Annotated in this window: 57 protein-coding genes and 1 other annotated feature (2 of these 58 cut by a window edge); of the genes, 46 read left to right on the top strand and 11 right to left on the bottom strand. The window is 44.9% G+C overall.

What is annotated here, in order from left to right; translation table 11 throughout:
- The 11 genes from QFZ80_RS25580 to QFZ80_RS25530 form a co-directional block, all read left to right on the top strand.
- Positions 1-341 carry the 3' end of an FtsW/RodA/SpoVE family cell cycle protein gene (locus tag QFZ80_RS25580; protein WP_307553235.1) on the top strand. 808 nt of this gene lie to the left of the window's left edge, so the window shows 341 of its 1149 coding nt (coding positions 809-1149); its start codon lies off the left edge, out of view; it ends in the stop codon at positions 339-341.
- A gap of 111 nt (positions 342-452) precedes the next feature.
- Entirely contained in the window at positions 453-1346 is an 894-nt protein-coding gene (locus QFZ80_RS25575; protein ID WP_307553236.1) for a M23 family metallopeptidase, read from the top strand.
- Positions 1339-2214: a M50 family metallopeptidase gene (locus tag QFZ80_RS25570; protein ID WP_307561756.1), complete on the top strand. Its 876-nt coding sequence runs from the start codon at positions 1339-1341 to the stop codon at positions 2212-2214. Before QFZ80_RS25575 ends, QFZ80_RS25570 begins: the two co-directional genes overlap by 8 nt.
- 23 nt (positions 2215-2237) lie before the next feature.
- Entirely contained in the window at positions 2238-3401 is a 1164-nt protein-coding gene (locus QFZ80_RS25565; protein WP_307561754.1) for an Rne/Rng family ribonuclease, read from the top strand.
- Positions 3402-3453: 52 nt separating this feature from the next.
- Positions 3454-3542 (top strand) — a sequence feature (ribosomal protein L21 leader region).
- A gap of 12 nt (positions 3543-3554) precedes the next feature.
- Positions 3555-3866 carry a 50S ribosomal protein L21 gene (gene rplU, locus QFZ80_RS25560; protein ID WP_029194673.1) on the top strand — a complete coding sequence of 104 codons (312 nt, stop codon included), beginning with the start codon at positions 3555-3557 and terminating at the stop codon, positions 3864-3866.
- A gap of 11 nt (positions 3867-3877) precedes the next feature.
- Positions 3878-4231 (top strand): ribosomal-processing cysteine protease Prp, encoded by a 354-nt coding sequence (locus QFZ80_RS25555; protein ID WP_307553239.1) that lies wholly within the window; start codon positions 3878-3880, stop codon positions 4229-4231.
- Positions 4232-4235: 4 nt separating this feature from the next.
- Positions 4236-4547 (top strand): 50S ribosomal protein L27, encoded by a 312-nt coding sequence (rpmA, locus tag QFZ80_RS25550; protein WP_307553240.1) that lies wholly within the window; start codon positions 4236-4238, stop codon positions 4545-4547.
- A gap of 223 nt (positions 4548-4770) precedes the next feature.
- Positions 4771-5526, top strand: a complete 756-nt coding sequence (locus tag QFZ80_RS25545; protein WP_307561752.1) for a Spo0B domain-containing protein — start codon at positions 4771-4773, stop codon at positions 5524-5526.
- Positions 5527-5578: 52 nt separating this feature from the next.
- On the top strand, positions 5579-6880 hold the full coding sequence (gene obgE, locus QFZ80_RS25540) for a GTPase ObgE (protein ID WP_307553242.1): 1302 nt from the start codon (positions 5579-5581) through the stop codon (positions 6878-6880).
- A 555-nt stretch (positions 6881-7435) separates the two neighbouring features.
- Positions 7436-8509, top strand: a complete 1074-nt coding sequence (locus tag QFZ80_RS25535) for an anthranilate phosphoribosyltransferase (RefSeq protein ID WP_307553243.1) — start codon at positions 7436-7438, stop codon at positions 8507-8509.
- 247 nt (positions 8510-8756) lie between these two features.
- Positions 8757-9533, top strand: coding sequence for a C40 family peptidase (locus QFZ80_RS25530; protein WP_307555963.1), 777 nt, complete (start codon positions 8757-8759; stop codon positions 9531-9533).
- 61 nt (positions 9534-9594) lie between these two features.
- Here QFZ80_RS25530 and QFZ80_RS25525 read toward each other — a convergent pair whose 3' ends face one another.
- On the bottom strand, positions 9595-10104 hold the full coding sequence (locus QFZ80_RS25525) for an NUDIX domain-containing protein (RefSeq protein WP_307561750.1): 510 nt from the start codon (positions 10102-10104) through the stop codon (positions 9595-9597).
- A 167-nt stretch (positions 10105-10271) separates the two neighbouring features.
- Here QFZ80_RS25525 and QFZ80_RS25520 point away from each other — a divergent pair, with 167 nt between their 5' ends.
- The 5 genes from QFZ80_RS25520 to QFZ80_RS25500 all read left to right on the top strand — a co-directional run bounded on the left by QFZ80_RS25520 (position 10272) and on the right by QFZ80_RS25500 (position 15498).
- Positions 10272-10754, top strand: a complete 483-nt coding sequence (locus QFZ80_RS25520) for an ACT domain-containing protein (RefSeq protein WP_307446599.1) — start codon at positions 10272-10274, stop codon at positions 10752-10754.
- A gap of 30 nt (positions 10755-10784) precedes the next feature.
- Positions 10785-12071: a homoserine dehydrogenase gene (locus QFZ80_RS25515; RefSeq protein ID WP_307561748.1), complete on the top strand. Its 1287-nt coding sequence runs from the start codon at positions 10785-10787 to the stop codon at positions 12069-12071.
- A gap of 27 nt (positions 12072-12098) precedes the next feature.
- Complete coding sequence (gene thrB / locus QFZ80_RS25510) at positions 12099-13076, top strand: homoserine kinase (protein ID WP_307561745.1); 978 nt, start codon at positions 12099-12101, stop codon at positions 13074-13076.
- Positions 13073-13936 carry a prephenate dehydratase gene (gene pheA / locus QFZ80_RS25505; RefSeq protein ID WP_307553247.1) on the top strand — a complete coding sequence of 288 codons (864 nt, stop codon included), beginning with the start codon at positions 13073-13075 and terminating at the stop codon, positions 13934-13936. Before thrB ends, pheA begins: the two co-directional genes overlap by 4 nt.
- Before the next feature lie 230 nt (positions 13937-14166).
- Complete coding sequence (locus QFZ80_RS25500; RefSeq protein WP_307561744.1) at positions 14167-15498, top strand: LysM peptidoglycan-binding domain-containing protein; 1332 nt, start codon at positions 14167-14169, stop codon at positions 15496-15498.
- 72 nt (positions 15499-15570) lie between these two features.
- Here QFZ80_RS25500 and sigW read toward each other — a convergent pair whose 3' ends face one another.
- Positions 15571-16182 (bottom strand): RNA polymerase sigma factor SigW, encoded by a 612-nt coding sequence (gene sigW, locus QFZ80_RS25495; RefSeq protein ID WP_060648579.1) that lies wholly within the window; start codon positions 16180-16182, stop codon positions 15571-15573.
- Between the two features lie 700 nt (positions 16183-16882).
- Here sigW and QFZ80_RS25490 point away from each other — a divergent pair.
- The 8 genes from QFZ80_RS25490 to yajC all read left to right on the top strand — a co-directional run bounded on the left by QFZ80_RS25490 (position 16883) and on the right by yajC (position 25255).
- On the top strand, positions 16883-17563 hold the full coding sequence (locus QFZ80_RS25490) for a BofC C-terminal domain-containing protein (RefSeq protein ID WP_307553249.1): 681 nt from the start codon (positions 16883-16885) through the stop codon (positions 17561-17563).
- 124 nt (positions 17564-17687) lie between these two features.
- A complete protein-coding gene (ruvC, locus tag QFZ80_RS25485; RefSeq protein ID WP_057306137.1) occupies positions 17688-18191 on the top strand; it encodes a crossover junction endodeoxyribonuclease RuvC in 504 nt (167 codons plus the stop codon).
- Positions 18188-18817 (top strand): Holliday junction branch migration protein RuvA, encoded by a 630-nt coding sequence (ruvA, locus tag QFZ80_RS25480; protein WP_307561742.1) that lies wholly within the window; start codon positions 18188-18190, stop codon positions 18815-18817. Before ruvC ends, ruvA begins: the two co-directional genes overlap by 4 nt.
- A 117-nt stretch (positions 18818-18934) precedes the next feature.
- The gene (ruvB, locus tag QFZ80_RS25475; protein WP_307553251.1) at positions 18935-19942 is read left to right on the top strand and encodes a Holliday junction branch migration DNA helicase RuvB; all 1008 of its coding nucleotides are present in this window, start codon (positions 18935-18937) and stop codon (positions 19940-19942) included.
- A gap of 510 nt (positions 19943-20452) precedes the next feature.
- Positions 20453-22651, top strand: coding sequence for a SpoIID/LytB domain-containing protein (locus QFZ80_RS25470; protein WP_307553252.1), 2199 nt, complete (start codon positions 20453-20455; stop codon positions 22649-22651).
- Between the two features lie 9 nt (positions 22652-22660).
- Positions 22661-23746 (top strand): tRNA preQ1(34) S-adenosylmethionine ribosyltransferase-isomerase QueA, encoded by a 1086-nt coding sequence (queA, locus tag QFZ80_RS25465; RefSeq protein WP_307561740.1) that lies wholly within the window; start codon positions 22661-22663, stop codon positions 23744-23746.
- A 42-nt stretch (positions 23747-23788) separates the two neighbouring features.
- Entirely contained in the window at positions 23789-24928 is a 1140-nt protein-coding gene (tgt, locus tag QFZ80_RS25460) for a tRNA guanosine(34) transglycosylase Tgt (protein ID WP_307553254.1), read from the top strand.
- A 15-nt stretch (positions 24929-24943) separates the two neighbouring features.
- Positions 24944-25255, top strand: coding sequence for a preprotein translocase subunit YajC (yajC, locus tag QFZ80_RS25455; protein ID WP_307553255.1), 312 nt, complete (start codon positions 24944-24946; stop codon positions 25253-25255).
- Positions 25256-25326: 71 nt separating this feature from the next.
- On the opposite strand, the gene QFZ80_RS25450 is transcribed toward yajC, so the two are convergent.
- Complete coding sequence (locus QFZ80_RS25450) at positions 25327-26163, bottom strand: phosphatase PAP2 family protein (protein ID WP_307553256.1); 837 nt, start codon at positions 26161-26163, stop codon at positions 25327-25329.
- 95 nt (positions 26164-26258) lie between these two features.
- The gene (locus QFZ80_RS25445; RefSeq protein WP_307555965.1) at positions 26259-26639 is read right to left on the bottom strand and encodes a TIGR04086 family membrane protein; all 381 of its coding nucleotides are present in this window, start codon (positions 26637-26639) and stop codon (positions 26259-26261) included.
- 108 nt (positions 26640-26747) lie between these two features.
- On the opposite strand from QFZ80_RS25445, the gene QFZ80_RS25440 reads away from it, so the two are divergent.
- Both QFZ80_RS25440 and QFZ80_RS25435 read left to right on the top strand, forming a co-directional pair.
- Positions 26748-28088, top strand: coding sequence for an ArsB/NhaD family transporter (locus QFZ80_RS25440; protein ID WP_307561738.1), 1341 nt, complete (start codon positions 26748-26750; stop codon positions 28086-28088).
- A 109-nt stretch (positions 28089-28197) separates the two neighbouring features.
- Positions 28198-28878: a DUF421 domain-containing protein gene (locus tag QFZ80_RS25435; RefSeq protein WP_307553259.1), complete on the top strand. Its 681-nt coding sequence runs from the start codon at positions 28198-28200 to the stop codon at positions 28876-28878.
- Positions 28879-28886: 8 nt separating this feature from the next.
- On the opposite strand, the gene spoVB is transcribed toward QFZ80_RS25435, so the two are convergent.
- A complete protein-coding gene (spoVB, locus tag QFZ80_RS25430) occupies positions 28887-30452 on the bottom strand; it encodes a stage V sporulation protein B (protein WP_307553260.1) in 1566 nt (521 codons plus the stop codon).
- 165 nt (positions 30453-30617) lie between these two features.
- Between spoVB and QFZ80_RS25425 the strand changes: the two genes are divergently transcribed.
- From QFZ80_RS25425 to QFZ80_RS25380, 10 genes are all read left to right on the top strand, one after another.
- Positions 30618-30968: a post-transcriptional regulator gene (locus QFZ80_RS25425; protein WP_307561736.1), complete on the top strand. Its 351-nt coding sequence runs from the start codon at positions 30618-30620 to the stop codon at positions 30966-30968.
- A 100-nt stretch (positions 30969-31068) separates the two neighbouring features.
- Positions 31069-32301: a protein translocase subunit SecD gene (gene secD, locus QFZ80_RS25420; RefSeq protein ID WP_307555967.1), complete on the top strand. Its 1233-nt coding sequence runs from the start codon at positions 31069-31071 to the stop codon at positions 32299-32301.
- Complete coding sequence (secF, locus tag QFZ80_RS25415; RefSeq protein WP_307553262.1) at positions 32291-33217, top strand: protein translocase subunit SecF; 927 nt, start codon at positions 32291-32293, stop codon at positions 33215-33217. Before secD ends, secF begins: the two co-directional genes overlap by 11 nt.
- Positions 33218-33282: 65 nt before the next feature.
- Positions 33283-34236 carry a cation diffusion facilitator family transporter gene (locus QFZ80_RS25410; RefSeq protein WP_307561734.1) on the top strand — a complete coding sequence of 318 codons (954 nt, stop codon included), beginning with the start codon at positions 33283-33285 and terminating at the stop codon, positions 34234-34236.
- A 66-nt stretch (positions 34237-34302) separates the two neighbouring features.
- Positions 34303-36750 carry a single-stranded-DNA-specific exonuclease RecJ gene (gene recJ, locus QFZ80_RS25405; protein WP_307561732.1) on the top strand — a complete coding sequence of 816 codons (2448 nt, stop codon included), beginning with the start codon at positions 34303-34305 and terminating at the stop codon, positions 36748-36750.
- Positions 36747-37259 (top strand): adenine phosphoribosyltransferase, encoded by a 513-nt coding sequence (locus QFZ80_RS25400; protein WP_307553265.1) that lies wholly within the window; start codon positions 36747-36749, stop codon positions 37257-37259. The genes recJ and QFZ80_RS25400 overlap by 4 nt, the downstream gene beginning before the upstream one ends.
- A 188-nt stretch (positions 37260-37447) precedes the next feature.
- Positions 37448-39634: a RelA/SpoT family protein gene (locus tag QFZ80_RS25395; protein WP_307561729.1), complete on the top strand. Its 2187-nt coding sequence runs from the start codon at positions 37448-37450 to the stop codon at positions 39632-39634.
- Between the two features lie 34 nt (positions 39635-39668).
- Complete coding sequence (gene dtd / locus QFZ80_RS25390) at positions 39669-40109, top strand: D-aminoacyl-tRNA deacylase (protein ID WP_307553266.1); 441 nt, start codon at positions 39669-39671, stop codon at positions 40107-40109.
- A gap of 74 nt (positions 40110-40183) precedes the next feature.
- Positions 40184-40357 carry a hypothetical protein gene (locus QFZ80_RS25385; protein ID WP_154669611.1) on the top strand — a complete coding sequence of 58 codons (174 nt, stop codon included), beginning with the start codon at positions 40184-40186 and terminating at the stop codon, positions 40355-40357.
- A gap of 205 nt (positions 40358-40562) precedes the next feature.
- The gene (locus QFZ80_RS25380; protein ID WP_307561727.1) at positions 40563-42518 is read left to right on the top strand and encodes an FAD-dependent oxidoreductase; all 1956 of its coding nucleotides are present in this window, start codon (positions 40563-40565) and stop codon (positions 42516-42518) included.
- Positions 42519-42623: 105 nt separating this feature from the next.
- On the opposite strand, the gene QFZ80_RS25375 is transcribed toward QFZ80_RS25380, so the two are convergent.
- Positions 42624-42917: a hypothetical protein gene (locus tag QFZ80_RS25375; RefSeq protein ID WP_307553268.1), complete on the bottom strand. Its 294-nt coding sequence runs from the start codon at positions 42915-42917 to the stop codon at positions 42624-42626.
- A 290-nt stretch (positions 42918-43207) separates the two neighbouring features.
- The gene (locus QFZ80_RS25370; RefSeq protein WP_307553269.1) at positions 43208-43600 is read right to left on the bottom strand and encodes a DoxX family protein; all 393 of its coding nucleotides are present in this window, start codon (positions 43598-43600) and stop codon (positions 43208-43210) included.
- A 122-nt stretch (positions 43601-43722) separates the two neighbouring features.
- Between QFZ80_RS25370 and QFZ80_RS25365 the strand changes: the two genes are divergently transcribed.
- From QFZ80_RS25365 to QFZ80_RS25350, 4 genes are all read left to right on the top strand, one after another.
- The gene (locus QFZ80_RS25365; RefSeq protein ID WP_056836252.1) at positions 43723-44028 is read left to right on the top strand and encodes a winged helix-turn-helix transcriptional regulator; all 306 of its coding nucleotides are present in this window, start codon (positions 43723-43725) and stop codon (positions 44026-44028) included.
- A 446-nt stretch (positions 44029-44474) separates the two neighbouring features.
- Positions 44475-45740 (top strand): histidine--tRNA ligase, encoded by a 1266-nt coding sequence (gene hisS / locus QFZ80_RS25360; protein WP_307553270.1) that lies wholly within the window; start codon positions 44475-44477, stop codon positions 45738-45740.
- 152 nt (positions 45741-45892) lie between these two features.
- A complete protein-coding gene (aspS, locus tag QFZ80_RS25355) occupies positions 45893-47674 on the top strand; it encodes an aspartate--tRNA ligase (RefSeq protein WP_307553271.1) in 1782 nt (593 codons plus the stop codon).
- Between the two features lie 25 nt (positions 47675-47699).
- Complete coding sequence (locus tag QFZ80_RS25350) at positions 47700-48455, top strand: tRNA threonylcarbamoyladenosine dehydratase (protein WP_307553272.1); 756 nt, start codon at positions 47700-47702, stop codon at positions 48453-48455.
- A 66-nt stretch (positions 48456-48521) separates the two neighbouring features.
- Here QFZ80_RS25350 and QFZ80_RS25345 read toward each other — a convergent pair whose 3' ends face one another.
- Positions 48522-48794 (bottom strand): hypothetical protein, encoded by a 273-nt coding sequence (locus tag QFZ80_RS25345; RefSeq protein WP_307561725.1) that lies wholly within the window; start codon positions 48792-48794, stop codon positions 48522-48524.
- Between the two features lie 256 nt (positions 48795-49050).
- Here QFZ80_RS25345 and ltrA point away from each other — a divergent pair, with 256 nt between their 5' ends.
- From ltrA to QFZ80_RS25325, 4 genes are all read left to right on the top strand, one after another.
- Complete coding sequence (gene ltrA / locus QFZ80_RS25340) at positions 49051-50313, top strand: group II intron reverse transcriptase/maturase (protein ID WP_307561723.1); 1263 nt, start codon at positions 49051-49053, stop codon at positions 50311-50313.
- A 437-nt stretch (positions 50314-50750) separates the two neighbouring features.
- Positions 50751-51290, top strand: a complete 540-nt coding sequence (locus QFZ80_RS25335; RefSeq protein WP_307553273.1) for a PadR family transcriptional regulator — start codon at positions 50751-50753, stop codon at positions 51288-51290.
- 7 nt (positions 51291-51297) lie between these two features.
- Complete coding sequence (locus QFZ80_RS25330; protein ID WP_307561721.1) at positions 51298-52833, top strand: MFS transporter; 1536 nt, start codon at positions 51298-51300, stop codon at positions 52831-52833.
- A 184-nt stretch (positions 52834-53017) separates the two neighbouring features.
- Positions 53018-54337 (top strand): replication-associated recombination protein A, encoded by a 1320-nt coding sequence (locus QFZ80_RS25325; RefSeq protein WP_171693780.1) that lies wholly within the window; start codon positions 53018-53020, stop codon positions 54335-54337.
- Here QFZ80_RS25325 and QFZ80_RS25320 read toward each other — a convergent pair.
- From QFZ80_RS25320 to mnmA, 3 genes are all read right to left on the bottom strand, one after another.
- Positions 54332-54745 carry a DUF3889 domain-containing protein gene (locus QFZ80_RS25320; protein WP_307553275.1) on the bottom strand — a complete coding sequence of 138 codons (414 nt, stop codon included), beginning with the start codon at positions 54743-54745 and terminating at the stop codon, positions 54332-54334. The genes QFZ80_RS25325 and QFZ80_RS25320 overlap by 6 nt on opposite strands.
- A gap of 156 nt (positions 54746-54901) precedes the next feature.
- Positions 54902-55603, bottom strand: coding sequence for an AlkZ-related protein (locus QFZ80_RS25315; RefSeq protein ID WP_307561719.1), 702 nt, complete (start codon positions 55601-55603; stop codon positions 54902-54904).
- A gap of 30 nt (positions 55604-55633) precedes the next feature.
- Positions 55634-56722, bottom strand: coding sequence for a tRNA 2-thiouridine(34) synthase MnmA (gene mnmA / locus QFZ80_RS25310; RefSeq protein ID WP_307561717.1), 1089 nt, complete (start codon positions 56720-56722; stop codon positions 55634-55636).
- Positions 56723-57032: 310 nt separating this feature from the next.
- Here mnmA and cymR point away from each other — a divergent pair, with 310 nt between their 5' ends.
- Both cymR and QFZ80_RS25300 read left to right on the top strand, forming a co-directional pair.
- A complete protein-coding gene (cymR, locus tag QFZ80_RS25305) occupies positions 57033-57452 on the top strand; it encodes a cysteine metabolism transcriptional regulator CymR (RefSeq protein ID WP_029196904.1) in 420 nt (139 codons plus the stop codon).
- Between the two features lie 9 nt (positions 57453-57461).
- Positions 57462-57671, top strand: the 5' end (the start) of a protein-coding gene (locus QFZ80_RS25300) for a cysteine desulfurase family protein (RefSeq protein ID WP_307553278.1). 939 nt of this gene lie beyond the right edge of the window; only the first 210 of its 1149 coding nucleotides appear in the window; its start codon is at positions 57462-57464; its stop codon lies beyond the right edge, outside the window.

The following is a 57671-nucleotide window of genomic DNA, read 5'->3' as shown; positions in this document are numbered from 1 at the left end:
TCGCGTATTCCGATTCGATTTTCGTCGTTGTTGGTGAGGAATTCGGTTTCCGCGGGTCAGCGGTTCTATTGTTGATCTATTTTTTACTCATTTACCGCATGATCCTCATCTCGATCCAGAGTACTCAGCTTAGTGGAGCTTATATTGTGGTAGGTGTGGTTTCTATGTTCGTCTTTCAAATTTTTGAAAATGTCGGGATGATGATTGGTATCATGCCGTTAACGGGAATCACTCTCCCATTCGTCAGTTATGGGGGAACTTCTCTACTGATTAACATGCTTTCATTAGGCCTCGTGATGAGCGTAAAGCTGCATCAGGAACGTGAACCTGAATTTTTCTAAACATATATAAATTACAGTGCCCCTGACCTTGGTCAGGGGCTTTTTTTGTCCACATAATCTTGTCCCTCTTCTCATAGGCTGTACAAAGGTAAACGATAGGGAGGGGCTTCCATGGAAGTCAAAGATAAAGTGAAACAGCGTAGGATAGAACGACTTCGCAATTTGCGCGAAACGTCTGATCTTTCTAACGGGAGTGGAAGTCCGGTGAGACCCTCTCGATTTAGGGAGAATTCGTTGCCCATACATCATCATTCCGAAGTACCTCTCTATGTGGATTCTGAATGGAAACGAAGAATGGAGGATCCAGAGTACGCATGGCGGCAAAAATTATTAAATGACACAGCATTAGTGGGGCGAGATTATCTGAGGGATGGTGAAAGAGGGTTGTTAGCACCGCCTTCTCCTAGTAAGATTGCGGTCAAGCTGTTCATCAGCTGTGTTTTGTTTGCAGCGCTGTACGGGATGTTCCAGCTTAATCAGCCCTGGGCAAATCAAGGGAAGCAAATCGTGACCTCTTCGCTTACACAGTCGTACGATTTCTCGTCACTGTCAGCTTGGTATAGCGATAAGTTTGGTGGGTCACCTTCGTTCATTCCCAGTTTCAACCGAGAAGGAACTGAGGCCATAAGAGTGAATGCCTCCAAGCGCACCTTTTTTTCTCCTGCAAAGGGAAGTATTCTTACGCGATATGATGGAACTTCCCACTTGGGAGTTCATTTGAATACCATTGAATTTGCACCGGTTTATGCATTGGATACAGGTCAGGTCATTTTCTCCGGTGTAGCTGCAGAAACGGGCCTAACGATTGTGATACGCCATCCAGGAGGTCTTCAATCTTTGTACGGCGGATTGAGCGAGGCCAATGTCGAGGTAGGAGACTGGATGAAAGTTGGTGAACCCATCGGTAAGGCTTCCAAGAAGGATCCTGCGAAGGGAACGCTGTACTTTGCCGTTACGAAGGATGGGCATCCCGTTAATCCATCGGATGTGATCAGCTTTGATTAAATGGGCCGGAACTACGTATCGATTCCACCCCTTATTTACACTCATTATGATTGGCTCTGCCATTACAGGCTACTTTCTGGAGGCTGTTACGTTATTTGGCATCGTACTGGTTCACGAGATGGGTCATTTGGCTGCTGCTAACGGCTTTGGGTGGAGGGTGCGGGAAGTACAGCTTCTGCCTTTTGGAGGCGTCTTGGTCGTTGATGAGCTTGGAACGGCTCCGACACGTGAAGAGTTGATTGTGTCTCTAGCTGGGCCGCTTCAGCACGTATGGATGATTCTCGTTGCACTTTTAATGAAATGGGTGGATGTGGGCGCAAGCAGTTGGTGGGATTACTTCATCGAAGCTAATTTGATGATTGGCTTATTTAATCTCATTCCCGTCATGCCGCTCGATGGTGGCAAAGTGATGCAGTCATTGTTAGGGTATTTATTGTCCTACCATAATACGATTTTATATACAGCATGGATCAGTATGATCTTAAGTCTGGCTATTATAGTCATAGCCATTATCCAACTGATCAGCGGACACCTCCCGCTCAATATATTAGTCATCGGTATTTTCTTGCTTGTATCCAACTGGTATGCTTATCGGCAGCTTCCCTACCACTTTTTTCGCTTTCTTATTGGACGCGGGAACCGTATGAGTCAACTATTGAGCCGTGGGACATTAGCACAGCCGATTGTCATTACGAGACATCGCACTATGGCGGAAACACTGAAGCTTTTTATGCGGGAAAAATATCATTTAATCTATATCGTAGGAGAAACGGGGCGCATACAAGCCGTATTGCCGGAACAGCAATTAGTGAGCGGTTATTTGGATGGAAAAAAACCGGGGAGTGCAGTTTCCGATCTTTTCATGTAAAATAACTGTTGAGGTGAACGTGTATGAAGCAACTTATAATTCACTGCGCACCTGATCTTACACAAGCGGCATTGCTTGAAGAAAGTCGTCTTGTTGAGTATGATACGCAGTATCCGCTTGATTCTCAAAGAGCAGGCAGCATCTACATGGGTCGCATCGTCAACGTCCTTACCGGCATGCAGGCGGCATTCGTCGATATCGGTCTTGCGAAGAATGCCTTTCTATATATAGACGACCTCCTACCCGTCCACTTGGACAAGCAGCCTAAGATTAAACCCTCAATAACGGAGCTCGCCGAAGTCGGTCAGACGCTGATGGTGCAGGTGACGAAGGATCCGCAGGGAACCAAAGGTGCAAGAGTAACAACACATATTTCTATTCCTGGCCGCTGGATTGTTTATATGCCAGACGCCGATTATATTGCTATATCCCGTAAAATTGATTTGGACGCAGAACGGCAGCGCCTCAAACAGCTTGCCGAGGGCAGCTTGCTTCCTGGTGAAGGTGTTATTATACGAACGGGTGCTATTGGTCAAAGCGAAGAAGCTATTCGTGATGATTTGCAAAATTTACGAGAATTATGGTATGCCATCGTGTCCAAAATGGAAGAGGCACATGCGCCAGCACAGCTATATCAGGATCTTGATCTCCTTCCTAGATTAGCCCGAGATGTCATAACGGATGACGTTCAAGAAGTTTGGCTAAATGACGTTAAAGTGTACGAAGAGATGAAACAGTTACTGCGTAAACAGCAGCCAAGTTGGCGGGGACGCGTAGCTTATTATGACCGCAAGATACCGTTGTTTGATCAGTTTGGTGTTACGGAAGAGCTGAATCAGAGCTTTAGGCGTAAAATTTGGCTGCCTAGCGGCGGATATTTAATATTTGATCAAACCGAAGCACTTACCGTGATTGATGTGAATACAGGAAGGTATACCGGCTCCATTGATTTAGAACAGACTGTCACCGATATTAATCGAGAAGCGGCCAGTGAAATTCCAAGGCTTCTGCGTCTTCGTAATATAAGAGGCATTATTATTGTTGATTTTATAGACATGAGTTCGGAAGTGAATCGAGCAGCCGTGATGGAGAACATCACACAAGCCGTGCGTAAGGATCGCTCCAAAACGATTATTGTCGGTTGGACCAAGCTAGGCCTGCTTGAGATGACGCGAAAGCGGAAATAATAATTGCATTACAAAATGTTTCTGTGATATAATACTCGGAGTGTGTTGTTTAGGCATGCTGTAACCGCACGAATCGGGTCTAAGCACGGATTTGGATGTGATCCTAACCGTCACCTGGACAAGGCGAGTCTGAGACATGAGGAGGTAATGAAAATGTACGCAATTATTGAAACAGGTGGTAAACAGTACAAAGTTCAAGAGGGCGATGTTCTTTACATCGAAAAATTGAACGCAGCTGAAGGTGAAGTTGTTTCTTTTGATCGTGTGTTCTTGGTTTCCAAAGAGAGTGGCTTAGTAGTAGGTGCTCCGTTGGTTGCTGGTGCTTCAGTTTCCGCGAAAGTGGAAAAACACGGCAAAGGCGCTAAAGTCATCGTTTATAAGTACAAGCCGAAAAAGAACTATCACAAAAAGCAAGGTCATCGTCAACCGTACACAAGAGTAGTAGTTGAGAAAATTCAAGCGTAAGAGGCAGCCTTATGATCTATGTGACCATAGAGCGTCTTGCACCGGATTCACCTCAGATCTCATCTTTTGTAGTGGAAGGCCATGCTGAATATGACGTACCTGGCAAAGACTTAGTCTGCGCTGCAGTATCGGCGGTAACGTTCGGTACTTATAATTCGATTGAATCACTAACGGGCGTGATTCCCATTCACGAGATAGAACGAGGCTTGATGGATGTTACAATACCAGAAAGTACACGATCTGTTCCGGAGACATGGAATAAGGTCCAATTGATTCTAGAATCGATGGTCGTCATGCTACAAACCATTGCAGACAATTACGGTGACTATATAACGATTGAAACAATCTATCACAAAGGAGGATAACACCATGTTGAAATTGGATCTCCAGTTTTTCGCTTCCAAAAAAGGGGTGGGTTCCACAAAGAACGGACGTGACTCACACGCTAAGCGCCTTGGCGCTAAACGTGCTGACGGTCAAACCGTTACTGCGGGAAGCATTCTCTACCGCCAACGCGGCACGAAAATTCACCCAGGAACGAACGTAGGCATCGGTTCGGATGATACACTTTTCGCTTTGGTACAAGGCGTAGTGAAATTCGAGCGTTTGGGCCGCGATCGCAAAAAAGTGAGCGTATACCCAGTTGATGTAGCTCCTGTGGCTGCAGCTTTAGAAGCGTAATATGAATCCCTGGCGAGCGATAAGCCCGCCCAGGGATTTTTTTCTAATTCGAAACAAACCTAATATAGGGATCTTTGGTCGGAGACCAAAGTCTCTCATCTAAATAAACGCGGTCACGCATCTCGAAGGGCAGAGGTTTTCTCATTTGTTTGGTGAAGTTTGCTAGTACATCATGATATACTGGATGAACGGTTACAAAGCAGGAGAACGGAGCGAACGGGAAATGAAGCGAGCGGGCAGTACGCAAGTTTATTTATTAGCACTTGTGCTCATAGGACTGACGGGGATGATGTTTGTGGAACCCTGGATTGTCAGGGGCGCTTTACTACTGATCATAGTCTTTTGCGGTTATACCGCCTTCAAGTTGGAAGCGAGTAGATTGGAAGAGAAATGGAGCCAAGAGCTCCGTCAACAGGAACAACAGGCTCAACAGAGGTTAATTCAGGTCATAAATCGCTTACGTCACGATTGGATGAACGATACCCAAATTTTGTTTGGTTATATTCAGTTAAAGAAGTTTGATAATTTACAGCCTTATATGGAAAAAATAAAAATGACTATGCAGCAGGAAAGTAATCTCTCCAAGTTAGGTGTTCCATCGTTAATTGCTTTCTTGCTACTCTTTCGCGTCCAGTCGAAATCATTGGAGCTGGAAGTTGAATTAGATCAAGAAATCAATCTTGGACAACTTCCTCTGCATGACGGCCTCATCGAAAGATTGGTACGCCAAACCGTGGAATGCGTTCAAGAGCATGCTGCGGCAAGTGACGGTGAAAGTGGTACACTCAGCTTGGAATTTGATGTTCAAGAAGATGGCTTACTGCTTGATTTTGTATATCAAGGCCCCTATAACCGGGAGCAACTTGAAAAAGCCGTGAAGGAAACCTTACTATCGAAAGTAAATTCTTATTCACTGGTGCATAATGATTGGCAAGAGGAAGAAGCGGTCATCACATTGCGGTTACCGTTTCGTACATAATAAAGGGATCTTTGGTCCAAGACCAAAGTCTCTCCTTAGTTGAGGTGTAGAAATGTTTGTTGATAAAGCGAAGATATTTGTTAAAGGTGGCGACGGTGGCGATGGTTTAGTTGCTTTCCGCCGTGAGAAATATGTACCAGAGGGCGGACCAGCAGGTGGCGACGGGGGAAATGGCGGCGATGTTGTTTTCCGTGTAGACGAGGGTCTACGAACACTGATGGATTTCCGCTATCAGAAGCACTTTAAAGCAGAGCGCGGCGAAAAGGGCCGTAACAAGTCGATGCATGGCGCTAATGCAGAGGATATGGTTGTTCGCATCCCGCCGGGCACAACCATCATCGATGATGATACTGGGGAGGTTATCGCCGACTTGACGCGTCATGGTCAAGAGGTTGTTGTGGCCAAGGGCGGTCGCGGCGGCCGGGGCAACACACGCTTCGCAACAGCACGCGTAACAGCGCCAGAAATTGCTGAGAACGGCGAGGAAGGCGTGGAGCGTTGGGTCGTACTTGAGATGAAGGTCATGGCCGACGTCGGCTTAGTAGGCTTCCCAAGCGTTGGAAAATCCACGCTATTGTCGGTTGTCTCTGCCGCAAAACCGAAAATTGCGGCGTATCACTTTACAACCCTTACCCCGAACCTCGGGGTTGTGGATGTTGGTGATGGACGCAGCTTCGTCATGGCGGACCTTCCTGGTCTTATTGAAGGGGCCCACGAGGGCGTGGGACTCGGTCATGAGTTCTTGCGTCACGTGGAACGGACGCGAGTGATTGTGCATGTCGTGGACATGTCTGCAGCAGACGGCCGCGATCCTTACGAAGATTTCCTCAAGATTAATGAGGAAATTAAGCTATATAATGCCAAGCTGGAGCAGCGTCCGCAAATTGTTGTTGCCAACAAGATGGATATGCCGGAATCAGAGGACAATCTGGCCTTATTCAAGGAGCAGATGGCGGCAGATGGCAAAGAGTTTGAGGTTTATCCGATCTCTGCTTTGACACGAGGCGGTGTACAGGAGCTTCTCTACAAGATCTCAGACATTGTAGAAAGTATCCCGAATGCTCCTGAAGTAGAGGGTGTAGCTGATAAAGAAGAGCGTAAAGTGTATCGCTTCGAGAAACGCGAGGAGAATGATTACACGATTCGTCGAGAAAACGATGTATTCATTGTTGAAAGTCCTTCAATTGAGAAGTTGATTAAACGAACGAACTTCAGCACACAGGACGGCATCGCTCGCTTTGCTCGTATTTTGCGTAATATTGGGATTGATGATGAATTGCGTAAACGTGGAGCTGTCCATGGGCAGACGATCCAAATTGGTGATTTTGACTTCGAATTTGATGAGAAGCACTAGAACAAGGGAAACACTTATCCTAAGGATGAGTGTTTTTTTTGCGTTAAGAAGTTGAAATTGTGGGGCAAGTCAGGGCTTACTCCTTATTTAGCATGGTAAGCTATGGATTTTGCTGAGCTGAGTGAGATTGGTGGATACATGCTTAATGAGTCGGTAAAATAATGATTCGGTAATATGACTATGTTTTTCTGTGCAGTTTTTCTGTGTTTTGATTTCTTTGTTTTGACTTCAGTTTTCCGGTTCTTGGAAGAAATGGGGATTTAGATACGCAAGTTGTACAGTGTACAACAATTTCATTGATTTCTTTCTTGAAAAGCTCAGGATGTTGTATGTTGTACAACAATTTAGCCCTTTTCCATGCCGTAGAGCTGTTTTTGGCTGGAATTGTTGTATTTTTTATGGCCTTAGCCTTCCTTTTTACGTTAGAATGCGAATTAATGTCATAAAACTTGACACATAAAAAGAAAAGGATTACGATTTTACTAATAAACACAATAATATGTCAGTAAATATAACACTCATTGAAGTGCAACTACATGAGGAAGGAGGAATTTGATGAAAAGATGGATTCAAGCGATAGGAACAGGTATGCAAGGATCACGTGATTTATCTTATGAGGAAGCTGTAGAAGCCGCACATGAGATGGCTAGAGGAGATTCCACAGACGCTCAATGCGCAGCTTTCTTAATGGCCCTATGTATGAAAGGGGAAGCTGACGAAGAGTTGATGGCATTCATTGATGTTTTTCGCAGCTACTCATTGAATTACCATACTTTTGCGGATTCACTCAATTGTGCGGGACCAACGGAAGGCCGGCAATATTTTCCCGTCACGCTGCCAGTTAGCCTCTTGCTTGCTTCTGTGGGTTTCTCCCAGGTACTGCATGGAAGTGATTCACTTCCGCCGAGACAGGGGACCGCTATGAAAGAACTATTAGAAAGCTTTGGCGTCGCGATAGATGTGTCAGTGAAAGCATGGGAAACGATGTTATTTCACCTGCATATTGGGTTTCTTCATACAGATCAGCTTTGTCCGCCGCTTGGGAAACTGAAACAGGTTCGCGAGCAGTTAGGATTGCGAACAGTGATGAATACCGTTGAGAAAGTCATAAATCCCGTACGTTCAATGAATATGATTATAGGCGTCAATCAGCGAAAAGCGATGGAATCTCTGATTCCCATATCGATCCGATCTGGCTTTCAAAATGTGTATATTGTCAATGGAATTGAAGGATCCGAGGATTTGCCAATCTACCAGAACAGTACAATAAGGATCGTAACCCCTTGGGGAGATGAATCGCGCTTGGTTGAACCGCAGAAATTTGGTTTTCTGAGTGAGCCCCTGCTGCCTTTAAGTAAAGATGATCAGGTTGCCATGGTGCGGCGCATTATTGCTGGAGAAGATTCAGAGGAATTGAAGCGTGAACGTGATCATGTCATTTTTAATACAGGACTTCGATTGACTTGGTTTGATAAAGTAGGCAGTTATGAAGAAGGCTTTCAACTAGCAGATTCGCTGCTGCAAAGAAAAGAAGCCCAAAAAGTCATGCAGCGATGGGTGGATCAGAGTCACCACTTTACGCTTCAGGATCATCCGAAAATACGTGACTCCTCCGCCAAAATTGGATAAAGGTCTTTCCTGTGTGCTGTATTTAATTCAGCTAAGGGGAGGCTTTTTTTGTTTCCATCTACTAGTGAATTAGAGGTATATTGCCAACTAATTTGTGCTCCTACCCACTAAAAGAAAGCCTGTATTACGAACACGTATGAAGGATAACAGCTTTCGGAGCTAGGTAGTCTGGCTTAACGGAAGAAGATGCTAGTTATTCATGCTAATGATTCTCGTTATGCAACCAAAATACTAGGAGGCCAACATGATGAAAAAACAACTACTGACCCTCGTACTTGTACCAGCACTTATCTTTGGCGCTGTCACAATTCCTTTACCTAAAGAAGCTTCGGCTGCATCAACTGGTCGAATTATTAACAGTGTCAGTCTTCGCCAAAGTGCGGATGTGAATTCTACGCGTATCCGGTACTTGAAGGAAGGCGAGAAAGTTACCATCCTGTCCAAAGTGAACAGTTGGTGGTACAAAGTGAAAGCCTCTGATGGCCGTGAGGGCTACATAAGCACAAGCGCCAAATACATACAAGCATCAGGTGTTACATCGCCTGGCGATTCCAACACCGGCAGTGGTACTGGAGGCTCAACAAGTGCAAATGTTCAAAAAATTATTGCTGCGGGTAAGAAGTATCTAGGCACGCCCTATGAATATGGATCAAGTCGTGATAATACAAGAACGTTTGATTGCTCTGACTTTGTTCGGCAAGCTTTCTTGGATGGCATTGGAAAGAAGCTGCCAAGTGATTCTAGAGGTCAAGGGAGTTATGTGAAATCTCTCGGGCATGCCAAAACAAATTGGCAGGATCTGAAGCCTGGAGATCTCATGTTCTTCATGTCTTACAAAGGGACAAGCCAATCGAATTACAGCGGTATTAATAAGTCTACACAGACCATTACGCACGTGGCTATTTACTTAGGAAATGGACAAATCTTGTCGACATACTCCAAAGACAGTGGTGGTGTTCGGATAGATTCTATCGACAATCGCCACTGGGAGTATCGTTTCTTATTTGGAGGCAGTGCGTTATAATATGAGCCGTACAAAAAGGCAGAACTCGAGAAATCGATGTCTGCCTTTTTTGCTATTCTTATTAAGTCTGCAAGGGATCTACTAATGGGTTCCAGTGAATAGTAGGTTCACCTGTGTCCAGTTGAATTCCTGCTGAGCCTACCCAGGGGTACCCAGTAAGGCCTACGCTGAAATAATGTTCAAGCAAGCATCGAAAAATAAAAGGGATTGGGCGTTCCAGCACATGTTCTTTTGGAATCCAATGTAGATCCCCTTCGGGTGTGACGATTCGCGGGTTCACATCCGTCGTTCCGATATAAAAAAATTGCTGGCGAACTTCTTGTCCATTTAATCGAAGTAAGACATACTGCATGCGCAGCCCTTGGATTTCATCATGCTCAATGCCAGTCTCCTCCCACACTTCGCGCAAACAGGCTGCCCGCGGGTTATTCAATTCACTTGGCTCCAGGTGACCGCCAATAGCTGCCCATAAACCTGGTGATAGCGAACGCGTTAAGGAGCGTTTCATCATTAGTAATTCGTTCTGGCTGTTCCATAGGAGAGCCGTAGACATCATGCGTAATGTAATCATGGAGGCGATCCCTTTCTAATCTAGTACTATCAGCTTATCATAGTGAAGTTAGATGCTGCAAAAGATGAAAGAATAAGATGTGAATTGCCTATTGCTTCAATCCGTGTGATTCGATATAATGTCCTCTATAGAGGAACATTGGTCTTTCCAGAGAGGACGGTGGTGAAGTGCCGGAAAGCAAAGAGTTTTTACAAACGATCAAGCACACCGGTCCTGAGAGGTACTACTTAGTCCGGGAAGATATATTGCCAGAAGGAGTACTCAAGACAGCTCAAGCTAAGGAATTGCTTGCACGGGGTGAAGTAAAAACAATTCACGATGCCGTTGAACAAGTCGGACTCAGCCGCAGCGCTTTCTATAAGTATAAGGATGGAATTCATCCTCTCAGCAAACTGGAACGAGAACGCATTATCACAATATCCATGGATTTGGAGCATCGGTCCGGGATTCTGTCTCGTGTGCTGGCTCTCATTGCTAATTTGGATGGGAATGTATTAACGATACATCAGACTATTCCTCTACAGGGTATGGCGAATGTCGTCATTTCCGTAGAGACCTCCTCGATGGGGGAGGAGATCCGTCAAATGATTAATCGACTTCAAGCGCAAGAAGGGGTCAAGCGTGCCATGGTCATTGGTCAGGGCAGTTAAGTTAGAAAAACTATTCAGGAGGTAAGATACATGAAACCCATCAAGGTTGGTTTACTCGGATTAGGTACAGTAGGAACAGGTGTAGTCCGCATTATCGAAGGTCATCAAGAGGATTTGCAGCGTCAAACAGGCTCATCCATTGAAATTTCAAAAATTTTAGTACAAGATAAATCAAAGATTCGCAACATCTCAGTGGATGCAAACAAACTGACTGAACAAGTATGGGACGTTATTGGCGATAGCGAGATTGATGTTGTCGTTGAAGTTATGGGCGGAATTGCTGCTACCAAAGAGCATATTTTAACTGCGCTAGGCAATGGCAAGCACATCGTGACGGCGAATAAAGATCTTATGGCCATGCATGGTGCTGAAATTTTGGCAAAAGCTGCTGAACACGGCTGCGACGTATTTTACGAAGCTAGTGTTGCCGGCGGCATTCCGATCATTCGTGCACTCGTAGAGGGCTTCTCCTCTGACCGTATTACGAAGATTATGGGCATCGTGAACGGCACAACCAATTACATTTTGACCAAAATGAGTCAAGAAGGCGCTGCTTATGCCGATGTCTTGAAAGAAGCACAGGATCTTGGCTACGCAGAAGCAGACCCAACATCTGATGTTGAGGGGTTGGATGCAGCTCGTAAGATGACCATTTTATCGACACTTGGCTTTCACGCCAATGTTGCTCTGAGTGATGTAGAAGTAAAAGGCATATCGAAAGTATCTAAAGAAGATATTCAATATGGCAAAAAATTAGGCTACGAAGTGAAGCTGCTTGGAATTGCTGAAAATCATGATGGTCATATCTCTGTGAGTGTACAACCTACAATGGTGAAAAACTCGCATCCGCTTGCTTCCGTGAATGGTGTATTCAATGCTGTGTATGTAACAGGCGAGGCAGTAGGCGAAACAATGTTCTACGGTGCTGGAGCAGGCGAACTGCCGACGGCAACATCCGTCGTAGCGGATTTGGTTGCCGTTGTGCGTAACTTGAGACTGGGCGTGAATGGACGTACGGTACTGGCACCTTACAAAGAAATGAAGCTAAAGACGGACGAACAGATTGCTTCCAAAAACTTTATTCTTCTGCACGTTGAAGATAAAGCGGGCGTACTTGCACAAATTACACAAATTTTTGCTCATCACGAAGTTAGTTTGGAGTCTGTATTCCAGCACCCGAACCAGTCCAATCCGAAGGCTGAAATTATTATTATCACACATGATGCGAACCAAGCCAGTATGAAAAATGTGCTGAGACAATTCGAATCTATGGATGTTATTCACGCCATCAAAAGCGTTTATCGCGTAGAAGGCTAAATTATTGAAAAGAGGCGCAATTTCGAAATGAGTTATAAGGCAGTGCAAAAGGTAAGAGTGAAAGTTCCGGCAAGCACGGCAAACTTAGGTCCTGGCTTTGACTCACTGGGGATGGCCTTGAACTTATATGCCTGGATTGACATGGCGATCTCGGATGAAACGACGATTCATTTAATCGGTGATCAGATGTACGGAATTCCAACGGACAAGTCCAATTTAATTTATAAAGTCGCGCAAATGGTATTTGAACAGGCGGACGTTTCTCACCCTGAGCTGGACATTACCATGTATAGCGATATTCCACTCACACGCGGTCTAGGCAGCAGCGCGTCAGCCATTGTTGGTGCGCTTGCCGGCGCCAATGCCCTAATCGGCAACAAGCTCACGCAGTATGAGCTGTTCCAAATCGCGAGCCGCCTGGAGAAGCACCCAGACAATGTCGGGGCTAGCTTGTTCGGCGGGATCGTGGTTGCATTCTGGGACGGTGAGAAAGCCGAATCTATTCGAATAGAGCCAGACATTAATTTGGAAGTGCTGGTGGCGATACCAGCATTCCAGCTTTCTACTGAGAAGGCGAGAAGCGTCATGCCGAAGCAAGTAGCCATGAAGGATGCGGTGTTCAACCTCAGCCATTCTTCCTTGCTTGTTGCCGCGCTAGCTACCTGCAACTTGGGAATGATCCGCCATGCCATGAAGGACGCGCTGCATCAGCCTTACCGTGCAGAGCTCATTCCCGGCATGAAGACGCTGCTTGAGCAAGCGGAGAACCACGGTGCGCTAGGGGTTGCACTTAGCGGAGCTGGACCGACGATGCTTGCGCTAGTGGATGCACGAAGCGGCCAGAAAGAGGAGCTGGAGGCATTCCTGAAGGATACGCTTGCTAAGGAAGGTATTGAAGCGCAAACGCTATGGCTAAAGCCGAGTGGAGAAGGCGTGGCGGCAATTCTACTGCAAGAAGGTGACGGGGATCTGTTATCCTTCGTTGAAGGGGAGGTTCTTGCATGAAGCGGGTTGCCATCCTAGGACCAAGTACCTTTTCGGAAGAAGCTACCCGTCATTTTTTGGGTGAAGACTTTACTTACGTTTCATACAAGCTAATTTCTGAAGTGTTCAATGCGACAGCGTCAGGCGAAACGGAATTAGGTGTCATTCCCATTGAAAATACGCTTGAAGGTTCCGTTCATTTGCATGTCGACTGGCTCGTTCACGAGGTTGATCTGCCCATTCGGGCGGAGTGGGTTTTTCCCATTGATATGAATCTCATTGGGTATTCGAATCCTGACGGACAAACGGAAGCTTCGAATCCATATGGACATATTCGTAAGGTATTATCTCATCAGGTCGTCCCTGCACAGTGCAGTAGATTTATGAAGCAGTATTTGAGCGAAGCAGAGTTTGAGCAAGTAAGCTCCACGGCAGAGGGAGTACGAATAGTATCGACGCTGCAGGACCCGACCGTGGCTGCTATCGGAACGGCTATTGCATCTACAAACTACGAAGTTCCTATGCTGCAAAGGGAAATTCAGGATCATAAAGACAATATGACCCGGTTTTTGCTGGTTGGTACCGAAGCGTCAGAACTGAAGTCCTCGGAAGACATGAAAACAACCATTCTTGTCACCTTGCCTGAAGATTACCCAGGTGCCCTGCATCAGGTGCTCTCTGCCTTCGCGTGGCGCAGAATTAATCTTTCGAAGATTGAATCTAAGCCGACGAAGAAGAAGCTCGGTACTTATTATTTCTATATCGATATTGCTGGTTCCCTGGATTCAGTTCTCCTGCCATCTGCCATTCAAGAAATTGAAGCGATTGGTTGTCAGGTTCGAATTTTGGGTTGTTATCCGAGTTATTCGTACACAAGTTAATACCATACTTCCCTTGCGTTCATTACGCGAGGGATTTTTTTTGTCCAAAAGGGGCAAAAGCCTAGGAACCTGCATAAACTGTAATATCATTGTGACTAAGCGAATGCTTACGAAGCAAGTTTTCTTGCGAGAACTCGAGATTATGCTTACAAAGGCAAGATTTCTAACGAAAACTCGAGTTTATGCTTACGAAGTAAGTTTTCTAACGAAAACTCTAAGGAGGTATGGTGTTGAAAATCCACATTGTCAAAAAGGGCGATACCCTGTACGAGCTTGCAAAAAAATATCAAACCACATTGGACCAAGTCATCGCGCTTAACCCGCAAATTGAACAACCGGATCATCTTGACGTCGGTATGAAGGTGAAAATACCTTCCAAACCGAAGCCAGTAGATCCACCTGCTTCAGATTACGTCTATAAACATGTTGTCCAGCAGGGAGATAGCTTATGGAAGCTTGGTAAGGCTTGGGATGTATCCCTTCAAGAGATGATTAAAGCGAATCCACATCTGAAGAACCCCAATGTACTTATGACAGGAGAAATTGTATATGTGCCCAAGATGCATCATGAGCAGGTAGGAATTAAGCCATTATCGATGTCTAAACCATCAACAGAGCCATTTGCGCAAGTCCCATCAGCTCAGCCATGGGCTGTTGCAGATTCATATCAGCAACCATTTATGCCTATTGCAGAAGAACCGATAAGTCAAATGCCGTCAGTGCCATCAGCGCCGTCAGCGCCCTATGTAGAATCAATGCCGTTGGCTGAGCAACCGTTCGTACCTTCGCCAATGGCATCTGCGCCAGTCATTCCTACACCTGAGCCTGGGGTTATTGGTCTCAATGCACCTTACGAGCAGCAAGCGGTTCATCCTTTCCAGCAGTTTCACATTAAAGCGACTGAGGTATTTTCCTATCCAGGTTCCGAGCAACAAGAAGTGCCAACATATCCAGCTTATTCACCGTATCAGCAGTCACCATATGAACAATTTCCACATCATGCAGAGCAAACCTCCTATCCAATGAGTCATGATGGTTGTGGCTGCGGAGGCCAATCGATGATCGAACAGCCGTGGACGACATTCCCGGCGGGTTATCCAACCGGAACAGTTGAAAGTCCGTGGGATGGTTATCAGCATGGCTTTCCTACAATTCCTGGGATATATCCACCAGCTTCTCCCTATGACATGCAACAGACTGCACATAATCCGTATGACTACCAGCAGGCTCCTTATGACATGCAACAGACTGCACATAATCCATATGACTACCAGCAGGCTCCTTATGGTATTCCTTATGCAGGAGCTCATTACCAAGCTCCTTATGAGTCGCCTCTTATGCCGCAAGTCCATACGCATGAGCTTGCGAAAGAGACTGATACAGAAGAAATCGTTGAAATTGACATCCGTTCTGATAAAAAGGCAGATCGGTCAAGCAGCGACAGTTCTTCAAAAAAAGTGAAATTGTCAGGTACAGGAGCACTCAATGCTTTCTTGAAACGGCAGCAGAGGGCTTCTGAAAAGCAGGATGCTAAGCAAAACGCACCTTGGATTAATTTCTGAAAATGAAGAAGAAGCCTCCTAAACCACAGGATTTGTGGATTAGGAGGCTTCTTAGTTTCGTTATGCTAAGGATTAGGCAATCATACCCAATGTGAAAAAGGTCATTAAACCGACAACAAAATTCATACCCCATTTTTTGCGAAGCAGTTCACGTCCGCGATGTAAACGAGTTTTCACTGTTGTAATCGGTAAGTTCAGTTTATCGCTTATTTCCTGAAGGGAGAGCTCTTCCAGATAGTATAACGTAATGATACTTCTATATTTGTCAGCTAATTTATTAATGGATGTATGCATATGCTCTTGAACTTCTGTTTGGAGAACAACGTGCTCAGGAGACTGATCTTGACTTGCAAGCTTACTGTAGTAGCTGTAATCATCGTCATAATCGTTCAACTCGGCATCTAAGGATTGAACAGGCCTTTTTTTGCGCAGCAAGTCAATGGCGACATTTTTACCAATTCGATAAATCCAAGTAGAGAAGTTCTGGCTTTCATCAAAGTGGTTTAAGTTCAAATAAACACGAATGAATGTTTCTTGAACAATGTCCTCTGAATCAGGCCTGTTATGCAGCATACGAAAAGCAAGTTTCTGTATTTTGTTACGGTATAACTCGACTAGCTCCACGAAAGCGTTGCGGTCGCCCCGTCTGGATAATTGAATTAATTGAAGTTCTGCCACATTCATGCTGTTCCCCTCCTAATATAGGGATCTTTGAGCTTGCTCAAAGTCTCTCTGCTTTGGGATCTTTGAGCTTGCTCAAAGTCTCTCTGCTTTGGGATCTTTGAGCTTGCTCAAAGTCTCTCTGCTTTGGGATCTTTGAGCTTGCTCAAAGTCTCTCTGCTTTGGGATCTTTGAGCTTGCTCAAAGTCTCTCTGCTTTGGGATCTTTGAGCTTGCTCAAAGTCTCTCCGTTTATAGTTTTCGCAAGAAAACTGGTATCGTAAGCTTTGCATTTGCCTTTTCAAATATATATCGGTTTCCCTGGATAGTATGAGAATATTTCATCTACTTCTGACTATATCATTTCTGTGGCTACAGTCAAATTATAAAGCTAGGGAGAGCTCATTTTATATCCATTTGTTACATAATTCATGGATGTTTGGTGACTTTTCTGAGATGGAGATGGATATGAGGCTGAGGTTGACCGCGGTGAGGTTACACCTGATTCATTTTTTTGTGCTTCATTCCAAATAGCGACTGCCCCCCATAACAGGACTACTCCTATAATTAGGAGTGTTGTACGTTTGATTCGTTTTCTACCGTTCATGATAAGGGCTTCACCGTCCGTCTTGATTGGTTTCATACTCTCCCTCTATGGTAAATGATGTATAGTGTCTCATGCAAATGGAAACAATACGGAAAAACGAGAATAGAAGGGGATATCGGTGAATGTACGACAACTTTTGAAGCATTTGAAAAGAAAGCTGCGTTGGAAACGTAGTTGGTTGACCTTAGGAATGTTCTTTGCCGTCGTTGTGGTTAGCTATATATTATATGCAACTGGGAGCCTTCTAAGTGCTGGTGATAGCCCCAGCGGAGTCGTTAGATCGACCTTTGCTGGACTTACACCGGTGGACGATCAACGTCTTCAAGAAGCAACGACAACGTTGAAAAGTATAACGGATAGCAGGGAGAGCTATTTGCTTAAGACATATGTTTGTGGCGAGGAGCGCAGTCAGTTGGGCTTGCAGACCCCTCAAGAATTATTGAAAATGCAAATGAAGCACCCTAATTGGTTGCTGAGTATAGGTGCGAATGGAGATGTCACCTTTACCGAGAGTATCGATGATTTATCGCCGGCATGCAAGGAAAAGGCGGTATTCGGCATCGATGGCAGCAGCAATCTGTCCCTATTTAATGGAACCCCAGCCAAGGATAATGTGATTCGAACATTTTTTCAATTGAACATTAAGCATTTAGAAAGTAGTCTGCCACGCGAAACGGTGGAGCAGCTCCATGAAGGGATCCGAGTCACTGATTTGGAGGAGTATAATAGCGTATTATCAACTTTCAGCGATTATGCCATGCCGCCCCAAGAGACTGAACGGGCTATGACAAGACCATAATTAAGTGATAGTAGAATGAAGAGGTAGATCGGGAGGTTCCTGAGTCTATCTCTTTTTTTTGTTATCTGCTATAATGAAATGACTACATATGTTCGCTTTTTTTTAAGATGGGAGAGAAATTACAGTGCGTATTCTAGGTATTGATCCGGGGATCGCGATTGTTGGTTTTGGCTTTATTGATAAGATCGGAAGTAAGCTCATTCCTGTGCAGTATGGTTCAATTCAAACCGAAGCACATACGGACCCTGGGATCAGGCTGAAAGATGTCTATGATGCTACGACGCAATTAATAGAGAAGTATAAACCGGACGCGATGTCGATAGAGAAATTGTTCTTTAATCGGAATGTAACGACGGCATTTACAGTAGGACAAGCGCGGGGCGTCATGATTCTTGCAGGTGTTCAGGCTGGGTTGTCGATTGCTGAATATACACCGCTTCAAGTCAAACAATCCGTTGTTGGCTACGGGAAAGCTGAGAAACACCAAGTACAGGAAATGGTCAAAATATTACTAAAACTGTCCCAAGTGCCTAAGCCTGATGATGTGGCTGATGCACTTGCTATTGCTATTTGCCATGCGCATTCTTCTGCTTTGCAATCTAGGATAAATGAGGTCAGGAAAAGATGATAGATTTCTTAAGAGGGAAAGTTGCTGCACGCGAGAGCGACTTTGTGGTACTGGATGTAAATGGCGTAGGTTATCGTGTGTTTTGTCCGAATCCCTATGCACTGCCGCATAAGGAAGATGAAGCTGTCACGATGTTCATTCATTATCATGTACGTGAAGATGCTCATTTGCTATTCGGCTTTATTTCAAGGGATGAACAGTCCTTGTTCCGCTTATTGCTCGATGTATCGGGTATTGGACCAAAGGTTGCGCTGGGCATTCTTGCTGCGGGCGGAAGACCAGAGGCTGTGATTCTAGCAATTAGCCAGGAGAATCTAGCTTTCCTGACAAAGCTCCCTGGCATCGGAAAGAAAACAGCACAGCGGATTATATTGGATCTGAAGGACAAATTGGGTTCGGTGAGCTTCTCAAGTCCGGAAGCTGCGGTAGCTTTAAGCGTGGTTGGATCAGCGCAGCTGAGCGATGGCGGTCATGCCTGGAGTGAAGCGAAGGAAGCGTTGATGACGCTTGGCTACACGGAAGCTGAAGCTGATCGTGCTTGGTTGCAAGTGAAGCCAAAAGCGAATCCGTCTGATTCTGTTGATGTGTTGATGAAGCTTGCGCTGCAAGCTTTGTATACGATGTAGTGGAAGTGGATTGGGCATGACTTAGCCAGTGCTTACGAAGTCAGTTTTGCTAAAGCAAAACTCAGCGAATGCTTACGAAGTCAGTTTTGCTTTAGCAAAACTCTTAGGAGGATCAACATGGACAATGACCGGATTATATCGGCTAATTTAATGATGGAGGACAACACGATTGAGTACAGCCTACGTCCTCGTTATTTGGCCGAATATATCGGCCAGAAGCAGGCGAAGGAGAACCTCAAGATCTATATTGAAGCTGCCAAGCAGCGTAAGGAAGCGCTTGATCATGTGCTGCTGTATGGGCCGCCTGGCCTCGGCAAAACAACGCTGTCCAACATCATCGCCAACGAGCTTGGCGTGAACATAAGAACGACCTCCGGCCCTGCGATTGAGCGGCCGGGCGATTTAGCTGCCATCCTGACGAATTTGCAGGAGGGTGATGTGCTTTTCATCGACGAAATTCACCGCCTCCACCGTACGGTGGAAGAGGTGCTGTATCCGGCGATGGAGGACTTTGCCCTTGATATTATCATCGGCAAGGGGCCCAGCGCACGCTCGGTGCGTCTAGACTTGCCGGCGTTTACCTTGATCGGCGCTACGACACGCGTCGGACTGCTTTCTGCGCCGCTGCGCGACCGTTTTGGGGTCGTCAGTCGGCTGGAGTTTTATACGGTGGAGGAGCTCACCTACATCGTCAGCCGAACGGCCGACATCCTACAGGTCGGCATCGTCGGTGAAGCCGCGCGCGAGATCGGCATGCGCTCGCGGGGAACACCGCGAATCGCGAACCGCTTGCTGAAGCGGGTGCGCGACTTCGCGCAAGTGAAGGGCGATGGCATTATCACGCTGGACATCGCCAAAGAGTCACTCAAGCTCATACAGGTCGATGACCTTGGACTTGATGAGATTGATCATAAGATGCTGCGCGCCATCATTCAAAGCTTCCAAGGCGGCCCAGTAGGGCTCGAAACGATTGCCGCCACCATCGGCGAAGAGAGTCAGACGATCGAAGACGTCTACGAGCCGTATTTGCTGCAAATTGGATTCTTGCAGCGTACCCCTAGAGGCCGGATGGTAACGCCTCAGGCCTATCATCATTTAGGTTTACCGGTGCCGGAACAACGGTAATTCGTGATCTTTTGCCGCAGCTGAAAGGCGGGCAAAAGATTTTTTTTGTTTCAACTGAGTTTTGTTTTCGCTAGAGATTGTTCTTTCGTCGAGCTTACTGAGCAAGAAAGGTTATTGTTCCAGTCGAGCTTGCAGAGCAAGAAAGCTTTTTGCACTTTTTACAATTTGAAGGGTGTGTGAGAGGGAATCTCTGAAGCTCGAGCACAATTTATTTCATTGTTGTACTTTCTGCAACAATTTAGGGGTTTAAATGGTTTTACTCAGCGATTGTTATACAAAGTACAACAGTTTAAGTCCACATCTGCCAATTTGATCTTCAGCAGTAGAATTGTTGTATTTTTTACCATGAGGAGGAGTATGGGGGAAATCCGTTGTTTTGACATGTTACGCTTGATGCAGCAATGAATCTACGATGTTTTTTGCCTATATTAAATTCTATCAAACAAAACTTCTTCCAATTTCTAGAGTCTAATGTAGTAGAATGCTGCGAAAGAAAGGAAATTGTGTCGAATGAATTGGAGAAATAAGCTGCTTACCCCTAAGAGAATAGCTTTATTAACGATGGCTGCTTTGACCTTTGGAACATTCCCTGCGCTGGTGCCCCATGCAAATGCAGAGGGGATCAAACATTTGGATCAGATTCGTGTTGCACTTTTGATAGATTCAACCAAATATAGAAAAGTAGAACCGGTAGTAACCCTTACTGCGTCTGGCGGTCTGGATATTGCTGTACGTAATTCAGCGGGGACTGCTGCTAAACCGTGGGTCTCGATTCCGGATGCTTCGATTCGACTATCAATTGATCAGTATAGTGTAATTATGCTCGAAACGATAGATTACCTAGCAGCCAAGGCCTTGAATGCTAAATTAGCTGCGATGCCCGAAGATAGCTATGTGTTAAGTAGAGTGAAACAAGGAAGAACGGTATACCAAGTTTATTACGGCAGCTTCCCCTCTAAGGAAGAAGCCGAAGGTGCTGCAGCGCAAGCACTTAAAGATACAACCGTTTCGGCGTTAACGAAATTGGCTCCTCCTGTAGTTAAAGGTCCACTGCATTGGAGTGCGGGTACGTATGCTGATGAGGCGGCTGCTCTGCAGCAATTGCTTATATTTAACCAAGCAGGACTCGAAGCAGATATTGCGCTGCAAGAAGATGCGGAAGGTAAACTAACCTATAGCGTATGGGTAGGTAATGAAGCTGCTGGAGGACAGTTAGAGGCAGTGAAGCAAGCAGCGTTACGCGCAGCTCCTAACTTGGCTTTACAACCTGTGAATACGAAATCATCCTATTTGATTCGCAGATCGGATGTGACGGCTTCCACGAATGGCTCCGCTTCGGTACTTCATTATGCCGCGGCAGCAGGTGATCAAAAGACGGTAATCCATCCGAAGAGTCAGGGAATTGCCATCAAGGAGCGGGCTAACCTTAGTTACCGCGGAGATATGGAGATAAGTACCTATCATGGTAGGTTAGCTTTAGTGAATGAAGTTCCGATGGAGCAATATTTATATGCTGTCTTAGGCTCTGAGCTTAGTTCTAGTTGGCCAACAGAAGCGTTGAAGGCACAAGCTGTAGCTGCTCGTACGTTTGCAATCAAACAGGGAAATAAGTATGAGATTGCACAAGTCACGGATACAACGTTAGATCAGGTTTACTATGGAATACAAAAGGAATTTGCAGCAGGAATACAAGCTGTTGATGCGACGAAAGACGAAGTATTATCAGATAAAAATGGTCTGATATCGCCTGTGTTTTCTTCGAATTCAGGCGGGATGACTGCGGATCCCTCTGAAGTATGGGGGAATCCATTAACTTATTTGCGTAGTGTGCCAAGTCCGGATGATGGTGCTGAAAAAGGGAAGGCGATCTGGTATCGTATTCAATTAACCGATGGTCGCACGGGCTACGTACACAGCATGTATCTCAAAGACAGTGGTCAGAAGGGTAAAGAGGGCGCCTCCTACTACGAGGCCACGGAACAAGGTGTAAATGTCCGTACGGCACCTTATGTAGATAATGCTGCTAATCCTTCGATTGCTCAGCTTTCCAATAAAGAGAAAGTATTAGTGTTGGGCCAAGAAAAAGAATCGAATGCCTATTCTTGGATTAGAGGTCCTTACACAGGTAATGAGATTAAAAGTAAATTAGCGGCAGCCAATGTAGTTGTAAGCGGAGATTTGCAATCACTTGAAATATCGAAGCGAGGACCTTCAGGGAGGGTGACCGAACTGAAAGCGAACGGTGTTGTGGTGAAGGTGCCTTATCCTGATGCTTTACGTGCGGCACTTGGGGGATTACCCAGCACCCGGTTTGAAATTGTACAAGCAGGAAGTTATACTGGTAATACCCCAGATCCTATTGGCCTAACGATTGCTGGTGCAGGAAGTAGTGAGACAAGTAGTGCTGGCTCTGATTCGGTCTATGTGCTGTCTGGTGGTCAATCACAGCCTACAGCCTTGAAGATAACCGATTTAACGGCTCTTGGCACAGCGGGACAGTCGAAACCGACGTCTTCGTTGGTACCCCCTGTGACCCCTCCTAATCCACAAACGGCAGGTCAAGGCAATCAGTTCATTTTCCGTGGAACAGGCTTTGGACACGGACTTGGCATGTCTCAATGGGGTGCAAGAGGCTATGCCGAATTAGGCTACGATTATAAGAAAATACTTCAGTCTTATTATGCTGGAGTCAACATAACTAAGGAATGAATACATAACATGGATGTACAAGCTTTCGATTTTGAACTACCTGAATCGTTGATTGCCCAGACGCCGCTGCTTAATCGAACAGCGTCTAGACTGCTTACGTTGAACAAACAATCAGGTGAGATTAGTCACCGGACTTTTGAACAGCTAATTGATTATGTAGAAGCCGGGGATTTACTCGTGATGAATGACACGCGAGTCATTCCAGCACGGCTTTTTGGTGCGAAGAAAGACACCGGCGCCAAAGTGGAGATTTTGCTCCTGAAGCCCCTAGGTGAGGATCGTTGGGAAGCCTTGGTAAAGCCAGGGAAACGCATGCAATTAGGGGCAGTAGCGGTTTTCGGCGTGAACGGCAACACAACCAGTGGAGAACAACCTCTGTTAACAGCGGAAGTTGTGGAAGTTGGAGATATGGGTGGTCGTGTCCTCCAGTTTAGTTATATAGGCATTTTCAATGAGATTCTAGACCGGTTGGGCGAGATGCCGCTTCCTCCCTATATTAAGGAGCAGTTGTCAGAGCGGGAACGCTATCAGACGGTATATGCAAGGCATGAAGGCTCAGCTGCTGCACCAACGGCAGGGCTGCACTTTACCGAAGCTTACTTGGATAAACTTCAAGCCAAAGGTGTTCGTCTTGCATTTGTTACCCTACATGTAGGGCTCGGGACATTCCGTCCTGTATCTGTGGACACGATTGAAGAACACCATATGCACGAGGAGTATTACATACTGTCATCTGAAACGGCAGCACTAATTAACGAAACCAAAATGAATGGTAAGCGTGTGATTGCCGTGGGGACTACATCAGCTCGTACGTTAGAAACTGCAGCTGGCTTGAGTCGCAAGCAAGCAGGTAACGATGCTGTCGAACAATTAGTTATTCAGCCTTCACAGGGCTGGACTTCAATTTTTATTTATCCGGGGTATACATTCGGTGTGGTGGATGCCTTGTTAACGAATTTCCACTTACCTAAGTCAACCCTGCTTATGCTTATTAGCGCATTAGCTGGGCGAACGAATGTGTTGCAAGCTTATAAAGAAGCTGTCCGCGAGCAATATCGTTTTTTTAGTTTTGGAGATGCTATGTTAATTTACTAAGTTCAATTATCAGAAAGACGATTAGAATAGGAAGTGGATGTATTGGCAGCAGCAGTTACTTATGAACCAATCAAAACATGTAAACAATCCGGAGCACGTCTTGGACGCGTTCACACCCCTCACGGTGTCATTGAAACGCCAGCTTTCATGCCAGTTGGCACACAGGCAACGGTAAAAACGATGAGCCCTGAGGAATTGAAGACGATGGATGCTCATATTATTTTAAGTAATACTTATCATCTCTTCATCAGACCGGGTCATGATATAGTGAAAGCCGCTGGTGGTTTGCACAAATTCATGAATTGGGACCGACCTATTTTGACAGACAGCGGCGGGTTCCAAGTATTCAGTCTAAGTAACATGCGTAAGATTACGGAAGAAGGCGTACAGTTTAAATCCCACTTGAATGGGGACAAGCTTTTTCTCTCCCCGGAGAAGGCAATGGAAATTCAGAATGCACTTGGTTCAGATATTATGATGGCTTTTGACGAATGTCCTCCTTTTCCCGCAGAGTATGAATATGTGAAGAAATCACTTGAGCGTACGACGCGGTGGGCCGAGCGTTGTCTGCAAAGTCATAGCAGACCGAATGATCAGGGATTGTTCGCCATCATTCAAGGAGGCATGCACGAAGATCTTCGTAAGATGAGTGCCGAGCAGTTGACTTCCATGGATTTCCCGGGGTATGCTATTGGTGGACTGAGTGTTGGAGAACCTAAGCATTTGATGTATGAAGTGCTTGATTACACAACACCTCTTATGCCTGCGAACAAACCTCGCTATCTGATGGGCGTAGGTTCCCCAGATGCATTAATTGAAGGCTCTATCCGCGGTATCGATATGTTCGATTGCGTACTGCCAACAAGGATAGCCAGGAATGGGACTTGTATGACTAGCGAAGGCCGGCTTGTTATCCGTAATGCTAAGCATGCGACTGACTTTGGTCCGTTGGATCCCAAATGTTCTTGTTATACCTGTACGAACTACAGCCGAGCTTATATTCGTCATTTAATTAAAGCGGATGAGACCTTCGGAATCAGATTGACCACAATTCATAACCTTCACTTTCTACTACAGCTTATGCGAGAAGTCAGAGAAGCTATAAAGGAAGATCGTTTACTTGATTTCCGCGATGACTTCTTTGCAGCTTATGGGCTGAATGATAATGAAAGAGGATTCTAAGAGAGGAGGATACCTATGTTTCTATTGGCTGAAGGAGCTGCCGACACAGGTGCGGTAGGATATTTGTATACATACGGGCCATTAGTGCTCATGTTCGTAGTTCTCTACTTCCTACTTATTCGTCCACAGCAAAAAAGACAGAAAACACGTAGTCAAATGCTTGGAGGATTGAAAAAAGGGGATAAGGTCGTTACGATTGGCGGGCTTCACGGAACGATTATGGAAATCACGGACGACATTTGTGTACTTCGTGTTAACGATGCGACGAAAATGACATTTGATCGTTCTGCTGTCAATGCTGTTTCTCAAACTGCAGCAAAGGAATAAAATAAAAAGCGAGATCCTTCAATCAGGTTCTCGCTTTTTATTTGACTTTTTACAAAGATATAAGACAGGTATTATAGTTCATTATTCTTTAATCGCTTAAGCAGAGCTTGTTCGCCAAGAACGAGACGGCCATCGGAAATACGTAAGCCTACTCTAGCTGCTACAACACCAAGCACAACACCGGCACACATATCAGATAACCAGTGGATACCTAGATAAAAGATCGTGAAGATGATGAATGCCGAAGAACAAGGCACGAATATTTTCCAAAACGTATTGCGACTCTTCACTGCAATTACAGCCATCGAAACCGAGATCGATGTGTGTAAGCTTGGAAAACAATTATCAAGTCCAGAAAGTGGGCGATAGTCTTGTTCAAAAGTTGGGAATACATCGAGAATCAACAGCTTAACAGTAGGATGAAACGACCATACTTCGTTGACTGGGAAAAACAGATAGAATGGAATGGCAATCATATAGTTGAACATGAGTGCGTAACAAATGGCGTAAAAGAGTCTATAATTTTTCTGGTACGTATAAAGTGCAATCGATGTTATCATTACAGCGGGAAAAACGACCACATAAAAATAGCTGCTAATTAAAGTCAACGTATCATTATGGAAAAAGTGCTGAATGGATGCAACGAAGTTACCTTCAATGCTATAGATCGATTTGGTGAAATCCGCTTTTATATCGATCTCTTTTTCAACCCACATCTCGACTTTATTAAAAAAAAGTATGGTAATCAGTGCAACAAAGTGAAGGACATACTTACGAGAGGTAAATATTTCTTGAACAAAGCTTCCGGCAATATTAAATGGATTCTTTCGTGTCGCAGCGATCAGGAAAATAAAGATAGTAATAACTATATAGACTGTAGCATGCGTCATAGATTGAAAAGGGCTCATGGTGTTTTCCCCCTAATATTGGAAATTATTTGTGGCAATAACTATGATATTATACCACAATCTAAGGGGGAAAGTGATATCTTCACGGAAACGTCTTATTTTTGCGTGTTAACGCCGAGTATTCCGCCCAATGCTCCTGACACGAATAGAATGCTAAGTAATTGAAGGGATTGAAGATTTAAACCGGCATCGAAAGCAAGAAAACCAACCAAAAAAATGAGGATAAAATAGACAAAGCCAACAATACCCCCGTGATACCAGCCGCGGTTTCCAGCTCTTTTGCCTGAAACCCAGCCTCCAATAAATAGAGAAACTGCATGAATAATCGTAGTTAACATATGCAGAGAGCTTTCTTGTGTGCTGGTTAAAAGTAGAAATAAGGACGTCACTATTGTTCCAATTGTCATCATACTTAATGAATAAACAAGTCCGGAAAATAAAGGAGACGTTATTCGAACCTGACTGACCGTTTTCATAGGGTTCACAGGCCACCAATCCTTTCGTATATTCGTTCGTTTCATTAACATCATTGTATGGCCAAGCACATAGAATTAGTACAGACTGTTCTAGGGAAGGGGATAATTATGACGGAATTTTCTCAAGGTCCAGTTTTATGGCAAGCTATCATTGCCTTGATCATTTTTGCCGCGGCTTATGTTTGTATCTTGATTGAGAAATGGGATCGGATGTATACAGCATTAGGTGGAGCCCTTCTGATGATAATGTTGGGGATTGTTCCTCTTGGCAAGGCAGTTACAAGTTACGCAAACTGGCATGTTCTTTTACTTATCACAAGCTTATTTATTATTTCTGGCGTTTTTCAGAAAACAGGAATTATCGCTTATTCGGCAAGTCATATCCTACGAAAGTTTCGATTACAGCCAATTACGGTTCTACTAAGTTTGTCAGTCCTTTCAGCGATAGTATCAGCGCTTTTGGATGGTTTGCTAGCTATAGCCGTGCTTGTACCCATTTTGCTGAAGACGACAAAAATGATGAAATTATCTCCAGTTCCTTTTCTGATTAGCATCCTCTTATCGGTGAATATTGGTGGAGCTGCAACGCTCATGGGGAATTTGCCTAACCGAATGATTGGAGCTGCAGAGAATATATCAACAGGGGAGATGCTAATAAAGCTCGGGCCTCTTGTAATCATCTTGTTAGCCATTGTATATCTCGTGATATGGTTGATTTACGGGAAGAAGATGATTGTAGCAGAATCATATAAAAGAGAGCTGCTTACTTTACAACCCGCCTCTAATTTGGCTTCAGATCGAGGATTTCTTGTTGGGAGCTGTTTAATCATCGGACTTACGTTGTTAGCTTTGTTACTTCAAGGCGTACTAGGATGGAAAGCTTCGTACATTGCTGCATGTGGGGCAGTAACCTTATTGGCATTAAATTACAAAGAACTATTCCAATTGGTGAAACGTAGAGACTATCTTTCCATATGGCAAGGCTTGAGAGAGACACAATTGCTCTTTTTCTTTGGATTATTCATCATGATCGGTGGTTTAACGTATGCCGGAATTACCGGATTTATTGCAGTGAGAGGTTTAGAAATCAGTCAAGGAAACATTCCCTTCTTATCCATCCTTCTGTTATGGCTTACCGGCTTTGGCTCTGCCATGATGGACTACATTCCTTATACGGCTGCCATGATTCCAGTCGTCAAGCATATGGGTAGCATGCTGCCAAGTGCAGCCGACATCACAACAATTACATCATTATGGTGGTCTTTAATCGTTGGAACTGCCATTGGCAGCGGGGTCACTCTTCTAAGTTCTATGACTAGCATGTATGCGGCCGCTCTTTCTGATCAGGAGGGGGGAGGGCTAACACAACGCGGATATTTTATCGTGGCCGCTCCGATTTCTTTGCTTTTATTCATAGCAGCTACAATTTATTTCAAGTTATTTCTGTAGGAATTGCCAACAATTGAATACGTAAATTCTGCATGATGAAGTGCATGAGCGGTCAGAATACCATTGAACTCCGAGAACAAGCAAGAGCTTAGATCAGGGGAGGCTAACAATGGATATTCTGACCATTTTTTTACGTACCGTGCTGATCTACTTTGTCGTTTTTCTCATGTTAAGGCTCATGGGAAAACGTGAAATTGGTAAACTTTCGCTGTTTGATCTTGTGATCTCGATTATGATTGCAGAAATTGCGGTCTTTGTTCTTGAAGATTCCAGCAAACCACTTATGGATGGGCTTGTCCCAATGGCAACGCTGGTACTTATTCAAATCTTCATTGCGTTTATTACATTAAAAAGTAGAACCGTTCGAATTCTCTTTGACGGAAGGCCGAGCGTCTTAATCAACAAGGGAATGATTGACCGAGAGGAAATGAAGAAGCATCGATATAATTTAGATGATTTGATGCTGCAGCTAAGACAAAATAAGATTATGAATGTGGCAGATGTGGAGTTCGCGGTGTTAGAACCTTCGGGGAAATTAAGTGTAGTGGAAAGAGAAGTAAAAGAGACAGCTGAAGTCAATGATGGAGTGAAGGGTGCGATTCGCTATGAAGGACTTCCGCTGCCTCTCATTATGGATGGTAAAGTGCAGGATGCGAATTTGGAGAAAATAGGGAAAACCAGATTTTGGCTGAAAAATCAACTCCAAGTTAAAGGAGCCCGTGATTTTAAAGAAGTGTTTTATTGCTCCATTGATCATAGAGGGCGAATGTTTTTGGATCGTAAAAGATAAGCTGCTCATCAGCGTATGATTTTTTTGCCCATGTTCATAAGCCGGCTTATATCCTTTAAGCTAATTAGACGAAATAGAGTGATGAACACTAAATATACGATAAACCCTATGACAAAAGAGGTTACAAAACGAAGCCAATCGGTTGATGTCCAAGACGTATACATGATGAAGTAGCTGCAAAGCCCGGAAAGCGCCATAGCTGCCCCGATTTTACCGAAATCACTGCCTTCCATGCGGAATTTCAACAGGCGTACAACACTATTCCAATGCAGAAGCGTTACCAAGACGATATTCACATTAATGGCGAAAACAGCTCCGTGAATACCCATTTCCGGCTTGCTGGCTAGCCAATATATGAGAATAAGCTTAACAGATGAGCCAATCAAGGTGTTGATTAAAGCGGATCCTGGCTTGTTCAAAGCCTGTAAGGCGGACTGTAACGGAGCTTGAAAATAAATAAATATGGCGATAGGAGCCATCATTTTCAGCATGACTCCTACTTCAGGTTGATTGTACATATATGTACAGATCGGTTCTGCAAGAACGAACATAAGGACAGCAAATGGAGCACCAGTTACTAAAGCCAGCTTTAAGGATTGATGCAGCCGCATGTGAATGGTTTTGATATCTTTGCGGGCGGCTGCTTCGCTTAAGGAGGGAACGAGAGAGACCGACAATGACATCGTAAGTGCGCTAGGCAGAAGTATAATAGGGATAATCATCCCTTGTAAGGCGCCGTATTGGGCTGTTGCCAATGAAGTTGAGATACCCGCAATAGCTAGACTTTGTGCAATCAGAATGGATTCCAGCAGATAGGAGCTTGCCCCAATCAATTTACTTCCTGTTATAGGGATTGAAATTCGCATAATTCTACGAAAATTAGAAAGTCTGCCATTCGTTTTATTCGTTCCAATTTGCGCAATAGGGGCTTTAGGAGATGTTTTCTTGTCGTACTTGAAATGGATGGCTAAGACGACTAGGCCGCCAATTTCTCCCGCTAGGACACCCGTCATCGCACCAGCTGCTGCATATTCGATCCCATAGGGGATCATTACATACGAACAAACGAGAACCATGACAATACGGATGAGTGTCTCCATAATTTGAGAAGTAGCGGTAGGGATCATATTCTGTCTTCCCTGAAAATAGCCGCGATAAACAGCGGAGATACCGATGATCGGGATCATTGGACTCATACAAAGGAACGTGTAGTAAACTCGTGAGTCTGTTAATAAATGAGATGTAATCCACGAAGCTCCTACGACACAAGCGATCGTAAATACGACACTGAGACTGATGGTAATAGCTAACGAGATTTTTAGAATGCTGCGTATTCTCGTTTCGTTGTGTTCAGCCTCTGCTTCTGCTATCAACTTGGCAATCGCAACAGGTATCCCGCCTGTTATAATAGTTAAGATAACGGACAAGAATGGCCAACCCATATGATAAATACCGATACCTTCAGCACCGATGACACGTGGTAAAGTAATCCTAGGTATAAAGCCAAGAATACGGTTCAAAATGCCTGCGGCTAACAGGATCATCGTGCCTCTAATAAACGACTGCTTGGTCACTGCCATTCCCTCTTCCGATACGTGTCATATCCTATGACTATGCGAGGGTTGGCCAAGCTCATGCTAACATTTTGTGGACAGGTCACAGTTTGGCAGGAAAATGGTGGATGAATATCGAATTATTCTAATGAGTAAAGGTAAATCACACCTTAGGAGGTTCTCCCAATGAACGGAGAAGATAACGATCAAGTACCTCATCATCCTGAGGACAAGAAGAATGAACAGGTAGAGGCTAGCGAGACAGCATCCATTGACTCTGAGGAAGAACAGGTTTCCCTTACTGATCTGGAACTTAATGAGCTTATCGAAAGCTTATGTTTAAGCAAAGTTGAAGAATTTGTTATGCTTGGCTACGAGCACGTGAGTGGTAAAGATATATGGGATTGCGTTAGCGACAAATACCGCAAAACGGGTGTCCCTTCGCTTCATCAAATCGTAAATGACATTTTGTCGCTCAAATCAACGGCGTTCATGAACTGGATGACGATTAGTATGTATAAAGGAGCCCAATTCTAAGAATGGGCTTATTTTTTCATGAAACGACTTAAATTGACTCGATTTTCAGACCTGAGTATAATAGGCATATTGAGTATGGAAGGGAGACAAGCAAGAGATGGTGGATTGGAAAAGAATATCGTTCTTTATTCTAACGGTTGTTGTTGTTCTCGGAGCGATCGGAGCAACAAGCCCTAGTCTAGTAGATCGAATTAAGCTTGGATTGGATTTAAAAGGCGGGTTTGAAATTTTGTACACCGCAGAGCCCTTGGCAGCTGGTCAACCGCTTACAAAGGAGACGCTTTCTGAAGCGGCAGAAAGCCTTGCCAAACGTGCTGACTCATTTGGTGTAGCCGAACCTGAGGTTTATCCGGAAGGATCAGATCGCATTCGTGTACGTCTTGCGGGTGTTGAAAATGAGGAAGAAGTCAGAAGCTTATTATCCAAGCCTGCTGTTCTTACCTTTAGAGGTCCGGATGGAACGGTTTATATGAACGGAACTGATTTTGTTGAGAACGCTGCTAAAGTTAGCTACGATCCGAATACGAATCAACCGATTGTTGAAATCAAGATGAAGAGCAGAGAGAAGTTTAAAGAAGTTACGACCAAGCTTACTGGTAGTACGTTATCCATTTATTTGGATGAAAAACTGGAATCTTCAGCCTCAGTGAATTTTCCGATTGATAGTGACTCTGCTATCATTACTCAAACAAGTGTTGCGGGAGCAACTACTGTAGCGAAAATGATTAACTTGGGGGCTATGCCGTTAAAATTAACAGAGAAATATATTCAGCGTGTGGATGCCACTTTAGGTAAAGCATCGCTGCATCAAACAGCTAGAGCTGGTTTGATTGCTTCGATCTTAATCTTCATCTTCATGGTAGCGTATTACCGTGCACCGGGTGTAGTGGCTGCCTTTACACTGATTACTTATGTATGGGTACTATTGGCAATATTCGACTTTATGGATGCAACACTAACGCTGCCAGGTATTGCGGCCCTCGTCTTAGGAGCGGGTATGGCGGTCGATGCGAACATTATTACTTATGAAAGAATTCGTGAGGAAATACGTGCCGGCAAGAGCATTCTTTCATCATTGAAATCAGGTTCGAAACATTCTTTCCGTACAATTATGGATGCTAACGTAACGAATTTGATTGCTGGTATAGTTCTGTACTACGTCGGAAACGGCGCAATTCGCGGATTCGCGGTTATTACGATGATGAGTATTATTATCAGTATCTTAACGAACGTATTGTTCTCCAGATGGCTGCTGCATCTTATCATACGGGGCAACTTGCTGAAAAAGCCAAGTTATTTCGGTGTGAAGGAGGCAGATATCCGTGGGCTTTAAGAAACAGTATGATTTTGTGAAAAATCGCAATAAGTATTTCATTATTTCGATTGCACTTCTTGCTATTGGTCTGTTCGTTATGCTGTTTTCTGGCATGAATTTCGGCGTTGATTTCAAAGCAGGAACAAATATTGATCTTGTCGTTGGCAAACAACTAGACAGTGCCAAGGTTGAAGAAATATTGCATACTCTTCAAACGAATGGCGATGTAAAATCGAACTTTGCGGATCCAACAATCGGCGGTAATAACAGTGATCGTGTCTCCATCCGATTCGATGATGTTTTGAATGATGAGACGGTTGATAAGATCCAAAAAGCATTCGCAACGGCTTATGGTTCTGAGGTTTCCAAAGAAATCAACACAGTTGATCCACAATTAGCGAAGGAACTATTGCTTAAAGCGGTTTATGCCATTGCCATTTCCAGCGTTTTGATTTGTTTGTATGTCAGTATTCGTTTCGAATGGCGCTTTGCCTTAGCAGCGATTATTGCCATACTTCATGATGCTTTTATGGTTATCGCTATGTTTGCGATTTTCCGCTTTGAAGTAAACTTACCGTTTCTAGCGGCAGTTTTGACCACAATTGGTTATTCTATCAATGATAAAATCGTTATTTTTGACCGTATTCGTGAAAATCTGCGATTTGCTAAAATCAAAACGGACGAAGATCTCGTTGCGTTGGTCAACGATAGTATCTGGCAAACGATGGCGCGTAATGTCAATACCGTATTAGTCGTATTGTTAGCCGCAGGGTGTATATATATATTCGGTAGTGAGTCCATTAAACTTTTCGCACTTGCGAAATTAATCGGTCTAACAAGTGGAGCTTATTCGTCTATTTTCATAGCATGTTCAATTTGGTATTTATTGAAAAGAAACTCTTTGCGTAGTTCTAAAAAGAAAGCTGCAGCGTAATAACCATAATAACCGGCCGCGTGAATGTTGCGCGGCCTTTGTATCCGTTCAGGGGGAGTGTCCACGTGAATGACGAGCGTTTTCAAAAGACAGAACTCACTGTCTGGGTAGGTATTTCCGGCAATTTAGCTCTTGCCTGTCTCAAGGTTATTGTTGGGTTTATGTCGCAGAGTAAAGCACTTCTCGCTGACGCGGTACATTCAGCCTCTGAGGCAGTAAGTTCATCTTCTGCATTAATTAAACGAAGAACAGCAGAAGCGGCGCCTCAAGAAGCAAATCCTAATCGTCAAGATAAGAAGGTATCTATCACATCTATTTTGCTGTCGATCGTTATTCTAGTCCTGGGTGTTGAACTGGGCATCTCTACCATCAAATCCATATGGGTTGACGTAGAGCATGCTCCTAAGGTATACGCACTTGTTGCAATTGGGATTTCGCTCTTGGTAAAAGAGATTATGTTTCAATATACATACAGGATGGGAAAGCGTTTAGAATCTCAGGAATTAATTGCTAATAGCTGGGGTCACCGTTCCGATATATACTCTTCTATTGTAGCTCTCATTGGTGTGTTAGGAGCTTTAATGGGCAATTACCTAAACCTATCTTTTCTTTATTATTTGGATTCACTTGCGGGATTATTTATATCTCTCATGGTGCTGAAGATGGGGTATTCGTTACTTAAAGAAGCCTTACATACAAAAATCGATTATGTCCTGCTGCAGGAAGATGCTGCAGAACTGATTGCTGCCGTACAGATGATAAAAGGTGTAATAACCGTCGATGACTTGCAGGCAAGGGAACATGGCCATTATGTCGTTGTTGATATCAAAATTAGCGTAAATCCAAGGGTATCTGTATGGGAAGGGCATGAAGTCTCCAAAAAGATCAAGCAGCAGTTGATGAAACGATTCCATCATATTTCTGATGTTTTTGTTCAGGTAAGCCCCTATGATGCAGGATATCCTTACAAAAATAATACGGATACCGAGTTAAATGAAGTTCCATCCGTTATTCACTAAATAGCGCTAAAATTATGTTTACGAAGAAAGTTTTCCATACGGAAAACTCTAAGGAGGACACACCGAGTGCTAGCACCGAAGGCAAGATGGAGCATAGGAAATGCGGATGAAATGCTCGTTGAAACATTTGTGCGCGAGCTGCAGATAGACCCGCTCGTTGCCAGGATGCTTGTTCTTCGAGATATACGCACCGTGCCAGATGCTGAACAATTCTTGCATGGCGGAGTCCACTATTATTATGACCCGTATCTGCTTGACGGGATGCTCCCAGCTGTAGAACGGATCCGAAAAGCTCTTCAGAATGATGAATTCATACGTGTATATGGTGATTACGATGCCGATGGTGTAAGCAGCACCTCATTGATGGCTCATTTGTTAAAAGGCCTAGGCGCTCGTTTCGATACGTATATCCCTCATCGCATTCGAGAAGGCTATGGGCTAAATCGCTCTGCGATCGAATTAGCCAAAGAACAAGGCGTCACGCTATTAATCACGGTTGACACAGGCATTAGTGCTGTTCAGGAAATAGCCTATTGTCAGGAAATAGGCCTAGATGTTATCGTAACGGATCATCATGAGCCACCTGAGATACTGCCTCAAGCTTTAGCTGTCATTAATCCAAAGAAGCCAGGTTGCCCTTACCCTTATAAACACCTTGCAGGCGTTGGCGTTGCTTTTAAATTGGCTCATGCCATACTTGATCGATTGCCTGAAGAACTGTTGGAGTTTGCAGCGCTTGGTACGGTTGCAGATTTAATGCCTCTCACGGGGGAGAATCGTTTAATTGTGAAGCAGGGACTGCTGCGTATGCAGGATTCTACCTACGCAGGATTTCGTTCACTTATTGGTGTATCCGGGATTGATAATAAGGAAGTGACCGCATCTCACATTGGTTTCTCGCTAGCACCAAGAATTAATGCAAGCGGCCGATTGGAAGCCGCAGATATTGCTGTGAAGCTGCTGACAACATCGGATGAGAAAGAAGCGGAGCAAATTGCCTTTGAACTGGATATGCTGAATAAAGAACGTCAACTTATTGTAGAAGAAATGGTGAAAGAAGCTTTTGTTCTAGCCGAGCAGCAGCAAGCCAAAGGTTTAGATAAAGTGATAGTTGTCGCTAAGGAACAGTGGAACGTCGGTGTTGTCGGTATTGTTGCATCCAAGATCGTAGAGAGATTTTACCGTCCGACCTTAGTGCTTAGCATTGATCCACAGACGGGTATGGCCAAAGGTTCTGCTCGCTCGATTGCCGGCTTTGATTTACACAAAGCGCTGACGGCTTGTGAAGAGATGCTTGACCACTATGGTGGCCATCAAGCGGCTGCGGGTATGAGTTTGAATAGCAGCCATCTGGAGGCATTCACTCATAAGCTGAATGAACTAGCAGCTGCTGCACTAACGGAACAGGATTTCATTCCACTTCTGAAAGCAGATGCGGCGTGCAGCTTGTCAGATGTTCCGATTGCAAGTATTGAGCAGTTAGAGAAGCTCGCGCCATTCGGAATGGGTAATCCTGCGCCGAGGTTCATGTTCACCGATTTATCGCTCGGCGATATCCGGACGATGGGCAAGGAGAAACAGCATCTCAAGCTAGCTCTCTCCCAGATGAAGGAAGAAGTAAGCTGCTCAGTGGAAGCTGTCGGTTTCGGCAAAGGAAGCTTGGCTGGTCTGATCGCACCTGCTGCTAAGGTAGATGTGCTTGGAGAGCTTTCAATCAACGAGTGGAACGGTGTGAGGAAGCCTCAAATCATGATGCAGGATCTTCGTATAACGCATATGCAGCTGTTTGATTGGCGTGGAGCGGGACAATTGAGCACAAAGCTTAGCGTACTTCAGAACACGATTGCTGCGGGGAATGGTAACCGCACACTCACTCCAGCTATCGTTCTATTTGATGAAGCAGATGCAGCCTTATTCACTTCAACTGCGTTTCAGTTAGGTGGCTCAGTGCCCTACTGGATTGTTCAAGATAGCGAACAATTACGACCGGGGAACGAATCAGCCCGTCAATTTGGATTTGCTAACATGCAGGATATTATCTTGTACACGATCCCACGCAGCGTTGCAAGCTTGCAGAGTGTGCTTCATCAAGCCTGTGGAATGATGCGCTGTTATCCAGTATTTGCAGAGTTAGGGCCTGACAGCGGCAGTACGCTGCCATCTCGAGACATGTTTAAAATGCTGTATGGCACTTTGCAAAAAGAAGGATCGCTGAATGTTCAGGATGTACGATTAATGACCTCGTTTAGTAAACGATCGGGTCTTTCTCCAGCAATGATTCAATTTATTTTATCCGTTTTTGAAGAACTTGGTTTTGTTGAGAAACAAGGCGGCCTAGTTAAACTACATGCGTCACCGGCTAAGAGAGATCTAACAGCATCCCGCTTGTATCAACATAGATTGCATCGCCAGGAAGTTGAATCCATTGTCATGTACTCCTCAGCCAAAGAGCTGGAGGAATGGATAGCCGATCAAATAAAAAAAGAAAATCACATTTTGGAGGAAATTATATGAATTTCAAAGAACACATTCGCGTTATCCCGGATTTTCCACAACCAGGCATTCGTTTCAAGGACATCACAACGTTACTGCAAAATGGACCGGTTTATAGAGAAGCTATCGATCAGATGAAAGCATTAATTAAAGAGAAACAAATCGATGTTATTGCGGGTCCTGAAGCACGCGGCTTCGTCATTGGCGCTCCGCTCGCTTATTCACTTGGATTAGGCTTTATTCCGATTCGTAAGAGTGGTAAATTGCCTGGCGAGACGATTGAGGCTGACTATGCTCTTGAATATGGCAAGGATAAATTAGCCATGCATAAAGATGCTATTCAACCAGGTCAAAAGGTACTGATTGCGGATGATTTGCTTGCAACAGGTGGAACGATTCAAACATCGATCGACCTGATTAAGCAGCTTGGCGGAGAAGTTGTAGGGGCTGCGTTCTTGATCGAGTTATCCTATTTAGACGGTAGAAGTAAGTTTAATGGGATTGACGTCGTTTCCTTAGTTCAATATTAAGTAAAATTAAGAATCGAATGTTCGTGTTCGATTCTTTTTTATACAATGAAAGCTAATATTTCAGGAATACTTTCAGTGAATGGGTAGAAAATGCTGCTTTTTGTCGAATGCATGGTGTGAACAGTTGACGTGGAGCCTGCCTTGCAGGCATAATGAATAAAAATCGATTAAAGGGAATGGGTAGATGCATGGGTATAGAGCAGCTGCTGGAGAAGGCCGCCACCTATCTGAAAGAGAATGATTTGCAGAGGATTCGGGAGGCCTATGAATTCGCGGATGAAGCCCATCATGGCCAAGTACGCAAATCAGGTGAGCCCTATATTCTGCATCCACTCGCTGTTGCAGATATATTGGTGAACATGCAGATGGATGTCACATCCATCATTGCTGCGCTTCTGCACGATGTCGTTGAAGATACAACAGTTTCACTGGAAACTGTTCTAGATAAATTCGGGAAAACTTGCGCGATGCTAGTGGATGGCTTGACGAAGTTGGAACGGATCAAGTTCAAGTCCAAAGAGGAGCAGCAGAACGAGAACTATCGTAAAATGTTTGTTGCCATGGCGCAGGATATTCGCGTCATTCTGATTAAATTGGCGGATCGTTTGCACAATATGCGCACATTGAAGTACCAATCCGAAGAGAGCCAGCGCCGTATTGCGGAGGAAACGCTGGAGATCTTCTGTCCGATTGCGCATCGACTCGGTATTTCCACGATTAAGTGGGAAATGGAGGATATTGCTCTTCGTTATTTGAATCCGCAGCAGTATTACCGGATCGTTAACCTCATGCAGAAGAAGCGTACAGAGCGTGAGCAATATATCGAGGACGTTATTCACAGCATTAAAGAAAAGCTCGAAGAAATGGGCATTCAGGGAGATATTTCCGGAAGACCTAAGCACCTTTACAGTATTTATAAAAAAATGAGCTCCCGCGGCAAGCAATTCAATGAGATTTACGATCTCATGGCACTTCGTGTTATTGTCGATGGTATCAAGGACTGCTACGCTTCTTTAGGTATTATTCATACTTTGTGGAAACCAATGCCTGGACGCTTCAAAGATTATATTGCGATGCCAAAGCCGAATATGTATCAATCTTTACACACGACGGTGATTGGTCCTAAGGGAGAACCGTTAGAAGTACAGATTCGCACATGGGAGATGCATAGGACGTCAGAGTTCGGTATCGCTGCGCATTGGGCCTACAAAGAAGGCGGTTCAGTTGTACCTTCGGGCACTTTTGAGGACAAAATGAGCTGGTTCCGTGAAATTCTGGAGCTGCAGCACGAGACCAATGACGCCTCCGAATTTATGGAATCCATGAAGATGGATTTCTTCTCAGATCTTGTTTTCGTCTTTACGCCAAAAGGAGAAGTAATCGAGCTTCCTGCCGGTTCTGTACCTCTGGATTTTGCTTATCGGATTCACACTGAAGTCGGCAATCGCACAATTGGTGCCAAAGTAAATTCCCGGATCGTTCCCTTGGACCACAAGTTGAAAACCGGGGATATTATTGAAATTCTAACTTCTAAGCACTCTTACGGACCTAGTCAGGATTGGATTAAAATCGCGCAGTCCTCCCATGCTCGAAGTAAGATCAAGCAGTGGTTTAAGAAAGAGAAGCGCGAAGAGAACGTCGAAAAAGGGAAAGACATGATTGAGCGCGAGCTCAAACGATTGGCGATCGATCCACCGACATTGATGAGCGACGATAAAATGCTTGAAGCCGCGAAGAAGTTTAATTTTAGCGATATTGAAGATATGCTGTCAGCCGTCGGCTTTGGCGGTATTACAGCTGCACAAATATGTACGAAGTTAACGGAGAAGCTGCGTAAGGAAGCTGAAGAAGCACAGGTGCTGAAGCTTACTAGTGAGGTCAAGGAGGTCAAGGCTCCGACTTCATCCGAGCGCAAAAGCCGTCCAACTAACGGTGTACGTGTCAAAGGCGTCGATAATTTGCTTGTTCGCTTCGCTCGCTGCTGTAATCCGGTACCTGGCGATCTGATAATTGGGTACATCACTAGAGGGCGCGGCGTGTCCGTGCATCGTTCTGATTGTACGAACATACCTTCAAGTATGGGGGAAGAGGAACGGGTCATTGAGGTCGATTGGGCCGAAGCTGTCGAATCCAATTTTAATGTAGAGATTGAAATCACAGGTCATGACCGCCGCGGCTTCTTAAATGAAGTACTGCAAGCTGTTTCAGAAAGTAAAACGATGATTTCCGCTGTATCCGGTCGATCAGATAAGAACAAGATGGCTACAATTCATATGACCATTTTAATCAAAAATATTGACCATCTGCAGTCCGTTGTTGAGAAAATTAAACGTGTCAAAGATGTTTATTCCGTTCAGCGTATTATGCAAAGCTAGCCGATGTTATAAAGGTAAGGAGATTCCACAGGCAATGAGAGTAGTTGTTCAACGTTGTAAGCGTGCCAAAGTAACTGTCAATGATACAACCATTGGTCGTATTGAACTGGGCTTGATGCTGCTAGTCGGAATTACCCATGATGATACAGAGCAGGATGCGAAGTACCTGGCGGATAAAGTGGCTGGGCTGCGTATTTTTGAAGATGAAACCGGTAAAATGAATCTTTCTGTCTTGGAGACGGGAGGACAAATTTTATCCGTTTCGCAGTTTACTTTGTATGGGGATTGCCGTAAAGGGAAACGGCCTAATTTCATGTCGGCGGCAAGACCAGAGCTTGCTGAGCCGCTTTATGATAAGTTTAATGAGCTGCTAAGTTCCCTAGGCATACAAGTGGAAACGGGTGCTTTTGGCGAAATGATGGATGTATCATTGACGAATTGGGGACCAGTTACGTTGGTTATTGATAGCAAATAGGTTGCTCCGAAGGATAATAAGCTAGCTGACTGGTTATACTTAATCTGTATAGACTAGCGGTTAGGAGCACCCAGATGCGTCAATCGATCAAACACAGAGCCATGACGGCACCGGAGCAGCAACTGCTCCATACCACACTTGCTGAGCGGATGAGTCAAGCACCTGCGCTAGCTGATGTAGAAATTAGTGCAGAATTCACATCCGAGCAAGAAAAGATGAAAAGCATTCCCAAAAAATCCTATCGGTAACCATAAAGCCACGCGTGCTGCTCGTTCAGCTATGCGCGGCTTTATTTGTTCATGCCGTAAAATTTCTCTACACGTTCAAAATGTGATAAACTAACAAGTGATGTTTTTTGGCTATTATTTAATTGACTGTTTCCAGAAGCTTATCAAAACCTTTATTCGGTAAGCCGTATGAAAAGTAGAAGACAAGGTGGGTGCTTTCGTTCTAATGGCAAATTCGAATCGTTACAATTCCACATCCAAAGGTTGGATTTGGTTGATGGGGAGTTTGATTCTACTCGCGGTGCTGGCAGCTGCTGCATCCTTGTATTATCAATATAAACACCTTTCACATGGTGCGCATAGCGCCACGAAACAGGAGCTGGAAAAAGTTAAATCCGTCAAAAAGGCGAAGGAAACATACGATGTCATCGTCGTAGGGACAGATCCGGAAGGCCTTGCAGCAGCTGTATCGGCAGCACGCAACGGGCTTAACACGCTGCTCGTGGACGGACGCAATCGGGAGATGTTGGGCGGTTTGATGACGCTTGGTGGTCTGAATACGATTGACATGAACTACATGCCCAAAGTGAATCCGCTTGGCAAGGAGGAAGTCTTCAACAAGGGGTTTTTCTCCGAATGGTATAATCGGATTGAAGGCGATTCCTTCGATGTCAACACGGCAGCGAATGTGTTCAACCAGTTGGTCAGCGCTGAGAAAAATATCGACATCCTTTTACATACACAAAAGATTGAACCTGTGCTCGGCCCAGCCACAAGTGGAAGCGTACCCGTGCAGGGTGCTGTGTTGACACTTGCTGACGGCAGCAAACAGACCGTGAGAGCTGGTGCTGTAATTGACGCTACACAGGATGCGGATTTTGCCGCAGCTGCAGGCGTACCATTCACATTTGGTCGCGAGGATCTGGGCGATCCCAAGTCGCGGATGGCTGTGACCTTGGTGTTCAAACTCAAGAACGTTACGTCTGAGATATGGGACAAAATGGCGAAGCGCCTGAACAACGATAATTCCGACGGCACCGGTGTGAACGAGGTCAGCGTCTGGGGTTACGGAGAGATGAGTAGCTATCCGCCAGTTAACAAAGAACGTGCAAAGATGCGCGGTTTGAATATGGGCAGACAGAACGATAACACGGCACTCGTAAATTCATTGCAAATTTTTAATGTGGATACGTTCGATCCCAAGTCGGTGCAGGAAGCGATTGACATTGCGAACAAAGAGCTGCCGAATGTCGTCGCTTACATGAAACAAACGTTCCCTGAGTTTGCCGGGGTTGAACTGGACGGCACAGCATCGGAATTGTATGTCCGCGAAACGCGGCATATTCAAGGGGAATATCGGCTGAATATCGTAGATGTATGTACGAATGGCGATCAGTGGGATCGAATTGGTTTTGGTTCGTATCCGGTTGACATTCAGCGGACATCGCCAACGGATAACGGCAATGTCGTCTGCGATCCGACGCAGTATGCGATTCCGTTTCGCAGCATCGTGCCGCTCAAAGTGGATGGTTTGCTGGTCGCTAGTAAAGCAGCGAGCTATGATACATTGCCTCATGGAAGTGCGCGTGTGATCCCGAACGGCATGGCGGTAGGCCAGGCGGCAGGCACTGCGGCGAAGCTAGCCCAGCTGGAGAAGCTGACGTTCCGCCAAATGTCGGCCTCCAAAGAGGCGATAGCGAAGCTGCAGGAGCAGTTGAATGCCCAAGGGATGGAGATTAAGCCGATTGAGCTGAAGCCGGAACCTTTTATGGAGCATAAAGCATATGAAGGTCTCAAAACGGCTTTAATGCTCGGATTGGCATCCGGGGCGTACTCTAATAACTTCCTCTTGGATGAAGCGGCTAATCCAAAACGGATGGTCAATCTTGTCAGCGGCGCTAAGAAGATGAAGTCAGATGCCTGGATCGGTGATGTTAGTCAAGCTATAGTGAATCTGCAAAATGCAGATAAAATACCGTTGACACTAGAACAAGCCAGCTATACAATCACACAAGCGTTAGGGTTGAAAGCTACATCTACTGAAGCGCAATCCAAGTTAGTGGAGAATAAGCTGCTAACAGAAACGACCGTTAAACTTATTGCCGACAAGCAAAAGTTAACGAATGCGGACACATATTTGCTTATTAAAGATTTAAAAGTTGGCGTTACTGGTAAGCCATAGAACAACAAATAAGAGCCTTAATGCCGCTTATAGATGTGGCACTAGGGCTCTTAACTTTTCGAAGCTAAGGAAGTTTTTGTGAGTACGCTTACATTCTTACGCTGTTCAGTCTGCGTCCGCAGCATCCTCTTCTGCTTGCACCGAATCTTCCGAATCTTCTTCGGCTGATTCTTCACTTTCCGCTTCGGCATCCTCCTCGGACACATCCTCAGCTTCAACTTCTTCCTCATCAGATGCTTCTTCTTCCGCTTCCTGAGCTTCGTCCGATTCTTCAATGGCCTCTTCTTCGGCTGTTTCTTCAGCTACTTCTTCTTCAACTTCGGCTTCGGTTTCGGAATCTTCAGAGAAGAGCACCACTAGATCTTGCCGTTCCTCTTGAAACTCGTTTTGTATTGTCATTGTTACAGCCTCCTGATGATAAATTCAAGGCCATCTGCCTTGTTGTACATCTATATGTGAAAATGGTCTGAATATACGGTGAAAATAAATGAAAATGATTGAAAATACGGAGAAAATGCTGTAATGAAATTGTAATTTAATTTTCATATCTCTTTAATCAAGTAGGGATATAATAAACGTCGACCCCCTTTAAAATATATTTACTTGAGGCCTGCAGCCCTTGTGCTGCAGGCTATTTTCTTTGCACAAAAAAACCGTCACAGCTTGTGCTGGACGGCCTAATAACATTTTTACATCAAAGCATCTAAGGAATATTCACCGGCTCCGATAAGGGCAACACCAACAGCGATAGCAATAAGCGTTAAATTGTATTCATAACCATTGGAAGTTACCCAGTAACCGTTTTTGGCATGAACTTTAATGATAGCAACAAGCATAGTTAGTACGATAAGAGCAGCACCTAATGGTGTCCAAAGACCTGCGGCGAAGAGAAGCCCACCTGCAATTTCCGCTAAACCTGCAAGAACAGCCATGAGCACACCTGGTTTGATTCCTATTGAATCGAAGAAACCTCCCGTACCTTTGGGACCATAGCCACCAAACCATCCAAATACTTTTTGTGAACCATGCGCCGCGAATGATAAACCGATCACTAAACGAATAATAAGTAGACCTAACGCCATTACTAACAACTCCTCTATTAATATACTTTATTTAATGACTTACTTTATGTTAGTATATTATTACGAAGCACTTACTTTTGTCAAGCGACTATGCTAAAATTGTTTATAAGGAGATGATTTATATGGAAGACTATCAACTGTGTCCCAAATTCGAGAATGCTTTTGAACTTCTAGGAAAGCGTTGGACAGGACTTATTGTTCATGTCTTGCTTTCTGGACCGAAGCGCTTTAAAGATATATCAGTTCTCATCCCGAGTATGAGTGATCGCATGCTTTCGGAGAGATTCAAGGAACTCGAGGCTGCAGAGATCATCATCCGTCATGTATACCCAGAAACGCCAGTTCGGATTGAGTATGAATTAACCGCCAAAGGAAAAGGGCTTAAACCCGTTATGGACGAGTTGCAAAAATGGGCGGACTTACATTAACTAATATAGTGGAGCTAAAGGAGGGTTAGTACTTCTATCTCTTGACTTTGTATCTGCCAATGTTTACAATAAACAATATTGTAATTCGATAATTTTGTGATCCGTTGAAGGGACAAAGTAAGTCGCCCCCACATAAGCAGAGAAGGAAGTCTAGGCTGCAAGCTTCCTATGATGAGCGAACGAAAAGACCTCCCCGAGGACCGGCTGGGAATAGCATATTGGCTGATGTCAATTTGCCTAGTAGCAGCTGTGCGTATAGCGGGCGTTAACCGTAAAGAGCAGAAGTCTGTTTCGTTGCCTCTGGCAATCGATAGCAGCATTTCTGAATGTGGGTGGTACCACGGGTGAATTTGTTAATCAAATCTCTCGTCCCTGACGTTAGTCGGGGGTGGGAGATTTTTTTGTTGTTATTTGACAGGAACGACAGATAAGAGGAGGCCCAGCACATGAGCATTCAAAAGCCAAAAGGCACACAGGATCTTCTTCCCGGTGAGGTGGAGAAGTGGCAGTACCTAGAGAGCAAAGCAAGAGACTTGTGCCAAAGATTTAATTACAAAGAAATTCGTTCGCCGATATTTGAGGATACCGAATTGTTCATTAGAGGCGTCGGAGAAACGACAGATATCGTGGGCAAAGAGATGTACACCTTTCTCGATAAAGGGGACCGCAGTATGACGCTTCGCCCCGAGGGAACAGCTGGTGTTGTTAGGGCTTATGTAGAGAATAAGCTTTACGGGATTCCCGATTTAACGAAACTTTATTACGTAGGACCTATGTTTCGCTATGAGCAGCCACAGGCTGGGAGATTTCGCCAGTTCCATCAGTTCGGCATTGAAGCTTTCGGATCCGTTGATCCAAGCATTGACGCTGAAGTGGTTGCGCTTGGTTATACGTTCTATAAAGAAATTGGTCTTAAGGAAGTAACCGTTGAAATTAATTCCGTTGGCACACCAGCGGTTAGAACGGTTTACCGTGAGAAGCTGCAGGAGTTCTTCGCACCTGTCAAGCATTTGCTTTGTAAAGATTGTCAGTCTAGATTTGATCGTAATCCGATGCGAATTCTTGATTGCAAAGTGGATCAAAAGTATGGCGAAGGCGCTCCAGAAATTTTAGATTATTTGGATGAAGAGTGCACGTCGCATTTCGCGCTGGTCCAAGAGCATTTAACAGCGATGGAAATCCCGTATCGGATTAATCCGCGCCTTGTTCGCGGTCTTGATTACTACACGCATACAGCATTTGAGTACAAAGCAGCCGGGATCGGCGCGATTGATACGATTGGCGGAGGCGGACGATACAATGGTCTAGTTGAGCAGATTGGCGGCCATGGCAACGATCAGCCGGGAGTTGGCTTGGGTCTTGGCCTTGAGCGTATTCTGCTCGTACTGCAGGCGCAAGGTGTCGATATTCCGAAGCCAGAGCCGTTGGATGTATATTTGATCGGTCTAGGAGACGCAGCGGAGAAGGAAGTAACGAAGCTGCTGCACCAGCTTAGAGTGCAAGGACTGAAAGCAGAGAAGGATTACCAAGGTCGTAAAATGAAGGCACAAATGAAATCTGCTGACCGTTTTCAAGCCACCTATGTGGCGATTCTTGGAGATGACGAATTGGTGCGCGGCGAAATTACGATGAAGAAGATGGATACAGGCAGTCAACTGACTGTGAGTTTAGCCGATCTTGCCTCGAACGCTGCAAAGACACTTTTCGAATAGATAGTTTTAGAAGCATAAAAACAAAGGAGAGACTTTGAGTTCCACTCAAAGATCCCGACAAAGGAGAGACTTTGAGCTACACTCAAAGATCCCGACAAAGGAGAGACTTTGAGCTACACTCAAAGATCCCTATATTAGGAGGAAAAATAATCATGATGCTCAAAACACATCATTGTGGGCAGCTTACTAAAGCTCAGGTAGGACAGACAGTTACACTAAACGGGTGGGTGCAAAGAAGACGTGACTTAGGTGGCGTTCTATTCATCGATCTACGCGATCGCAGCGGGCTTGTACAGACTGTATTTAACCCAGACTTCTCAGGGGATGCACTTGCCATTGCTGACCGCGCTCGTAATGAATACGTGCTTGCTGTTAAAGGGAAAGTTGTAGAACGTGATGCCGAAACAGTCAACAAAAATATTACAACGGGTGAAATTGAGATTCAGGTGACTGAAATCGAAATTATGAATGCAGCCAAAACACCTCCTTTCTTCATCGAAGACGGCGTAGATGTGGATGAAGCCGTACGTTTGAAATATCGTTATCTGGACCTGCGTCGTCCGGAAATGCAAAAAACATTAATGCTTCGCTCCAAAGCGTCCAAAGTATTCCGTAATTTCTTAGATGATCAAGGATTTGTTGAAGTTGAAACACCGATTTTGACAAAAAGCACACCGGAAGGCGCTCGCGATTACTTGGTGCCAAGCCGCGTGCATCCGGGCGAATTTTTCGCACTTCCGCAATCCCCGCAAATCTTTAAGCAATTGTTGATGGTTAGTGGTTTAGAGCGTTACTACCAAATCGCACGCTGTTTCCGCGATGAGGATCTTCGTGCAGACCGTCAGCCTGAATTTACTCAAGTCGACATTGAGACTTCCTTCATTTCTCAAGATCAACTGCTTGAAATCTTGGAAGAACTCGTAGTCAAATTAATGCAAGAAACAGCACAAGTCGAAATCCCGCGTCCATTCCAACGTATTACGTATGCGGATGCCATGGCGAAATATGGTTCGGATAAACCGGATCTTCGTTTTGGTCTAGAACTTGAAGATGTTTCTGATATCGTTGAAACTTCAGGTGTTCAAGTGTTTGCAAACGTCGTTAAAGGCGGCGGTCAAGTAAAAGCTTTGAACGCGAAAGGTTGCGGCACATGGAGTCGTAAAGAAATCGATGACCTCTTGCCATTCGCAGCACGTTATGGCGCAAAAGGCTTAGCTTGGATTCAAGTGAAAGACGGCGAATTCAAAGGGCCTATCGTGAAATTCTTCAATGAAGCTGAAATCGCTGCATTAACAGAGCGTTTGGGCGTAGAAGAAGGGGATTTGCTTCTATTCTCCGCTGATAAGAAAAAAGTTGTTGCCGATGTACTTGGTAACCTTCGTCTGAAAATCGGTCGTGAGCTTGGACTTATCGATGACTCGAAGTTCAAATATGCTTGGGTTGTGGACTTCCCACTTCTTGGCTATGATGAAGAAGCCAAACGTTATGTTGCTGAGCATCATCCGTTCACACGACCAAATGAAGAAGATGTACATTTCTTTGATACAGACCCAGGTCAAATTCGTGCTCAAGCTTACGATCTTGTCTTGAACGGATATGAAGTGGGCGGCGGTTCGATGCGTATTTACCAACGTGAAGTGCAGGAGAAAATGTTCGGTGCGCTTGGCTTCTCCAAAGAGGAAGCTGTTGAGAAATTCGGCTTCCTACTTGAAGCCTTTGAGTATGGAACACCTCCGCACGGCGGATTTGCTTTTGGCTTCGACCGTTTGGTGATGCTGATCACAGGCCGCACGAATTTGAGAGAAACGATTGCATTCCCGAAAACAGCAAGCGCAACTGACTTGTTAACCGATGCACCGGGTACTGTAGACGACAAACAGCTCGAACAGCTGTCGATTCGCTTAGCGCTTAAGCAGCCTGCTGCTAAAGCCTAAGAACATTGAAAGAGGAAGTGTCTCTATGCTTCACCAATTTTCTCGAACTGAGCTAGCGATTGGCCCTGAGGGCCTTGAAATCATGAAAAATAGCACGGTTGCCGTGCTAGGCATTGGCGGTGTAGGTTCAATCGCTGCTGAAGCACTAGCGCGTACAGGGGTTGGACGTCTTATTCTGATCGACAAAGATGTTGTCGACATCACGAATATTAATCGTCAGATTCATGCGCTTACGACAACGGTAGGTCAGCCTAAGGCAGACCTGATGCGCGATCGAATCAAATTAATTAACCCGGATTGCGATGTCATCGCGCTGAGGATGTTTTACACAGAGGAAACGTACGAGGAAGTATTCGCATATCCAATCGATTACGTATTGGACGCAAGTGATACCATCTCTTATAAAATCCATCTGATCAAGCAGTGTCTGGAGCGGAAGATCCCAATCGTTTCCAGCATGGGCGCAGCCAATAAAATGGATCCGTCACAGTTCAAAGTAGCGGATATCTCCAAAACGAGCATGGATCCTATTGCACGTGTGGTTCGTCAAAAACTGCGCAAGGAAGGGATCAAAAAGGGCGTGAAGGTCGTATTTTCGACGGAAGCGCCGATGAAACCCCGCGAAGATGTCACGCAGCAAATCGTTCCCGAGAACGCACCAGAAATTCGCAAAGCGAAACAACCACCGGCGAGCAATGCTTTTGTTCCGCCTGTGGCAGGACTAATCATGGTGAGTGTGGCTGTGAAAGAACTATTGGAAATTGGTTTGAAGAAGAAATAAAAAAACGGATGCCCATTGGAAGATGGGCATCCGTTTTTTTATGTGCGCCCAGCATGGGCGCTATCTCTAGGGTTCAAGTCCCGAATGGTGAAGGCAGTAGTAGCCATAGCTTAAGGCAAGGGTGTCCATCGCGAGGTGGAATCTGAAGGAAGCCGGCGGCAAATCTCCGGTCTGAGGAACACGAACTTCATATAAGGCTAATGTACGTTGGATGAGACTGCATAACAAGTTAAAATCCTTACTGCCAAAGGCGTACGAGAGTAAATGAAGCAGATAGATGGAGAGGAAGATAGCGCTCTTACCTGGGGAGATCTGTACGGAACGCGGAGCAATCTCCATAACCCTACTTGTGAAAGTAGGCTGAGCGTACAGAAGTCAGCAGAAGCCATAGTACGCTTCGGTTGCAACACGAAGCGGAAGGGCTGAACATGAAGTTGGTATTTGTACATCAAGGCGTTCAGGATGAGTGATGAAAGCAGAAAATCTGAAAGGACCTGACTGGAGAAGGAAACGGTGAATCCCGTGTGGGGCTTCGGCAGGGCATAATTCATCTTGGCACAAGAGGAAGGTACAAATCACGTAAGGAGTTGTAGAAATGCTAGAACATTTGCTGTCACGGGAAAATCTCCTTGAAGCATTAAAACGTGTGGAGGCGAACAAAGGAAGCCACGGCGTAGATGGTATGTCCGTAAAATCCTTACGAGAACACATCAAACAAAACTGGCAGACCATACGGCAAGCGATAGAAGAAGGAACCTACCAACCTAGCCCCGTGCGTCGGGTCGAAATCCCGAAACCCAGCGGCGGAGATGTGAGGTTGTTAGGTGTACCTACCGTAACAGATCGAATGCTTCAGCAAGCCATCGCCCAGGTGTTAACACCACTGTTTGATCCACAGTTTTCCGAGCACAGCTATGGATTTCGTCCTAAAAGGCGAGGACATGATGCAGTAAGGAAAGCTAGAGAATTCATGAAAGAAGGATATCGTTTCGTAGTCGATCTGGATCTGGAGAAATTCTTTGACCGCGTCAATCATGACCGACTCATGATGAAGATTTCGGAGAAAGTAAAGGACAAGAAAGTTCTTCTGCTTATCCGCAAATACCTTCAATCGGGCGTGATGGAGGACGGAATGGTTAAACCGACATCAGAAGGAACGCCACAGGGCGGTCCGCTCAGTCCGTTACTATCCAACATCGTACTGGACGAACTGGACAAAGAACTAGAGAAGCGTGGACACCGATTCGTCCGCTATGCGGACGACTGCAACCTCTACGTGAAAACGAAAAGAGCAGGCGAGCGAGTAAAGGCATCCGTAACCCGATTCATCGAGACAAGGCTGAAACTCAAGGTAAACCAAGCTAAAAGCGCAGTGGACCGACCATGGAAACGGAAGTTTCTCGGATTTAGTTTCAGCGTGAACAAAGAGCCGAAGGTGAGGATTGCCAAGCAATCCCTACAAAAAGCGGAGGCTAAGATTCGAGAGATAACGTCTCGAAGAAAGTCGATGAAGATGGAAGAGCGAATCAAGGAACTGAACCAATACCTTATCGGATGGTGCAGGTACTTCTCGCTTGCGGATACGCCAATCGTCTTTCAAAGATTGGACTCATGGATTCGAAGAAGGCTACGAATGTGCCTTTGGAAGCAATGGAAGTTACCAAAGACCAAAGTAAAAAGGCTGTTATCTCTAGGAACTCCTAAAGATAAGGCCTTTGAATGGGGGAATACCCGTAAAGGGTACTGGCGTATTGCAAGTAGCCCAATTCTACAACGAGCATTGGATAACCAATATTGGAAGACCAATGGTTTGAATAGCCTGTTGGACAGATACAACTCTTTACGGAATTTTTCATGAACCGCCGTATACCGAACGGTATGTACGGTGGTGTGAGAGGTCGGGGGCTAGCCGCCCCCTCCTACTCGATTTGCCCTGATTATTCAATGCCTAGGGGCTCGGACGAAAATAAGGGAACTACGATGCGTTGTTTATCGAATTCCTGCCTATTTGCCTCTAAGTGGAAATAGGATGCGCTATTTTGCCATTTAGACGGAATACGGCTTTCATAAAGGAAATAAGGCATTGACGTTCCGCTTCACCAGTCTTACAACGACTTTTTAGCAAAATAACGCATCTACGTTCCCTTTCATAAGGCTCCGGAGGGTATTGTAAAGGTTAAATCAATAAATGTTATATCAGTATTGTATATATCAAACATTTATATGTTGACTCGATATATGTAATCCGATAAATTGTTAATAACGAAGCACACATGAAAAAGGAGGACTTACAGCATGACTAGTCAGGATGTCATTTTAGGAATTTTAATGAAACGCAGTCTATCAGGATACGACATCAAGCATATGTTTGAGACGGTATTTTCCTATTTTTACAATGCAAGCTTTGGCACGATTTATCCTACGCTTAGCAAGATGGAGAAGGAAGGTCTCATTACCAAGGAAAGTGTTATCCAGGATGGAAGACCGAATAAGAATGTCTACTCCATAACGGAGGAAGGCCAAAAGCATTTCAAAGCCTACATGTACAGTCCCATGCAAGCCAATGAATTCAAGTCTGATGCGATGACTCGCTTGTTTTTTGGAGAATTTATTGAGGTTGAGGTCATTATTGAATATTTGGAAAATGGCGTATTGAGTGCGAAAGATGATCTTGAGCGTTTGCGGAAAATGTATGAGAACGGTAAGTCAAAGTCATTAATGTCCCAGACGCAGGAGCTTTGTATTCAAATTGGTATCGAAAATACGGAAAGTACTATGCGAACATTAATGGCCGGAATAGAACGGTTGAGTAATTTAAAAGTGGAAAAGGGGTAAAACGATAGTGGGTAATAAAAAAACAGGTTTTATTATACTGGCAATGGCTTTAGGGCTTTTGATGTCTGCGTTAGATAATACAATTACGGCGGCTGCTATAAGTCATATCATAGGCGATATTAATGGTTTCGATAAGATCAGTTGGGTATTCACAGCGTATATGCTTGCATCTACGAGCACGATGCTTGTTTTCGGAAAGCTGTCGGATATGTTTGGCAGAAAGCTCTTTTATTTGATTGGAATATCCATATTTTTGATCGGTTCGGCACTCTGTGGTACGGCCCAGGATATGACGCAGCTGATCGTATATAGAGCGATTCAGGGGATAGGTTCAGGAGCTATTTTTCCCATTAGTTTCACCATTATTTATACGCTTTTTTCAGATCCCAAAGAGGGGGCTAAGCTGTCAGGGGTATTTGCTGGGATATTCGGCCTATCATCCGTAGCGGGACCGCAAATAGGCACCTTGCTCGCCGAAACCTGGGGTTGGCGCTGGTGTTTCTATGTTAATTTGCCACTGGGTTTACTCTCATTCTTTGTTTTACTTGTTGCTCTTAAGGAAACTCGTTCGACTCGTCGTCCGAAAATTGATTATTTAGGGACGCTATTACTCATTATCTCTACTGTTTCACTCATGCTCGCATTAGAGTTCGGTGGTAAAGATTATACATGGGCGTCCTGGCAAATCATAAGTTTGTTAGCTGTTGCCGTTGTTGTAGGTTTTCTTTTCATTATGGTTGAACGCAGGGCCCAAGAACCCATGCTGCCTTTACCTTTATTCAAAAACCGAATGGTTCTCGGCATGATGTTAGCTTGTCTCTGCCAAGGAGCGATTATGTTCTCGGCTATTGCTTACTTGCCTATTTTCTCAACTGCAGTGCTAGGTCGGGCGAATTCAAATGTTCTTCTGACCCCGATGATGTTTTCTTTAATGGTGGGGGCTGTATTGTTTGGTTTCCTTCAACGTTATTTTAGCTTCCGTGCAGTTATCGCGTTCAGTATGATTACGGGTATTGTCATTAGTTATTTGTTAAGTGTAGTCAGTCATGACGCAGGTAATCTGTATATGATTACCCTGATGGTTATACTTGGCGTAGGGGCAATTGGACCTTTAATGAGTGTTGCTCAGAATGCAGTTGCTCTTAGCGTAGATCCCAAATATATAGGAGTCAGCTCCTCCATCATTGGCTTTTGGCGTAATATAGGAGGGGTTCTCGGAGCTTCGATTATGGCGACTATTGTCAACACTAAATACAACAATCTCATTCAAGTTGGCGCTGCTGAGCACAACATGCCTCTTAATCAATTAACGACTTTAGCTAATCCAGAACATTTGATCCGAGCGGGAGCTGCATTCCCTAGGGAAACGATGAATTTCCTCCGAGATTCACTGGGAACAGCGATTAACCATGGTTTTATCATAAGTATCGTGTTCGGTATTGTCGGACTTGCGGCTACATTCATAGCAGGGCCACTTCGCTTCACGGTACCTGTCCAGCGTCCGGAACCGCAGAATGACAATGCAACTCCTCAGTCTGTATAAATAGTATCAAGAAAGATCCTCCTGGTTTCGTATCAGGGGGATCTTTTCTTACTCGACCGTATATGGATTCGACAACTTCTCTGAAACCAGCAGTAGCAGTTTACTTACAAAACATGACATGATTTCGTGTGCGGGTTATAATAGAGTTTATATCTTTCAATGCAAAGTAAAGGATAATCAACTTATGGACTTGTTTACATATGCTTCTTCACAAGAACCAACAGGAAAGCTGTTAGCTGATCGTATGCGGCCAACATCGCTCGATGAGTATATTGGCCAGGAGCAAATCGTCGGAAAAGGAAAGCTGCTAAGACGAGCGATTGAGGCCGATCAAGTGACCTCAATCTTGCTCTATGGACCCCCGGGCACCGGCAAAACAACATTGGCCAACATCATTGCGAACCGAACACAGGGTGAGTTCATGAAGCTGAACGCCGTAGACGCTTCGGTCAAAGATGTGCGAGAAATTATCGAGCTAGCAAAGACCAATAAAGCGATGTACGGTCGTAAGACGACTCTTTTCTTGGACGAGGTGCATCGCTTCAACACCTCGCGGCAGGATGCGCTGCTACCTGCGGTAGAGCAGGGCATCCTCATCTTCATCGGTGCGACGACAGAGAACCCGTTTCACCATGTGAACGGGGCTCTGCTGTCGCGCTCGACGCTGTTTCAGCTCGAGCCTCTCACGGCGGAGCATGCGCTCATCGCCATGCGAAGAGCCATCGCCGACCCCGTGAAGGGGCTCGGGTTCATGCGCCTCCACGTAGACGAGGAGGCGCTGGAGCACATTGCGCGGATGGCTAATGGCGACATCCGCCGTTCGCTTAACGCGCTGGAGCTTGCAGCGCTCACAACTTCACCTGAACCGGATGGAACGGTTCAGATTACGCTCGAGGTGGCGGAAGAGTCGATCCGCCGCCCCATCGTGAAAGCGGACGAGTCGACACAATACGACGTCTTGTCCGCTTTTCACAAGAGCGTGCGCGGCTCCAGTGATGCCGCGCTGTTCTGGTTCCTATATGCCGTCGAGAAGCTCGGCATGGATCCTATGACGTTCCTGCGGCGTCTTATCGTCGCCTGCAGCGAAGATATCGGCCTTGCCAACCCGCAGGCAATGGTGCAGTCCGTGACGGCCATGGACGCCTATCATAAGATTGGCTGGCCGGAATCCAAATACATCATTTCCCAGGCAATTTTATTCGCTGTGGAGAGTCCAAAGTCTAATTCGATACCGATGGCCATCTCTCGTGCGGAACAGTTGATGGACCAAGTGAAATCTGCGAATGTACCGCTTCATCTGCGTGATACGCACTATAAAGGTGCCGATCAGCTCGGACATAAAGGTTACATGTATCCGCATAATTACCCAGGACACTATGTGAAGCAGCAGTACTTACCCGACGAAATACGAAATGAGATTATCTTTGCAGCTAGTGAGCAGGGGACAGAAGAAAAGATGAAGCTCAATCAGCATAAAAGAAGAGGGACACCTACAGGTTTATAAAATCAGTAGGTTCCCTCTTTTTTCTTGTTCCATATCGATTGTGAAAACCCTCTCTGTAATAGGATCGTACCGAATCGAAACAATCAGCGGAAATTCGACACCCTGATGTCTTACCCAGAAGCGAAACTGCTGCTGTGCAACACCGGGTGCGATAGTCGACCGCCCTAAATATTTATAATCTAATAAAGTGTATATTTTCCCAGCTTCCTGAAAGGCAAGACGGCTCCATTTAGCATATTCAGGATCTTGCTCAGGCATATATTCTATTATAATTTCTTCTGTATTTACCTGTATACTTATCTCTGTACCTATCTCTGTACTTGCCCCTGTACTTGCCTCTGCCCTTGTTTGCAAACTTCCGGACCAACCAACCCAAATAATCAGAAGTACGACTAAGAATCTACCCATTCTCTCACACCTTTCGCGATTATCCTGTGCTTAGAAGTAAGCCTGCATACTTGAAGGGCAAACGGTAAATTTCTACAAGATGCCGGATTATATGTTTGCTGGCACCGTGCTGAAAACAGAAATAGGAGCCCTCAGGGCTCCTATTAATGATCATTCCTATAATTTATAAATCTTACCCAGATAAACACCCGCGGCAGCACTAAACCGTTCTTGAAGCAACGCTCTGAGTTGACTTTTTGCTTCCGGAGTTGGAAGTGTATTCGCCTTAATCCCATGAAGCTCCATCCAATGCTTGGCAGTCATATAGCAGGTGCTGTTCCAGCCGTTCTTGGTGCCATTGGCATTCAGGCGTTCGCTTATACCAGCTATAAGGATATCTGTTTTACTTTGTAGTTCTATCAGTGCTCGGTCGAATTCATTTTTCGACTCCTTGGCTTTCATCCCGATTTTGGAGCGAAGCTCCTTCACATCGATGCCTTCGTTCTCTTCAACGGCTTGGAAAAGTTCGACAGCCGATTTGGGAAGCTCTCCATCTGCATAACGTTCCTCAACAGAATAAGGCTCGTCTAACAAATTCTTAATCAATGGGAAGAGCTCGGCAGAAATCAACAGAGGCTTCTTTGCAAAAAAGCGACCATAAGCGGCAATGCCGTCGCCAGGCAGACGATCTCGCCATAGCCAAGGATCTGTCTCTAGCCCGGTATGCCATTGTTCGTGCACAGTTATAGATTCAAGGGAAGGATGATCCGGTATGAACGAAGAGAGCGGGAGAATACCGACCTCTTTCACGATCTTCGTAACATCCTCATAAGCAGCAGCTTTCCAACCAACATCATTCACTTTGACCATAACGATCATCCTTCCTACTCCTATATCCGACAATCAAACTTACTTATGAACCTTATCAATAACTCCGCCGCCTAAACACACGTCTCCATCATAGAAAACAACGGATTGCCCCGGCGTTACGGCTTTTTGTGGTTTATCGAAGACAACTTCACATGTGCCATCCTCCATAAACGTCAGGACTACGCCTTGGTCGGGCTGACGGTAACGGAATTTGGCTGTGCAGGCATATGTGCCCACAGGTTTGGTTGATGATATCCAGTTCAAATCTGTGGCTGTTAAGCCCTTAGAATATAGCCCCGGATACTGCTCACCTTGAACAACAAGCAATTGATTGTTTTTCAAATCTTTATCTACAACGAACCATGGCTCCCCCGAGCCTGAACCGCCAATACCAAGTCCTTGTCTTTGACCCAGGGTGTAGTACATCAAACCGTCGTGACGCCCTTTGACTTCACCGTTACGAATATCGACCATATTGCCGGGCTTTGCAGGCAAGTATTGGCTGAGGAACTGTTTAAAGTCGCGCTCTCCGATAAAGCAAATTCCAGTGCTGTCTTTCTTTTTAGCTGTGGCTAGACCTGCTGCTTCAGCAATTTCACGAACCTTTGGTTTCGGTAGGTGGCCAATCGGGAACATGGCTTTGGACAGCTGCTGCTGATTGAGTACGTTAAGGAAGTACGTTTGATCTTTGTTGGCATCATTACCACGCAAAAGCACATATTCACCATCTTGCTCTTTCACTTGTGCATAGTGACCTGTTGCAATGTAATCCCCGCCTAGATCAATGACCTTCTGAAGCAATTCCCCGAATTTTATTTCCCGGTTACACATCACATCCGGATTCGGCGTGCGGCCCTTGGTGTACTCATCTAAGAAGTAGGCGAAAACTTTGTCGTAATATTGCTTTTCGAAATTAACTGTATAGAAAGGGATGTCGAGCTGATCGCACACTCTTCTAACATCCTCTGCATCTTCTTCTGCGGTACAATGGCCAAACTCATCGGTATCGTCCCAATTTTTCATAAAAATGCCAATAACCTCGTAGCCCTGTTCCTTAAGCAACAGCGCAGCAACCGAAGAATCGACACCTCCGGACATTCCCAAAATGACACGTGTTTTTTTACTCATAGCTGCGAACCTCTTTTCTATCTTGTGGGACTTTTTTTAAAACTCTTACTATTATACCTCTCTATTGTTCAAAATTAAAATATTTCATGAGAATGTCATTGTTTTTCCCCCACAGAACAAGGAATTTATGATACCATATATACGATATACGGATGTTTAGGAATGTTTTTGCGAAAAATGGAAACGCTGTGTACCAAGATAGGGAAGACCATAGTGTCTGAACGTGGATAAAATAGATGGTAGGCAACAGAAGTTTTTGCAATATCGATCAGACTCCTTGATGGCATATAATGTTGAATGAGGTGTAACTTTGAAAATTTCTACAAAAGGCCGCTATGGTTTAACGATCATGATGGAGCTGGCCAATCGATTTGGTGAAGGACCGACTTCACTCAAAAGTATTGCCGAAAAGCATCAGCTTTCTGAGCATTATCTGGAACAACTTGTAGCTCCGCTTCGCAATGCAGGATTGGTCAAAAGTATTCGTGGTGCTTACGGTGGATATATTCTCTCCAAATCCGCTGAACTAGTAACAGCAGGCGAGGTTATTCGTGTTTTAGAAGGACCAATCAGTCCTGTCGATTTCACCGAGGAAGATGATCCGGCTAAGCGTGATCTGTGGATTCGCATTCGCGATAGTATTGCGGACGTGCTTGATTCTACTACACTTGCTAACTTGATTTCTTTCGAAGACCAAGGCAAGAACGACAACTACATGTTTTACATTTAAGGGTGTCCTATGAATCCCATTTATCTTGATCATGCAGCAACTACACCCGTGCATCCTGAAGTAATGGAAGCAATGCTTCCATTCTATACAGCCTTTTTTGGGAATCCTTCGAGTACACATAGCTTCGGCAGAGCTACTAGAACAGCACTCAACCGGTTTCGGGACGCTATGGCGAAATCGTTAGGCTGTTTACCTGCTGAGCTTATTTTTACAAGCGGA

Source organism: Paenibacillus sp. V4I7 (assembly GCF_030817275.1).
In the GTDB taxonomy this organism is placed as follows: Bacteria; Bacillota; Bacilli; order Paenibacillales; family NBRC-103111; genus Paenibacillus_E.
This window is presented reverse-complemented; position numbering and strand designations above follow the sequence as displayed.

Excerpts from the sequence above, each read along its gene's own strand:
- QFZ80_RS25575 (WP_307553236.1), top strand. The coding sequence starts at position 453 with ATGGAAGTCAAAGATAAAGTGAAACAGCGTAGGATAGAACGACTTCGC.
- QFZ80_RS25565 (WP_307561754.1), top strand. The coding sequence starts at position 2,238 with ATGAAGCAACTTATAATTCACTGCGCACCTGATCTTACACAAGCGGCA.
- rplU (WP_029194673.1), top strand. The coding sequence starts at position 3,555 with ATGTACGCAATTATTGAAACAGGTGGTAAACAGTACAAAGTTCAAGAG.
- QFZ80_RS25555 (WP_307553239.1), top strand. The coding sequence starts at position 3,878 with ATGATCTATGTGACCATAGAGCGTCTTGCACCGGATTCACCTCAGATC.
- rpmA (WP_307553240.1), top strand. The coding sequence starts at position 4,236 with ATGTTGAAATTGGATCTCCAGTTTTTCGCTTCCAAAAAAGGGGTGGGT.
- QFZ80_RS25545 (WP_307561752.1), top strand. The coding sequence starts at position 4,771 with ATGAAGCGAGCGGGCAGTACGCAAGTTTATTTATTAGCACTTGTGCTC.
- obgE (WP_307553242.1), top strand. The coding sequence starts at position 5,579 with ATGTTTGTTGATAAAGCGAAGATATTTGTTAAAGGTGGCGACGGTGGC.
- QFZ80_RS25535 (WP_307553243.1), top strand. The coding sequence starts at position 7,436 with ATGAAAAGATGGATTCAAGCGATAGGAACAGGTATGCAAGGATCACGT.
- QFZ80_RS25530 (WP_307555963.1), top strand. The coding sequence starts at position 8,757 with ATGAAAAAACAACTACTGACCCTCGTACTTGTACCAGCACTTATCTTT.
- QFZ80_RS25525 (WP_307561750.1), bottom strand. The coding sequence starts at position 10,104 with ATGATTACATTACGCATGATGTCTACGGCTCTCCTATGGAACAGCCAG.
- QFZ80_RS25515 (WP_307561748.1), top strand. The coding sequence starts at position 10,785 with ATGAAACCCATCAAGGTTGGTTTACTCGGATTAGGTACAGTAGGAACA.
- thrB (WP_307561745.1), top strand. The coding sequence starts at position 12,099 with ATGAGTTATAAGGCAGTGCAAAAGGTAAGAGTGAAAGTTCCGGCAAGC.
- pheA (WP_307553247.1), top strand. The coding sequence starts at position 13,073 with ATGAAGCGGGTTGCCATCCTAGGACCAAGTACCTTTTCGGAAGAAGCT.
- sigW (WP_060648579.1), bottom strand. The coding sequence starts at position 16,182 with ATGAATGTGGCAGAACTTCAATTAATTCAATTATCCAGACGGGGCGAC.
- ruvA (WP_307561742.1), top strand. The coding sequence starts at position 18,188 with ATGATAGATTTCTTAAGAGGGAAAGTTGCTGCACGCGAGAGCGACTTT.
- ruvB (WP_307553251.1), top strand. The coding sequence starts at position 18,935 with ATGGACAATGACCGGATTATATCGGCTAATTTAATGATGGAGGACAAC.
- QFZ80_RS25470 (WP_307553252.1), top strand. The coding sequence starts at position 20,453 with ATGAATTGGAGAAATAAGCTGCTTACCCCTAAGAGAATAGCTTTATTA.
- queA (WP_307561740.1), top strand. The coding sequence starts at position 22,661 with ATGGATGTACAAGCTTTCGATTTTGAACTACCTGAATCGTTGATTGCC.
- yajC (WP_307553255.1), top strand. The coding sequence starts at position 24,944 with ATGTTTCTATTGGCTGAAGGAGCTGCCGACACAGGTGCGGTAGGATAT.
- QFZ80_RS25450 (WP_307553256.1), bottom strand. The coding sequence starts at position 26,163 with ATGAGCCCTTTTCAATCTATGACGCATGCTACAGTCTATATAGTTATT.
- QFZ80_RS25445 (WP_307555965.1), bottom strand. The coding sequence starts at position 26,639 with ATGAAAACGGTCAGTCAGGTTCGAATAACGTCTCCTTTATTTTCCGGA.
- QFZ80_RS25440 (WP_307561738.1), top strand. The coding sequence starts at position 26,748 with ATGACGGAATTTTCTCAAGGTCCAGTTTTATGGCAAGCTATCATTGCC.
- QFZ80_RS25435 (WP_307553259.1), top strand. The coding sequence starts at position 28,198 with ATGGATATTCTGACCATTTTTTTACGTACCGTGCTGATCTACTTTGTC.
- QFZ80_RS25425 (WP_307561736.1), top strand. The coding sequence starts at position 30,618 with ATGAACGGAGAAGATAACGATCAAGTACCTCATCATCCTGAGGACAAG.
- QFZ80_RS25400 (WP_307553265.1), top strand. The coding sequence starts at position 36,747 with ATGAATTTCAAAGAACACATTCGCGTTATCCCGGATTTTCCACAACCA.
- QFZ80_RS25395 (WP_307561729.1), top strand. The coding sequence starts at position 37,448 with ATGGGTATAGAGCAGCTGCTGGAGAAGGCCGCCACCTATCTGAAAGAG.
- dtd (WP_307553266.1), top strand. The coding sequence starts at position 39,669 with ATGAGAGTAGTTGTTCAACGTTGTAAGCGTGCCAAAGTAACTGTCAAT.
- QFZ80_RS25385 (WP_154669611.1), top strand. The coding sequence starts at position 40,184 with ATGCGTCAATCGATCAAACACAGAGCCATGACGGCACCGGAGCAGCAA.
- QFZ80_RS25380 (WP_307561727.1), top strand. The coding sequence starts at position 40,563 with ATGGCAAATTCGAATCGTTACAATTCCACATCCAAAGGTTGGATTTGG.
- QFZ80_RS25375 (WP_307553268.1), bottom strand. The coding sequence starts at position 42,917 with ATGACAATACAAAACGAGTTTCAAGAGGAACGGCAAGATCTAGTGGTG.
- QFZ80_RS25370 (WP_307553269.1), bottom strand. The coding sequence starts at position 43,600 with ATGGCGTTAGGTCTACTTATTATTCGTTTAGTGATCGGTTTATCATTC.
- QFZ80_RS25365 (WP_056836252.1), top strand. The coding sequence starts at position 43,723 with ATGGAAGACTATCAACTGTGTCCCAAATTCGAGAATGCTTTTGAACTT.
- hisS (WP_307553270.1), top strand. The coding sequence starts at position 44,475 with ATGAGCATTCAAAAGCCAAAAGGCACACAGGATCTTCTTCCCGGTGAG.
- aspS (WP_307553271.1), top strand. The coding sequence starts at position 45,893 with ATGATGCTCAAAACACATCATTGTGGGCAGCTTACTAAAGCTCAGGTA.
- QFZ80_RS25350 (WP_307553272.1), top strand. The coding sequence starts at position 47,700 with ATGCTTCACCAATTTTCTCGAACTGAGCTAGCGATTGGCCCTGAGGGC.
- QFZ80_RS25345 (WP_307561725.1), bottom strand. The coding sequence starts at position 48,794 with ATGGAGATTGCTCCGCGTTCCGTACAGATCTCCCCAGGTAAGAGCGCT.
- ltrA (WP_307561723.1), top strand. The coding sequence starts at position 49,051 with ATGCTAGAACATTTGCTGTCACGGGAAAATCTCCTTGAAGCATTAAAA.
- QFZ80_RS25335 (WP_307553273.1), top strand. The coding sequence starts at position 50,751 with ATGACTAGTCAGGATGTCATTTTAGGAATTTTAATGAAACGCAGTCTA.
- QFZ80_RS25325 (WP_171693780.1), top strand. The coding sequence starts at position 53,018 with ATGGACTTGTTTACATATGCTTCTTCACAAGAACCAACAGGAAAGCTG.
- QFZ80_RS25320 (WP_307553275.1), bottom strand. The coding sequence starts at position 54,745 with ATGGGTAGATTCTTAGTCGTACTTCTGATTATTTGGGTTGGTTGGTCC.
- QFZ80_RS25315 (WP_307561719.1), bottom strand. The coding sequence starts at position 55,603 with ATGATCGTTATGGTCAAAGTGAATGATGTTGGTTGGAAAGCTGCTGCT.
- mnmA (WP_307561717.1), bottom strand. The coding sequence starts at position 56,722 with ATGAGTAAAAAAACACGTGTCATTTTGGGAATGTCCGGAGGTGTCGAT.